We start from the raw sequence: 57671 nt of genomic DNA on the forward strand, positions 1-57671 counted from the left end.
TCAGAGGCCTCTCAGCCAAATTAGGCCAAAAACCAGCGATCATCCGCTTCCGCTTCAGCATCGCAGCGTAACCGCGAGATTCTTGCCCAGCCTCTGCGCTTTGCCCACCCTACGAGACCTTTCATTGCTTCGGCAGCTTGGCCTTCAGCGCATACAGCGCGTCCAGCGCCTCGCGCGGGGACATCTCGTCGGGGTGCAGCGCCTTGACCGCGTCCATCAATAGCTCGGCCTCGGTCGGCGGCGCGGCTTCCGCGGCGGCGCGCGAGGGCACCGCGAACAGCGGCAGATCGTCGGCGAGGGCGCGCGCCGTTTGGCCGCGGTCTTGCGCCTCTAACTTTGCCAGCACCGATTTCGCGCGCGTGATCACGGCCGGCGGCAGGCCTGCGAGCTTTGCCACCTGGATGCCGTAGGAGCGATCGGCCGAGCCCGGCAGCACCTCATGCAGGAACACGACGTTGCCCTGCCACTCCTTCACCCGCACCGTCGCGTTGAACATGCGCGGCAGCTTGGCCGAGAGTGCGGTCAGCTCGTGATAGTGCGTCGCGAACAGCGTGCGGCAGCGGTTGCTTTCGTGCAGATGCTCGATCGCGGCCCAGGCAATGGAGAGGCCGTCGAAGGTGGCGGTGCCGCGGCCGATCTCGTCGAGGATCACCAGCGCGCGCTCGCCGGCCTGGTTGAGGATCGCAGCCGTCTCGACCATCTCGACCATGAAGGTGGAGCGGCCCCGCGCGAGATCGTCGGCGGCGCCGACGCGCGAGAACAGCCGGTCGATGATGCCGATCCGCGCGCGTGCGGCCGGCACGAAGCTGCCGATCTGCGCCAGCAGCGCAATCAATGCGTTCTGGCGCAGGAAGGTCGATTTACCCGCCATGTTCGGACCGGTGAGCAACCAGAGCTGGCCGGATTTTTGCGCTGGGCCAGGCGAGAGGTCGCAGGCATTGGCGATGAACGGCTCGCCATTGCGCTTCAAGGCCTGCTCGACCACGGGATGGCGGCCGGCCTCGATGGCGAAGCCGAGCGAGCCATCGACCTCGGGCCGCACATAGTTTTCATCGACCGCGAGCTTGGCGAGCGACGTCGCAACGTCGAGCAGCGCAAAGCCTTGCGCCGCAGCGCGCAGATCGTCGCTGATCTCGATCGCCCTCGCGCAGAGCCGCTCGAAGATTTCGAGCTCGAGCCCGAGCGCGCGGTCACCGGCATTGGCGATCTTGGCTTCGATCTCGCCAAGCTCGGACGTCGTGAAGCGCACCTGGCCCGCCAGCGTCTGGCGATGGATGAAGGTCGCGTTCAGTGGCGCCGACATCAGCTTGTCGCCGTGCTGCGCGGTGACCTCGACGAAATAGCCGAGCACGTTGTTGTGGCGGATCTTGAGGCCCTTGACGCCAGTGTTGTCGGCGTAGCGGGCCTGCATCGCGGCGACCACGAGGCGGGAGGCGTCGCGCAGGTTGCGCGCTTCATCAAGGGCCGGCTCGTAACCGGCACGAACGAAGCCGCCATCGCGCTTGATCAGCGGCAGCTGCTCGTCGAGCGCACGGGCAAATTCGGCCGCGAGCTCGCGCGAGGGCCGCCTCAGCGCCGCCATCACGGCGGCGATCTCCTGCGGCGGCTGGTCGAGCTCGGAAAGCCGCGCCAGAACCTGGTCGGCGGCGATGATTCCGTCGCGTAAGCCAGCAAGGTCGCGCGGCCCGCCGCGGCCGACCGAGAGACGGGCGAGCGCGCGCGACATGTCGGGCGCGCCGCGCAGGATGCTGCGGATGTCCTCGCGCGTGGCCGAATCCGCGACGAAGGCGCTGACGGCATCGAGCCGCCGCGCGATCGCCGGCGCATCGGTCAAGGGTGCTGCGAGCCGCTGCGCCAGCAGGCGCGAGCCGGCCGAGGTCACCGTGCAGTCGATCGCATCGAGCAGCGAGCCGCGGCGTTCGCCCGCGAGCGTCCGCGTCAGTTCGAGATTGGCGCGCGTCGCCGGATCGATCGCCATGGTCGCGCCCGAGGCTTCGCGTGCGGGCGGCGACAGCGGCGGGTGCTTGCCGACCTGGGTGCGATCGACATAGGTGACGGCGGCGGCAGCAGCCGTGGCCTCCAGCCGCGTCAGTTGCGCCAGCCCGTCCATGGTCGCGACGGCGAAATAGTCGCAGAGGCGCTTTTCGGCGGTGGCGCCGTCGAAGACGTCGCGGGTCACCGGCGTTAGCGCCGGCAGCTCGCGCAAGGTTTGGCCGAGCTCGTTGTCGCTATAGAGCGCGTCGGTGACGATGGCCTCGTTCGGGTTGATGCGCGCCAGCGTCGCGGCGAGCTCCCCGCTAGAGCATTCCGTGACAGTGAATTCGGCGGTCGAGATATCGATCCAGGCGAGGCCAAAGCGGTCGCCGCCGGCCGACGAGCGCGCTCGCGCTATCGCCAGCAGATAGCTGTTGGCGCGCGCATCGAGCAGCGTGTCCTCGGTCAGCGTGCCCGGCGTGACCAGCCGGACAACGCCGCGGCGCACGACGCTCTTGTTGCCGCGCGCTTTCGCAGCGGCGGGATCCTCGGTCTGCTCGCACACGGCAACCCGGTGGCCGGCGCTGATCAGGCGATGCAGATAATCCTCGGAGCGCTCGACCGGCACGCCGCACATCGGGATGTCGTTGCCCTGATGCTTGCCACGCTTGGTCAGCACGATGCCGAGCGTCTTCGAGGCGATCTCGGCATCCTCGAAGAACAGCTCGTAGAAATCGCCCATCCGGTAGAACAGCAGCAGGCCCTGATGCGCCGCCTTGATCTCCAGGTACTGTTCCATCATCGGCGTGACGCGCGCGGCGGCGTCCGCCTGCGGCGCGGGCGTGAATTCAGGTTCTGGCGCGGGGATGGGCTGTTGCATCGTCATGAGCGGTACAACCTACAAAATTTCACCCGAGCATCCTACCGGTTTGGCCGGAGAGGTGAGGTTTTCCACGTTGTCCGCACTGCGGCATGCGTGGCGGGTGGCAGGCCCCTGCAAATCGCACGCGAAACCGTCAATTGACCTGCCGCGGGCGCCCTCCTAAAACTCCGCCGTCATTGAAGAATTCTGGCCGAACCGCGGCATTCAGGGAGAACAACGATGCGTGACGTCTTTATCTGCGATGCCGTGCGGACCCCGATCGGCCGTTTCGGCGGCGCGCTTGCCAAGGTGCGCGCCGACGACCTCGCGGCGGCCCCGATCAAGGCGCTGATGGCCAAGCACCCCAATCTCGATTGGGCGCAGGTCGACGAAGTCTTCTTCGGCTGCGCCAACCAGGCCGGCGAGGACAACCGCAACGTCGCGCGCATGGCGCTGCTGCTCGCGGGACTCCCGGACTCGGTTCCCGGCCAGACCCTGAACCGGCTTTGCGCCTCCGGCCTCGATGCTGTCGGTGCGGCGGGCCGCGCCATCCGCTCCGGCGAGATCGAGCTTGCGATCGCCGGCGGCGTGGAATCCATGACCCGCGCGCCGTTCGTGATGGGCAAGGCGCAGGAAGCTTTCTCGCGCTCGGCCGAGATCTTCGACACCACGATCGGCTGGCGCTTCATCAATCCGCTGCTCAAGGCGCAGTATGGCGTCGATGCGATGCCGGAGACCGGCGAGAACGTCGCCGAGGAATTCCAGGTCTCGCGCGCCGACCAGGATGCCTTCGCCATCCGCTCGCAGCAGCGCGCCGGTCAGGCGATCGCAGCCGGCTATTTCGCCGAAGAGATCATCCCGATCACCATTCCCGGCGGCAAGGCTGGGCCTGTTACCGTCGACAAGGACGAGCATCCGCGTCCCGAGACCACGCTGGAAGGTCTCGCCAAGCTGAAGCCGATCGTGCGCAATCCCGGCACGGTGACGGCCGGCAATGCGTCGGGCGTCAACGACGGCGCGGCCGCGCTGATCCTGGCCTCGGAAGCTGCCGTGAAGAAGCATGGCCTCACGCCGCGCGCCCGCATTCTCGGCCTCGCCTCGGCCGGCGTGCCGCCGCGCATCATGGGCATCGGCCCCGTGCCCGCGACCCGCAAGCTGATGGAGCGTCTGGGCAAGAAGATCACCGACTTCGACCTGATCGAGCTCAACGAAGCTTTCGCCTCGCAGGGCATCGCCTGCATGCGCCAGCTCGGCGTCGCCGACGATGCCGATTTCGTCAATCCGCATGGCGGCGCCATCGCGCTCGGCCATCCGCTGGGCATGAGCGGCGCGCGCCTCGCGCTCACCGCCGTCCACGGCATGGAGAAGCGCGGCGGCAAGCTTGCGCTGGCCACCATGTGCGTCGGCGTCGGCCAGGGTGTTGCCGTTGCGATCGAGAAGCTGAACTGACGTCATCCCGGGGCCGGGGCCACAGTCGTCATGCCCGGGCTTGTCCCGGGCATCCACGTTCTTGGTGCCGCGAGAAGAAGGTCGTGGATGGCCGGGACAAGCCCGGCCATGACGCAAGGTGAAAGGATCATGCCATGATCATCGAGCGCGAGCAGGACGTCACGGCCGCCGCACTGGCGGTGATGGAGCGGACGTCCGATCCGCGGGTGCGGCAGATCATGGTCTCGCTGGTCAAGCACCTGCACGGCTTCGTCCGTGACGTGCGCCTGACCGAGAAGGAATTCCGCGACGCCACCGCAGTCATCGCCGAACTCGGCAAGCTGACCACCGATACGCATAACGAAGTCGTGCTGATGGCGGGCTCGCTCGGCGTCTCGCCGCTGGTCTGCCTGCTCAACAACGGCGATCAGGGCAACACCGAAACTGACCAGTCGCTGCTCGGACCTTTCTGGCGGCTGAACTCGCCGCGGGTGGAGAATGGCGGATCGATCGTCCGCTCCGAAACGCCTGGTGCGCCGTTGTTCGTCAACGGCCGTGTCGTCGACAAGGACGGCCGCCCCGTCGCCGGCGCCGAGGTCGATGTCTGGCACGCCTCGCCGGTCGGGCTCTATGAGAACCAGGATTCCGAGCAGGCCGACATGAATCTGCGCGGCAAGTTCACGACCGATGTCGACGGGCGCTTCGCCTTTCGCTCGGTGATGATGGTCGGCTATCCCATTCCGACCGACGGTGTCGTCGGCCGACTACTGAAGGCGCAAAGCCGGCACCCTTATCGCCCCGCGCATCTGCACGCCCTGATCTTCAAGCCGGGATTCAAGGTGCTGATCTCGCAGGTCTACGATCCCAACGACCCCCATATCGACAGCGACGTGCAGTTCGGCGTGACACAAGCGCTGATCGGCAAGTTCGTGCGCCACGACACGCCGCATCCGGCCGCGCCTGACGTTGCGACGCCATGGTATGCGCTCGACCACACCTATCGGCTCGAGGCCGGGGAGGCCGTGCTGCCGCGGGCGCCGATCAAGTAAGGCCTCGTGACGGATGATGTCGGTTTGGCGGGAGGCCGCTAAACCCGCTTCCCTAGATTAGTTATATTCTATAATGATTGGCATAAGCGTTGACCGGCTGAACTAAAATGGCCGGGGAGGAGTTCGCCAATGACATTCATCTATCCCGTCGACAGCAACAAGGCGCATCCGCTGCCGCTGTCGCCCGAATACAAGAGCTCGATCAAGCGCGCGCCGAGCAAGCCCTTGATCCCGATGCGCCACACGCTGTCGGAACTGACCGGCCCGGTCTACGGCCACGAGACAGTGCGCGACGGCGACAACGACCTCACCACCCAGCACAAGGGCGAGCCGCTCGGCGAGCGCATCATCGTGCACGGCCATGTCCGCGACGAGGACGGTCGCGGCGTCCCGAACTCGCTGGTCGAGATCTGGCAGGCCAATGCCTGCGGCCGCTACGTCCATGTCCGCGATCAGCATCCTGCGCCGCTCGATCCCAACTTCACCGGCGCGGGCCGCACCGTGAGCGATGCCGCTGGCTATTACCGCTTCGTGAGCATCAAGCCGGGCGCCTATCCCTGGGGCAATCACCACAACGCTTGGCGTCCCGCCCATATCCATCTGTCGGTGTTCGGCCATTCCTTCGTCACCCGCCTGGTGACGCAGATGTATTTCCCGGGTGACCCGCTGTTCCCGTTCGATCCGATCTTCAACTCGGTGCCGGACGAGAAGGCGCGGATGCGCATGGTCTCGTCGTTCGACCTGGAGAATACCAAGCCGGAATGGGCGCTGTGCTATCGCTTCGACATCGTGCTGCGCGGCAAGGATGCCACCCCCATGGAGACCCACTAACGTGCAGGATTCTGCGAAGCCCAATGGGATCACGCCATCGCAAACGGTCGGCCCGTTCTTCAAATACGGCCTGACGCCGACCGGCGACTACGCCTGGAACGACGCGTTCACCAATTCGACGCTGACGCCCGATGTCACCGGTGACCGTGTCCGCATCGAGGGCCAGGTGTTTGACGGCGACGGTGTCGTCGTGCCGGATGCCATGCTGGAGATCTGGCAGGCCGATGCACAGGGCCGCTTTGCCGATCCGCAGGACAAGCGCGCATTGCCGAACGCCAGCTTCCGCGGCTTCGCCCGCTGCGGCACCGACAAGGACGGCAATTACTCCTTCGACACCATCAAGCCGGGCGTCGTGCCCGATCCCGACGGCAAGCCGCAGGCGCCGCACATCGTTCTGGCGGTGTTCGCGCGCGGCATGCTGCGGCATCTCTATACCCGCATCTATTTCAGCGACGAGGCCGGCAACGCCGCCGATCCCGTGCTGGCATTGGTGCCGGCCGACCGCCGCGTCACGCTGATCGCGGTGCGTGAGGCCGGCAAGCCGGTCTATCGCCTCGACCTGCGCCTGCAGGGCGACAACGAGACGGTGTTCTTCGACGTGTGAGGCCGGGCCGCCGCGTCAGGCGGCCGATGCGGCTGGCGCTTCCCCGAGTGATCATGCAGTATGGCTGCATGCACCGGGGGGCGCTTCATGACATCCACGCAACTGCCGGCGGTCGCTGAGCCCAGCTACCTGACCGCTGCACTGCGCAAGGCCGGCGCGCTGGACGCCGGCGCCGTGCGCGAGGTGAAGGTGCTGCATGAGCGCGACACCGTCGTGTCGCACATCGCCCGGCTCGGCCTGCGCTATGTCGGCGAATCAGCCGGTGCACCGCAATCACTGATCCTCAAGACGTCGCATGCCGATTTTGCCAAGACGCTCGCCGATGGCGGTCGGCACGAGGTGGCCTTCTATACGATGCTGGCACCGAACACGCCGCCGGGGTTGGTGCCGCGCTGTTTCGACAGACGTTTCGACGAGGAGGGCCAGACCTGGCATCTCCTGCTCGAAGATCTCGCCGATAGCCATGAGATCGCAACCCAATGGCCGTTGCCGCCGTCGCGTGAGCAAACATTCGCGATCGTTTCCACGCTCGCGCGTTGGCATGCGGCCTGGTGGGACCATCCGAGCCTTGGTGACACCGTCGGCAGCTGGGCGAGCACTGAAGACAGCGCACACCACATCGAGACTTTTGCCGGCCATTACGACCGTTTCGCCGATCTGCTTGGCGATCGCCTTAGTGAAGAACGACGTATTCTCTATCGCCGCCTGATCGACCAGTCGGCCCGGCTATCCGAGCGCTACCATTCACGCCGTCATCTCAGCGTCACCCATGGCGATGCCCACACCTGGAATTTTTTCCTGCCGCGCACTGGCGTTGCCGATACCGTGCGCATCTTCGATTTCGACCTGTGGGGGATCAACGTACCGACCAACGACCTCGCTTACATGATGGCGGTTCATTGGTATCCGGAACGCCGGCAGGGGCTCGAACGCTCACTGCTCAATCTGTATCACGAGACGTTGCTCACAAGCGGCATCACGGGGTACACGCGCGGCACGCTCGATCGTGACTACCGCCTGTCGGTGCTCTGGCACATCACCAAGCCGGTCTGGCAATGGGCCATCAACATCCCGCCGGTGATCTGGTGGAACAATCTGGAGCGGGTGATGATGGCGGTCGAGGATCTGGGGTGCGAGGAGTTGTTGTAGAGGCTCGCGCTACTGATTCGCTGTCGTCGCCCGGGTTGACCGGGCGACCCAGTATTCCAGAGACGTTGGTGGGATACGGAGAAGCCGCGGCGTACTGGATGCCCCGGTCAAGCCGGCGCATGACACCTGTTGCTACTCCATCACCGCATGTTCCGGTCCCGACGCCTGCTTGCGCAGCGCGGCTTTGCTCGAGCCGATCATGAATGCGAGCGGAATGGTGCAGAGGATGAAGAACATCACGAGCTGATAGTCGCGCGCAAAGGCGATGATCTGCGCCTGGAGGCCGACGATCCGGTCGGCCATGGCGCGGCCGGAGTCGGTGGAGAGATTGATCATGCCGCTCACGTCGGGCATCTGGAGCGCGTGGTTGAACGGGTTGATGTGCTCGGACAGGATCGCGTAGGTCTTGCGCGTGCCCTGGGTCAGCTGGGCGATCACGATGGAGATGCCGACCGAGCTTGCGACGTTGCGCAAGAGCGTCAGCATCGAGGTGCCGTCGGTGCGCAAGCTGTTTGGCAGCGTCAGGAACGCGACCGTCGAAAGCGGCACGAAGACGAGGCCGAAGCCGAAGCCCTGGATCACGCTGACGATGACGATCTCCGGCACTTGGGTCTGGTCGGTCCATCCGGTCATCTGGAACAGTGAGGCCGCGGTCAGCGTCAGGCCGGAGATAATCAGCGTGCGCGCCTCGATGTAGCGCATGATGCGGCCGACCATCATCATCGCGAAGAAGGTGCCGAAGCCGCGGCTCGCCAAAAGGCCGCCGGCGGTGATGATGGGATAGCCGATGACGTTTTGCAGATAGGGCGAGGCCAGCGCCATGGTCGAGTACAGCACCAGCCCCATCACCGTCATGAAGATGCAGCCGGTGAGGAAGTTGCGGTCCTTGAATAGCGCGAATTGGATGAACGGGCGCGAGGTCGTGAACGAGTGGGCGAAGAAATAATAGAAGGCAATGCCCGAGATCACGAACTCGGACACAATCTCGACCGATTCGAACCAGTCGAGCTGCTCGCCGCGATCGAGTGCAAGTTGAAGTGCGCCGATCCCGATCGCCAGCGCGCCGAAGCCGAACCAGTCGAATTTGAGGCTGAGGTTCTTCTCGGTCTCGTCCATGAAAACGGCGAGCCCGAGCACGGTGATTGCGCCGAACGGCAGATTGACGAAGAACACCCAGTGCCAGGAATAGGTCTCGGTCAGCCAGGCGCCGAGCGACGGGCCCATGATCGGCCCCATCATCACGCCCATGCCCCAGATCGACATCGCCTTGGCGCGTTCCTGGAGCGTGTAATAGTCGAGCATCACCGACTGCGACAGCGGCACCAGGGCTGCGCCGAACACGCCTTGCAGCAGGCGGAACAGCACCATCTGGTTGATGTCCTGCGCGAGGCCGCACAGCACGGAGGCGAAGGTGAAGCCGGCGGCGCAGATGATGAAGATGCGCTTGCGGCCGAAGCGGTTGGAGATCCAGCCGACCGGCGCCGTCATGATCGCAGCGGCGACGATGTAGGAGGTCAGCACCCAGTTGATCTGGTCCTGGGACGCCGACAGCGTGCCCTGCATGTAGGGCAGGGCGACGTTGGCGATCGTGGTGTCCAGCGCCTGCATGATGGTCGCGGTCATGGCGCAGATCGTCACCATGTTCCGGCGCAGGCCGGGGACCATCAGGGCGGGATTGGACTCCGCCATAGGGTCAGTCCTTGTCTTTATCTTGGCTCGCGGTCGCCGACAGGCCGAGCAGGCCGGCGAGCGAGCGCTGGTGGCCGGTGTCGATGGTGGCATAGACGCTCATGCCGGCCTTCAGCTTCTTCACGTAGTTGTCGCTCGCGTCGAAATAGATCCGGACCGGCACGCGCTGCACCACCTTGACGAAGTTGCCGGTGGCATTCTGCGGCGGCAGGATCGCGAATTGCGCGCCGGTGCCGGGCGAGAGCGAGCCGATCTTGCCCTTGAAGACGTGGTTCGGGAACGCGTCGACCTCGAGGGTGACCGGCTGGCCTTCGGTGACGTGGGTGAGGTCGCTCTCCTTCGGATTGGCGTCGACCCAGGGATGGGCGACGTCGATGATGGAGAACACCGCCATGCCGGCGGAGACGTAGCGGCCGAGCTGGATCTGCTCCACCTGCGTCGCCACGCCGCCCATCGGCGCCCGCACCACGGCGTGGTCGAGATTGCGCTCGGCATTGTCGAGCTTGGATTTGGCCTGCGCGTAAGGCGGGAATTTCTCCAGCGGCAAATCGGCGTCGCCGAGCAGTTGGGTCTTGGCGGTCGATATCTGCTGCTTGACGTATTGCGCGATCGAGCCCGACGTGACCAGCGCGTTCGAGGCGTTGTCGAGGTCGAGCTGCGAGCCAAAGCTGTTCTTGACCAGCGCCTGCTTGCGCTCGACGTCGCGCTGCTTCAGGTCGACGCCCTGCTGCGCGAGGTTGAGCATATCGCCGTAGATCTTGATGTTGGCGCGGAGGTTGTCATAGGTCGACTGCGCCTGCATGACCTGCGCCCTGGCCTCGTCCACCGCGAGGCGGAACGGCACCGGATCGATCTCGAACAACACGTCGCCCTGCTTGACGAGTTGGCCCTCTTTCACGACGACCTTCTCGATCTTGCCGGAAATGTCGGGCGTCACCAGCACCTTCTGCGCGCCGACATAGGCATCATCGGTGCCGACATAGCGGCCGCCATTGAGATAGAAGGTCAGGCCGGCGATAACAGCCACGATCGGCAGCACCACCATCAGCAGGAAGCGGCGATAGCGGCGGAGGCCTGCGACCAGGCGACGGCGCGGGTTGGTGCCGGCCTTCTTGGTCGGCTTACCGCTGTCGATCTTCTGCTCGGGCTGGAATTTGAGAACCTGATCAGCCATAGCGCTGCTCCTTACGCGCTTGTTCCGCTCCGGACGTCTGGATCGCGGCACGCACGTTTTCCTTGATGGTTTCGAGTTGGGTGAGGAGACGGTGAGCGTCCGCGGGGCTGATGCCGTCGAGCGCGTTCGCCGTGAGTTCCGATTTCAGGCCGCTCATCTTGCCGAGCAGGGTGCGGCCGGCCTTCTTCAGATAGAGGCGCTTGACGCGGCGGTCCGAGGCGTCGTTGCGGCGCTCGATCCAGTCGCTGTCGCAGAGCTTGTCGATCAGCCGCGTCAGCGTGATCGGCTGCATCTCCAGGAGTTCGGCGAGTTCCGACTGCTTCATGCCCTCGCTGCGCTCGACCTTGGCCAGCACGGCCCATTGCGCGCGGGTGATGCCGAAGCGCGAGGCCTCCTTGTCGGCATAGACGCGCAAGAGGCGGTAGAGCTCGCCGAGCGTGAACAGGAAGTTCTGGTCGACAGACCCGCGGGTCATGAGCTTGGTCTCCAATAAGCTTGAATATAATAAGCAAGCTTATGATTATTTCATGGCGGAGGAAAGCGATGCTGTCCCGCAATAAAAGCATGGCTGGCCGCCGCGGCGTCGGTCGTGCTTTGGGTTCCGCGGCCGAAATGCTAGAAGGCGGGCCGAATGACCCTCGCAAAACCGGCCTTTCCGACGCCCGACCACGATCACGGCCGCTGCACCGCGGACGCGCTGGCGCATGCGGAAGCCGTTTGCGAGCAGCGGGCACAGAAATTCACGCCGATACGCCGTCAGGTGCTGGGCGCGCTGCTTTCCAGCCATCGCCCGCTTGGGGCCTATGAGGTGATCGACGAGCTCGCCAAATCGATGGCACGACCGGCGCCGATCACGGTCTACCGTGCTCTCGAATTTTTGATGGCGAACGGCCTCGTGCACCGCATCGAGAGCCGCAACGCCTATCTCGCCTGCGCCGCCCACGACCATGACGCGACCTCGGCGGTCGCGTTCCTGATCTGCGAGCGCTGCGGTCTCGTCGGCGAGATCCCGTCAGGGTCATTTGCCAGGGAGCTCAACGCCGCGGCGCGCGCGTCAGGCTTCGCGCCAAAGCTGTCCGTGGTCGAGATCACGGGCGTCTGCACCCATTGTCAGAAAACGTCTTGAAGCAACAACGGCGCAAAGCCGGATTCCAGGAAGATATGTCCTCACCTCAATCCAACCCGTCCGCCGCGCGCCCCCTCAGTGCCGGCGCCATCGCCCTCATGCTCATGCTGTGCCTGACCTGGGCCTTCAACCAGATCGCGGTGAAGCTGGTGCTGCCGGACATTCCGCCGATGCTGCAGGCGATGATCCGCTCGATCGGTGCGCTGCCGGTGCTGTTCATCATCGGCAGCCTGCGCGGCGTCAAATTCTTCGAGCGTGACGGCACGTGGAAGCCTGGCCTGATCGCCGGGCTGATGTTCGGCATCGAGTTCGTGCTGATCTTCCAGGGCCTGCGCTTGACCTCGGCCTCCCGCGCGGTCGTGTTCCTCTACACCGCACCGTTCTTTGTTGCGCTCGGCTCCTACCAGGTGCTCGGCGAGCGTCTCGGCAGCACGCAATGGCTCGGGTTGGCGATCAGCTTTGCCGGGGTGGCGCTCGCGATCGGCGTGCCGCAGGCCAATGTCGATTCACACATTCTGCTCGGGGACCTCATGATTGTCGCCGGTGCCTCGCTCTGGGCCGCGACCACGCTGGTCGCCAAGGGCACCCGGCTGCGCGTCGCCGCGCCGGAGAAGGCGCTCGGCTATCAGGTCGCGACCTCGATCCCGATCCTGGGCGCGGCTGCCCTGCTGTCCGGCGAGTCCATCACCCACACCCCGTCGCCGCTGTCGTTCGCCTTGATGGCTTTCCAGGCGATCTGGGTGGTGGGAACCACGTTCACGCTTTGGTTCGCGCTGGTGAAGGCCTATTCGGCCAGCAAATTGTCGGCCTTTACGTTCATCACCCCTTTGTTTGGCGTGGCGGGTAGCTATTTCATCATGCACGATCACCTGAGTCTGGCTTTCGGGGCTGCTGCCCTCCTTGTAATTGCTGGGCTTTTTCTGGTTAACCGTCCGAGCCGAGAGGCTGTGGCGCCGCGTGATGCATTGCTGAACGTCACCAAAACCTGATATTTGGACCTCATGAACAAGCTCGAAAACACCATCGATTCCGACGTCGCGGGCCCTGCGCCGCGCCATCGCACCACCCAGGTCAAGGTCGGCGATGTCGCCGTCGGCGGCGGTGCGCCGATCGTCGTGCAGTCGATGACCAACACCGACACCGCCGACATCGACGGCACCATTGCCCAGGTCGCAGCGCTCGCGCGCGCCGGCTCCGAAATGGTCCGCATCACCGTGGACCGCGAGGAGGCTGCCGCAGCCGTTCCGCATATCCGCGACGGCCTTCTCAAGCGTGGCATCACCACGCCCTTGATCGGCGACTTCCACTATATCGGCCACAAGCTGCTCGCGGCCTATCCGGCCTGCGCCGAGGCGCTCGCCAAGTACCGCATCAATCCCGGCAATGTCGGCTTCAAGGACAAGCGCGACACCCAGTTCGCCGACATCATCGAGATCGCGAACAAGAACAGCAAGCCGGTGCGCATCGGCGCCAATTGGGGCTCGCTCGACCAGGAGCTGCTGACCAAGCTGATGGACGAGAACGCCGCGTCCGCCAATCCGCGCGACGTGCGCGCGGTGACGCGCGAGGCGATGGTGCAGTCGGCGCTGCTCTCGGCCGCGCGCGCCGAAGAGCTCGGCATGCCCAAGGATCGCATCATCCTCTCCGCAAAGGTCTCGGCGGTGCAGGATCTCATCGCGGTCTATCAGGATCTCGCCAGCCGTTCCGACTACGCCATCCATCTCGGCCTGACCGAGGCCGGCATGGGCACCAAGGGCATCGTGGCGTCCTCGGCCGCGCTCGGCATCCTGCTGCAGCAGGGCATCGGCGATACCATCCGCATCTCGCTGACGCCGGAGCCCGGCGGCGACCGCACCCGCGAGGTGCAGGTCGGCCAGGAGCTCCTGCAGACCATGGGCTTCCGCACCTTCGTGCCGCTGGTTGCGGCCTGCCCCGGCTGCGGCCGCACCACCTCGACCACGTTCCAGGAGCTGGCGCGCTCGATCCAGGATTTCATCCGCGATGAGATGCCGGGCTGGAAGACGAAATATCCCGGCGTCGAGGAACTCAACGTCGCGGTGATGGGCTGCATCGTCAACGGCCCGGGCGAGTCCAAGCACGCCAATATCGGTATCTCCCTGCCCGGCACCGGCGAAGCGCCGGCCGCGCCGGTCTTCGTCGACGGCAAGAAGTTCCGCACGCTGCGTGGGCCCACGATCTCCGCCGACTTCAAGGCGCTGGTGATCGACTATATCGACCAGCGTTACGGCCAGGGCGCCAAGGCCCCGGTGACCGCGGCGGAGTGATTCAGCTCCGCTAGCGCTCCACACTCCGCCGTCGTCCCGGATCTGCGCTTACGCTTGTCCGGGACGACGAGTTGAATCTGTGGCGCAGATTGCGCTTCTGTCGCCAAGAGCTACCATGCTCCCAATCAAGACGATCGGGAGACACGCCATGAGCTCACTCGCCGGCAAGCAGGGCCCGCGTTATCGCCACACGGCTGATGACGGCGCACCTTACGAGACCATCGCGGTCGAAAAGCTCACCCCCATCGTCGGCGCGGAAATCTCCGGCGTCGATATCGGCAAGCTCGTCTCCGACGATGCCCGTTCCAACCGGCAGATCGACGAGATCCACCGCGCGCTCGCCGAAAACCTGGTCATCTTCTTCCGCGACCAGCACATCACGCCGCAGCAGCATCTCGGCTTCGGCCGCAAGTTCGGCGAGCTACATTTTCACCCGGCCGCGCCGCATGAGGACGAAGACCCCGCGCTGATGAAGATCTATGCGGACGCGAACTCGCCGCGCGCCAACGGCGAGGGCTGGCATTCCGACGTCTCCTGTGATCTCGAGCCGCCGATGGGCTCGATCCTCTACATCAAGCAGTGTCCGCCGCGCGGCGGCGACACGCTGTTCGCCAGCATGTACGCGGCCTATGAGGCGCTGTCGGATCGCATGAAGGCCTATCTCGACGGCCTGACCGCGCTGCATGACGGCGAGCCGATCTATCGCGGGCTCTATGCCAATTACGGCGTCGCCGATCGCCCGTCCTATCCGAACGCCGAGCACCCGGTGGTGCGCACGCATCCGGTCACGGGCAAGAAGGCGCTCTATGTCAACCGCGGCTTCACCCGCCACATCAACGGCGTCCCGCGCGACGAGAGCGACGCGATGCTCGCCTATCTCTACCAGCACGCCGAAAACCCGCTGTTCCAGTGCCGCTTCCGCTGGACCGAGAACGCCATCGCGTTCTGGGACAACCGCTGCACCCAGCACCGCGCCATGTGGGACTACTGGCCGCATACGCGATCAGGGACACGCGTGACGGTGAAGGGGGAACGGCCGGTGTGAGCATATCGTGGCGCATCACCGCCGCTATCGCTGTTGCGTTGATCCCGCTTCTGGTGTCTTCGGCTGATCATGGCGACGCAGCCGGAGCGCGAAGGTCCGCAAGGGCCAAGCTCAAGCCGCCTGCTCCGGAGACCTGCGAGCCGCGTAAATTCAAGATCATCCTCGATGTCGGGCACACCTCGGAATCGCAGGGCGCGACCAGCGCGCGCAACGATGTGGAATTCGGCTTCAACCTGCATCTGGCGCGGCTGATCGGAGAGCGCTTGACGTCGGCAGGCTTTGCCGCGACCCGCGTGCTGGTGACCGAAGGCAAGGCGCGGGCGAGCCTGCTCAAGCGTGTCGGCACCGCCAACGCCGCGCATGCCGATTTATTCCTGTCGATCCACCATGATTCCGTGCCGGACAAGATGCTCGAGGAATGGGAATTCGAGGGCGCCAGCAGCCATTTCAGCGACCGCTTCAGCGGTCATTCACTGTTCGTGTCCGAGCGCAATCCGCGCTTTGGCGCGAGCCTCGCCTTCGCCCGGTTGCTGGGCCGGGAGCTGAAGGAGAAGGGCCTGCAATACGCGACGCAATACAGCCTGCCGCTGATGGGGCGTTACCGGCATCCATTGCTGGACAAGGATGTCGGCGTCTACCGCTATGACGCCCTCGTCGTGCTCTCGCAGACCCGAAGCGCCGCGGTGCTGCTGGAAGCAGGCTCCATCATCAACCGCGACGAGGAGATGGCGATGAATTCGCCCGAGCGGCAGGAGCTGATTGCGACGGCCGTGGTGACCGCGATGCGGGCGTATTGCGAGAAACGGTAGCTTGCTCCGCCGTCATTGCGAGCGTAGCGAAGCAATCCAGAATCTTTCCGCGGCGGCAGTCTGGATTGCTTCGCTACGCTCGCAATGACGAGAAGCTACAGCGGCGCCCCCTGATACTCCCGGTTCGCCAGGCTCGCCTCTTCCAGGTCCAGGTCGCGCTCGATCCTCCGTCGCGTCTCGTCGGTGATCTGCCCGTCGCGCAAGAGGTCGTGGATGAATTTGCGCTCTGCGACGATCAGCTCGCGGGTCAGTGCGGTGCCGGCGGCGGAGACGTCGTGGCGGGTGGGATCGAGTGAATCAGGCAGCTGGTTGACGCGGATGTCGTGGCGCGCGCGCAGTAGCCGCATCACCTCGTCCGAGACCTCCTTCCCTTCGCTCAACGCATCCAGCGATTTCAGCGCGGCGTCGAGCGCCTGGCGCCGTGCCGCGATCTCGGCCTCGTGCGCGGCGACATGCTCGTTGCGGCCGGCTTCCGCGATGCCGAGCCAGCGAACCACCGGCGGCAGCGTCAGGCCGACGCCGATCAGGGTGATGAAGATGACGCCGAAGGCCACGAACAGGATCAGGTCGCGATACGGGAAGGCAGCGCCGTCGGGCAGCGTGAACGGCAGCGCCAGCGCGGCGGCCAGCGACACCGCACCGCGCACGCCGGTGAACGCGAGCGCGAACGGCCATTGCCAGGGCGGCGACGGGTCGCGCGCGCGCAGCGATTTGCTGAACATCCGCGGCAGATAGGTCGCGGGGTAGAGCCAGGCGAAACGCGCCAGAACGATGATGACCATGACCACGGCGGTCGCGATCATGATGTCGTCGAGCGGGAACGCTTTCGATTTCTCGTAGAGCGCGCGCATCTGGAAGCCGGTGAGCAGGAACAGCAAGCCCTCGATCAGATAGATGATGAGGTCCCAGAAGAAGATGCCTTGCAGGCGCGTCGACGCCGAAATCAGCAGCGGCCCGTTCCAGCTCACATAGAGGCCGCAGGCGACGGTGGCGATCACGCCGGAGCCGCCGACATGCTCGGGCAGCCAGTAGGACACGTAGGGCGTGATCAGCGACAGCGTCAGCTCGACCTGCGGATCGCAGGACCATTTGCGGAAGCGGAGGGAGAGCCAGCCGACGCCGATGCCGAAGGCGATCTCGCCGGCGACGATAAGGGCAAATTCGCCGGCCGCCAGCGGCAGCGAGAAATGCCCGACCACGATCGCAGCGAGCGCGAAGCGGTAGAGGATCAGCGCGGTTGCGTCGTTGGCGAGGCCTTCGCCCTCGAGGATGACCATCAGCCGGCGCGGCATGTTCAGCCGTCGCGCGATCGCGAGCGGCGCCACCACGTCGGGCGGCGCGACGATGGCGCCCAGGAGGAAGCCGATGCTCCAGGGCAGGCCGATCACGTAATGAGTGGCCGCCGCGACCATCGCCGCGGTGAAGATCACGGCGCCGACCGCGAGCAGCACGATCGGACGCAAATTGTTCCTGAACTCGCGCCAGCTCATCGCAACGCTCGCCGAGTAGATCAGCGGCGGCAGCACCATCAGCAGGACCAGTTCCGGCGGCAGCTCCACCGGCGGCATGCCCGGCACGAAAGCGAGGCCGACGCCGGAGAGCATCAGCAAAATGGCAGGCGCCATGTTGAAACGGCGGGCGACCAGCGCCGTGCCCGCCAGCACGGCGAGCAGGATCAGGAAGGTCTGGAATTGCGCTGCAATCATGCCCTGTCTTGGCCCGGAAGCGGCCAAGAGGTCAATGCGAGGCGGCTTACGCCAATCGCTCAGTCACCATGCGCCCGATGCGGGCGAACACCGCCTCGATCTGCGCCACGTTCGGCGTGCCGCCCTGGGTGTAGGCCGCGATCAGGATCGGCGTATCCGGTTTGGGCCAGGCGACCGCGATATCGCCCGACGCATCCTTGCCGTTGTTGCCGGTCTTGTCGCCGATCTTCCAGGCTGCCGGCAAGCCGCCGCGCAGCCGGTTCGCGCCGGTCTTGCAGCCCACCATCCAGTCGGTGAGCTGGGCCCGTGACGCCGGCGACAGCGCTTCGCCCGTCACCAGGCGCTTGAGATTGCCGGCCATCGCCGCCGGCGTCGTGGTGTCATGGGGATCGCCGGGCGGCGAGCGGTTCAGCTCGGGCTCGTTGTGGTCGAGCCGCGAAATGGTGTCGCCGATCGATCGCCAAAATGCCGTGAGTGCGGCGGGGCCGCCGATCCGCGCGAGCAGCAGATTGGCGCAGGTGTTGTCGCTGAGCTCGACGATCGCCTTGCACATGTCCGCGGCCGACATCGCGCCGGCCGGGAGGTTTTGCTTTGCGACCGGCGCGTACTCCAGCAGGTCGGTCTTGCCATAAGGGATCATCGCGGCGAGCTGTTCCTCGCCGCGATCGACCCGCGCCAGCACGCAAGCCGCGAGCGAAGCCTTGAACGTCGAGCACATCACGAAGCGCTCGTCGGCCCGCCAGGTGAGCTTTGCGCCAGTGGCGAGGTTCTCCGCATAGACCCCGATCCGTCCGCCGCTCTCGCGCTCATAGGATTCGAGCTCAGGCGGTGCGTCCGCGGCGAGAGCCGGAGCAGCGGCCATCCAGCAGAGCGAGGCGAGCAGGGAACGGCGGTCGAGCAGCATGCGGGACTTTCGAGCGGGGAGAGGTGGGAAGGATGCGACGTACGCGCTACCCGCGCCCGTCATTGCGAGCGCAGCGAAGCAATCCAGTCTGTCACCGCGGCGGGATTCTGGATTGCTTCGCTGCGCTCGCAATGACGGAGAAATGCGAGACGATTGTGCCTGATTTCAGGCAGTGAAAGCTTCACTCCTTCAGATCATACCGATAGGATTTCGACACGATCTGCCAGCCGTCGGCGAGCTTCATCGCCACCAGGTAATCCGTGAAGAAGCGCGGCGGCAACTGGCATTTGACCTTGATGAAGGCGGTCTTGTCGTCCGAGCGGTCGATGGTGACGATGAAATCCTCGCGCGGCTTGCCTTCCGCCTTGGCAGAGGGGCGCTTGCGTACCCATGCGAGCCAGTCCGGCACGGTCAGGATCTTCAACTCGCCCTTTTCCACCCAGCGCAGATCGGCAGATGGATGGAAGGCGTCGCCGAGCTTTTCGGCGTCGCCCTCGTAAAGCCCGTCGAAATAGGATTGCACGACGGCTTCGACGCTCGAATGATTTGGGCTCATGGGTCATCCCTCTGAATGATGGCGCGCCGCGAACTTAGTGGTACGCATCGAATTGCGCTATGGGTGTCTGCGCTATTTGAGCGAGGGCATCGTCATGACCGGATCAGAAAAACCGAACGCTCGCATCCTTGCCGGCGAATGCTATTGCCGCGCCGTCCGCTACGAGGTCGCGGATGCGTTCTCCTATGCGCTGAACTGCCACTGCTCGAACTGCCGCCGGACCACCGGTTCCGCCTTCAAGCCGTTCGCGGGCATCGAGTATAGCCGGCTCCGCCTCGTCGGGGGCGAGGACCAGCGGATGATCTACGGGGACGACACCACCCATGACGCGCACTGCGCCCGCTGCGGCTCCCTGCTTTATTCCCGGGTCCGCGAAGGCAAATGGGTCCATGTGGCCATGGGAACCCTGGTCGATGCCCCCTCGATCCGCCCGACCGCCCATATTTTCGTCGACTCCAAGGCTCCGTGGCACGAGATCACGGACGATCTGCCGCAGTACCGGCGGCATGTCGGGGATGCCCAGGGGTAACCCGGCTCGCACGGATTTGGCGGCGAACCGCCAACGCACTGGCGCGACTAACAAAAGGGAGGGCTCGGCCTGTCGCCGCCGCTGCCTTCGTGACCTCCATCACAAGCGCGCGTGGCGGAGCTTGCTAAGGCTATTCTTGAGGGTGTGAGCTGCCCCGAATTTTTGGAAGTGGTGTCATGCGCAATTTGTCCAGACTTTGCCCGCTTCTCCTCGCCGTCGCGCTGATGTTCGGCGCCGGGCCCGCCTTCGCCGGAAAGCGCGTCGCGCTGGTGCTCGCCAACTCGGCCTATCAGCACGCGCCCCCGCTCACGAACCCCGTCAATGACGGTGCGGTGATGGCCAAGACGCTGAAGGATGCCGGCTTCGATGTCGTCGATTCCCGCCACGATCTGACCGCGCTCGACACGCGGCGTGTGCTGCGCGAATTCGCTGATTCAACCCGCGATGCCGACATCGCCGTCGTCTACTATGCCGGCCATGGCATCGAGGTCGAAGGCTCCAATTATCTGATCCCGGTCGATGCCAGGCTCGAGCGCGACACCGACGTCTATGACGAGGCGCTCTCGCTCGATCGCGTTCTGGTCGCCGTCGAGCCGGCGAAGCAGCTTCGCCTGGTGATCCTCGATGCCTGCCGCGACAATCCGTTCGGCAGGACCATGAAGCGCACGCTCGCCTCGCGCGGCATCGGTCGTGGTCTGGCCCAGGTCGAGCCGACCAGCTCCAACACGCTGATCGCCTATTCGGCCAAGGCCGGCTTCACGGCGCAGGACGGCGATGGCGCCAACAGCCCGTTCACCATCGCGCTGTCGAAGCATCTGACGACGCCGGGCCTCGATGTTCGCCGCGCCTTCGGCTTCGTGCGCGACGACGTGCTCAAGTCGACCGGAAACAAGCAGGAGCCGTTCGTCTACGGTTCGCTCGGCGGCGAAGACGTGCCGCTGGTGCCGGTCAAGGCCACGCTCGTGACTGCGACGGCGCCCGCGCCCGTGGTGAATCCGCAGGCCGATATGCGCCGCGACTACGAGCTGGCGCTCCAGGTCGGCAACAAGCCGGCATGGGAGGCCTTCCTGGCCCAGCATCCGGACGGCTTCTATGCGAACCTTGCCAAGCTCCAGCTCGATAAGATCCAGGCCGACCAGGTTCATGCGGCGGCGATCGAGAAGACGAAGCAGGCCGATGCCGAACGCGACCGTCTCGCCGCGCTCGGCGCCCAGAAGGACGCCCAGACCAAGGCTGCGGCCGACGCGAAAGCAGCCGAGCAGGCCCAGCTTGCCGCCCAGAAGGCCAAGGAGCAGGCGCAGCAGCAGGCTGCGGCTGCCGAGCAGCAGCGCGTCAATCTCGCTTCTTCCGCGCCGGGCGCCGCGCCCGCCAGCGCGGCGAGCCCCGCCGGCACCAATGTCGCTTCGCTGACACCGGCGACCGCGCCGGCCGATCTCAGCCGCTCGGTCCAGACCGAGCTTGGCCGCGTCGGCTGTTTCTCCGGTCAGGCTGACGGCAACTGGAGCCCGTCCTCGCAGCGGTCGCTGTCGCAGTTCAACCGCTATGCCGGCACCAAGCTCGACGTGAAGGTGGCGAGCACCGATGCGCTCGACACGGTCAAGTCCAAGCAGTCGCGCGTTTGCCCGCTGCTCTGCGATCACGGCTTCAAGGCCGACGGCGACAAGTGCACCAGGATCGTCTGCGGCGACGGTTATGCGCTGAACGACGACAATGAGTGCGAGAAGCAGCGTGCCGGCAAGCCGGCCAAGCCTGCAACCGCCAAGCGCGACGACGGCGATGATCGTCCGGCACGGCAGCGTCGCCAGTCCGGCGGCGCGGCCGCTGGAGCGGCGGGCGGCATCGCGGCGGCCGGCGCCGGTCGCGCCTCAGGTGGCAGCGGCCAGATTTTCTGCAACGATCTCCTCTGCCGTCCTGTCAGGCCCGGCTGCCACCTCGTCTATCGCGGCGGCGGCGGCCCTCACGTTGATGCCAATGCCGAGGTCTGCAATTGAGGAGGCTGCTTCCCGCGACATTGTTCCGGCAATCGCATATGGCATTTTGCACGAGCTGAGTGCGCGCCTCGTCCTTCGAGACGACCGCTTCGCGGTCTCCTCAGGATGAGGCTAAGCGGCATCGGTGCTCGTCAAAACTACGGCCGCACGCTCGGTCCTCATCCTGAGGGCCCGCCAACGGCGGGCGTCTCGAAGGATGGCCACAGAGAAATCGCTCCCATATGCGATAGCCCTGCGGTGAAGCCGGGACCCTGTCGCGGGGATCAAGTCGCGATCGCGCTCGCTGCGATGTTCACCGTCAGCGCCAGCAGGGCCGTGTTGTAGACAAAGGACACGATGCCGTGCGCCGTCGCGGTGCGGCGGATGGTCTTGTCGGTGATGCCGACGTCGGAGACCTGCGCGGTCATGCCGATCACGAACGAGAAATAGACGAAGTCCCAATAGTCGGCGTGGTCTTCCTTGTCGCCGCTCGGGAACTGCAAGCCGCCCGGCGGATGGCGGTAATAGTCGTGGGCATAATGCAGCGCGAAGGTCGTGTGCACGGCGGCCCAGGATAGCGCGATGGTGCTGATGGCGATGGTCAGCTCCGCAGCGCCGCGGTGGGCGCCGAGCTCCGCGACGATCGCCGCGATACTGGCAAACGCGCCAATCGCCGTCACCAGCAGGATCACGAAGCGGCCGTCGTCCTGCATCGCGGCGCTACGGCGGATGTGCTGGTGGTCGTTGCACAGCATCATGCTGTAGACCAGCACGAGATACACCGCGATCAGCGCATCCCAGCCGAGCACAAGCCGCGTCGTCAGCCGGAGCGAGCCCGGCAACAGCAGGCAGACGAGGATGCCGATACCAAGCGAGATAAACGTCCGCGGCCGGGCGTAGATGAGCCGCATCGGCCGCGACATCTGGCGGAAGCGGACGAGGACGGGATCTTCTTTGCCCTCGGCCGCCATCGATGCGCGTCAGCTCTTGCGTTCGGCGACGAAGCGGGCGGCGGCTTGCAGCACGGCGGCGCGATCGCCGAAGATCGACACGGCGCTGTCGGCGCGCGCGAGCAGGTCGCGCACACGCTGCTTGGCGCCTTCAATGCCGAGCTGGGTGACGAAAGTGGTCTTGCCGAGCGCTGCGTCCTGGCCCGAGGGCTTGCCGAGCGCTGCCGCATCGCCCTCGACGTCGAGCAGATCGTCGGCGATCTGGAACGCTTCCCCGAGCGCGCGGCCGTAATCGTCGAGCGCCTGATATTCCGCCTTCGAGGCCTGACCGAGAATCGCGCCGGCGATGCAGCCGTAGCGCAGCAGCGCGCCGGTCTTCATCTGCTGGATGCGCGCGACATCGACCGGTTCACGATCGCCAAAGCGGCCTTCACCGGCGAGATCGAGGATCTGGCCGCCGACCATGCCGCCGATGCCGGCGCAGCGTGCCAGCGCCCGCGTCAGCAGCAGCCGCACATTGGCATCGCGATGGATCTCGTCGCGGGTGACGATGTCGAAGGCGATGGTCAGAAGGCCGTCGCCGGCGAGGATCGCGGTGGCATCATCGGTCTGCTTGTGCAGGGTGGGGCGGCCACGGCGCAGGTCCGAATTGTCCATCGCCGGCAGATCGTCATGGATCAGCGAATAGCAGTGGATGCATTCGAGCGCGGCGCCCACGAGCAGCGCCGCTTCGCGGGGAACGCCGAACACGGCCGCGCTCTCGACCACCAGGAACGGCCGCAGGCGCTTGCCGCCATTCAGGCTCGAATAGCGCATTGCGTCCATCAGTCGCTTGGGACGGGCGATCTCATCGTGCAGGATGTCGTCCGACAGCAGGCGCCCGAGCAGGGCTTCGGTGTCATCAGCGGTCTTGTCCAGACGTTTGGCGAAATCGGACGGGGACGTGCCGGTCATCAAGAAAGGCTCCAGAACCAAAATTCGGCGGGACAATCCTTTATGAGCCGGCCCCAGTCAATCGTTTGGAAGGCCTAAAAAGTGCTGGAAAACGCCCGAATTATCACAGACTTAATGCCGAGGCCGCGAGCCGCGTTTCATTTTGCGCCGGAAAGGTCGATTTGCGCATCGTCAAAATCCTGCTGCTGGCGCTCGCGGTCGTGGCTTTCGCGCCCTATGTGGTCGCGCCGTTCTACCGCAGCGGCCATCCGGTCTCGACGCTGATGGCCTGGCGCTCCCTGACGGGCGCGCCGATGCATCGGGAATGGATCGATCTGGCGGCGATGTCGCCGTATTTGCCGCGCGCGGTGGTGGCGGCCGAGGACGCCCATTTCTGCAAGCACCACGGCATCGACTGGGGCGCGCTGCGCGAGGCCATCGACGACGCCAAGGAGGACGGTACGCCGTTCCGCGGCGCCTCCACCATCACCCAGCAGGTCGCGAAAAACCTGTTCCTTTGGCAGGGGCGGGATTTCGTCCGCAAGGCGCTGGAATTCCCGCTGGCGCTCTGGATCGATTTCGTCCTGCCCAAGCACCGGATCCTGGAAATTTACCTCAACATCGCCGAGTTCGGCCCGCAGGGCCAGTTTGGGGTCGAGACGGGCAGCGCCTATGCTTTCGGCAAATCGGCCGGCAATCTCTCCCCCCGGGAAGCGGCCCTTTTGGCCTCGATCCTGCCGAATCCGGTCAAACGCAGCGCCAGGACCCCGGGACCGGGCGTCCGGCGGCTGGCCGGGACCTACGTGGCAAGGGGACAGGCCTCCTCGCTTTTGACCTGCTGGCGGGAAAATCGCTGATTTCGGGCCCTTTTCGGGCGTATTTTCCGTCCCAGAACCCTAGCTTTACGGCCAGCCTTCCTCTATAAGCCCGGCCTTGATCGGCATTTCGCTCGCCCCGTTTGGATGCTGAGCCGTCCCCCAGCGGACGATGCCCTGATGACACCAATCCCTAGAGGATATTGAAATGGCCGTTCCGAGACGAAAAACTTCGCCGTCGCGCCGTGGCATGCGCCGCTCGGCAGACGCCATCAAGAAGCCGACCTATGTGGAAGACAAGGACTCCGGTGAGCTCCGTCGTCCGCATCATCTCGACCTCAAGACCGGAATGTACAAGGGCCGTCAGGTCCTGAAGAAGAAAGAGTCCTAAAGACTCTTCTCGGGCAGGGTTATCCTCGATCAGGATGACGTGACCTGCCTGATTTCGGCCAATCCATGAGATATGACGGTGTCGGCGGCGGAGCGTATGCTGCGCCGTCGCGTTGTCTTGCCCGGACATCTTGATCGAGAAGGCGCTTTGCCGATGGTCGGTTTCCCGCTGCTTCTGATTCCGCTCGCGGTCTACAACATCATCGCCTTCCTGATGCCCAGCGTGTCCTTTTCGGACGTGCTGTTCAAGGTGCCGATGATCACCGGCGAGACCTGGTCGGTCACGCTTGCCGATCTGCTGCTGGCGCTTGGCGTGTTGCTGCTGCTGCTCGAAGTGGTCAAGGGCGCTCGGCCCGGCGCGAAATTCCTGATGGATCATCTGCTGTCGCTGATCCTGTTCGGCGCGGCGGCGGCCGAATTCGTGATGTGGCCCAAATTCGGCAATTCCACTTACTTCCTGCTGGTGCTGCTTGCGATGGCCGATTTCCTCGGCGGCATCGCCCAACGCGCGCGCCGTCGCATCACCTATGTTGCCGCCGAGGCGGTAGCGGTGCCGCGCAAGGCCAAACGCCAGGCCGAGGCGCCGCCGCCGGCGACGGTGTTCGAGCCGAAGCTCAATCCCGTGCCTGAACCGCCGCCCGCGCCCTCGGCGCAATCGGTCGCCGAATCCGTCTTGATGGATCACCCCGCGCCGAAGCCGGGCATCGTATCGTCGCCGGAAATTCCCTCGCCGCATTTGCAGCCGGGCAACGGTACGCCGCCCTCACCCGAAGAGCCGCGCTGATTTCTCTGGATTCGCCCGCATCTCACTGCGGCGGCAGTGTGCTCCCTCGCCCCGTTCTTACGGGGAGAGGGTTGGGGTGAGGGGCCTCTCTCCACGCATGAGATCGCCGTGAGACCTGTACCCCCTCACCCGGATCGCAAGAGCGATCCGACCTCTCCCCGCAAGCGGGGAGAGGTAAGAAGGGCCGTCTCACTTCAAATCGATCTCAAGCCACCTGACGCGTGCGTGAGGTGACGCTGGGAAGCGGGCGTTTGCCATAGGCCATGCGGGCGTCCTCGGAGGAGCCGCGGCGCAGCCGGCTTGCCTGGGGCAGGTGCTCGGCATTGGCGATCAGCTGGGTGACGAAGCTCGGATCGGGGCGCGTCAGCGGGATGACTTTGTGGACCCATTCCAGCGTCGGGGTCAGCGGCACCACTGCGGTGCCCACCGTCCGCTCCGCTTCGTCCGATCTATCAGTCGTCACCATCGTAACACCGTCAGGCCGGTCAATTGTCGCGTTTCGGGACGAAGCGCGCTGTGCCTGTGATGGTCTCGCAAGGCCTATGCCGGTCGAGCCTATATGGTTCCGGGGGCCCGCAGAACGTGGTTTCCAAATTGTTTATCAACTTTGCCTAGGGTCGGAGACGAATCTGGCCGTATTCTGTGCCGGCTCAGGACTCCCCGCTGTCCCGAAACGAGGCGCTTTTGACTCCAGCATTGCCGCAAGCCTCTGAAATCCTGGCCGCTCTCGGTCAGGCCGTGTTCGTCTGGGATATCGCGAGCGACGCCATCGTCTGGGGCGAGCAGGCCGACGCCATCTTCCCCGGCATTCCCCCCGAGCGGCTCGCGACCGGCGCCGAGTTCGCCAAGCTGATCGAGCCTGCGCAGACGCTGCGGAGCGCGGCGCTGGCGCAGACTTCCGCCGTGCACGGCACCGACGGCACGCCCTACCGGGTCGAATATGGCGTGCGCCTGAGCGCCTCCGATCCCGTGGTCTGGATCGAGGAGACCGGCCGCTGGTTCGCCGGTGCCGACGGCCGCCCGATGCGCGCGATCGGCTCTGTCCGCATCAACAATGAGCAGCACGCCCGTGACGAGGAGCTGACCAAGCTTGCCCGGCTTGATCCCCTGACCGGCGAGCTCAACCGCTCTCACCTGATCGCGGCGCTGGCCGAGGCGATCGAGGAGACGAGCCGCTTCCGCTCGACCGCAGCCTTCATGCTGGTCGGCATCGATCATCTTGCCCGCGTCAACGACGCCTTCGGCTTCGACGTTGCCGATGCCGTGATCCTCGACGTCGCCAAGCGCATTCGCACGCGCTTGCGCGGTGGTGACGTGCTCGGCCGCTTCTCCGGCAACAAGTTCGGCCTGATCCTGAAGAACTGCACCGTCGACGACATGAACGTTGCCGCGGAGCGCTTCCTCGCCGGCGTCCGTGATGAGGTGGTGCCGACCAAGTCCGGCCCGGTCTCGGTCACCGTCTCGATCGGCGCGGTCAGCCTGCCGCGCTATGCCCGCAATACCGACGAGGCCATCAACCGCGCCCACGAGACGCTGGATGCCGCCAAGCGCCGCCGCGTCGGCTCGTTCGCCGCCTGGCGTCCGAATGCCGAGCGCGACGCGCAGCGCCGCGTCAACATTCGCGTCACCGACGAGATCGTCACCGCGCTCAACGAGCGCCGCATCAAGCTCGCGTACGAGCCGGTGGTGTCGGCTGCGACGCGCGAAGGCGCGTTCCACGAATGCCTGGTGCGGATGGATCAGGGCGGCGGCCAGGTGCTGCTCGCGCCCGACATCGTTCCGGTCGCCGAGCGGCTCGGCCTTATTCGCCTGGTCGATCACCGCGTGCTCGAGCTCGTGGTCGCCGAGCTCGCGGCCGCGCCCGACATCCGCCTCAGCCTCAACATTTCGCCGGATACCACGATGGACCCCGATTGGTGGGCGGGAATCGAATCGCTGATGCACGCCCATCCCGGCGTCGCCGAGCGGCTGATCGTCGAGATCACCGAGACGGTGGCGATCCAGGACATCGACGACGTCCGCGGCTTCGTCACGCGGCTGAAGAATTTCGGCAGCCGCATCGCCATCGACGATTTCGGCGCCGGCTACACCTCGTTCCGCAATCTGCGCAAGCTCGGCGTCGACATCGTCAAGATCGACGGCGCCTTCGTCCAGAACATCACGCATTCCGCCGACGACCGCGCCTTCGTGCAGACCTTGATCGACCTCGCCCGCCGCCTCGACATCAAGACCGTCGCCGAATGGGTGCAGGACGAGGAGGCCGCCAACATGCTGCGCGACTGGGGCTGCGACTACATCCAGGGCCGCCTGATCGGGCTGGCCTCCGCTGACCGCCCGTGGGGTGCGCCGCCGGACAGCGCGCTGCCGGCGGCGGGGTGAGATATCGTGGGCGGATCGGGGTAGCGTCGCGAACGCCACGATTTCCCCTTTGAAATCAATGCCGTTCTACTTTGCATGGGGTTGTTTTCGCGATGTTCGCGAGAGGAATAGGCAGGCTCACGCCACGCGGCGGACTGCGTTCAGCGTCTCGATGGTAAGCCCCACCTCAGCCGCCGGGCAGGGCTTGCCGAAGTAATAGCCCTGCACCGCCGTGCAGCCGCATTCGCGGACGAAGTCGAGCTGCTCGATCGTCTCGACCCCTTCCGCCGTCGTCTCGACGCCGAGCACGGCGCCGAGGCTCGCGATAGTGCGGACGATGGCGGCGCTTTCCGGACTCTCGCCGAGCGTGCCGACGAAGGAGCGGTCGATCTTGATGCGGTCGAACGGAAATTTGCGCAAGTAACTCAGCGAGGAATAGCCGACGCCGAAATCGTCGAGGCTGACGCGCACGCCGAGGGTGCGGAGCTGGTGCAGGATCCCGATCGTCGCTTCGCTGTCATCGAGCAGCGCCGTCTCGGTGACCTCGAGCTCGAGCCGCCGCGGCGGCAGGCCGGCTTCTGCAAGCGCGCTCGTCACCATCGCCACCAGTCCACGCGAGCGGAACTGCACCGGCGACAGATTGACCGCGACCGTGACATCCGGCCATGAGGCCGCAGTGGCGCAAGCGGTACGCAGCACCCATTCGCCGATCGGAACGATCAGCCCGTTCTCTTCGGCGATCGGAATGAACTCGGCCGGCGAGACGAAGCCGCGCGAGGGATGGTTCCAGCGCAGCAGCGCCTCGAAACCGGTCAGCTCGGTGGTGTCGAGCCGCACCTGCGGCTGGAACACCAGATGGAACTGGTTGGCTTCCAGCGCGCCGCGCAGATCGTGCTCCAGTGCGTGCCGGCTGCGCGCCTCTTCTTCCATTTCGGGCTCGAACAGCTGATAGGCGCCGCGGCCCTTGGCCTTGGCCTGGTACAGCGCGAGATCGGCGCATTTCATCAGCTCGTCCGCGTCGAGGCCGTGGTCGGGCGCGATCGCGATGCCGACGGAGACGCCGACATGGATCGACTGGCTCCCCAGCGGCGGCGGATGACCGATGATCTCGACCAGGCGGCGTGCCAGCCGCTCCGCCGATTGCGGTTGCGGTCCGCGCTGGAGCACGGCGAACTCGTCGCCGCCGAGACGGGCGACGGTGTCGTGCTCGCCGACATTCTCCTTCAGCTGCGCCGCGACCCAGCGCAGCAACCGGTCGCCGGCGGCGTGGCCGAGCCGGTCGTTGACGGTCTTGAAATTGTCGAGGTCGAAGCACAGCACGGCCATGGCGCCGCCGGCGATCGCGACCTGGTTCAGCCCCTCGCCCATCTTCTCGCGGAACAGCGTGCGGTTGGGCAAGTCAGTCAGGGAGTCGTGCTGCGCCATGTGCGCGACCCGGGCCTGGGCCTTATGACGCTCGGTGACGTCCTCATAGGTGACGACCCAGCCGCCGTGCTCCATCCGCTTGTGGTTGAGCTTGATAATGCGGCCGTCGCTCAAATGGCGGTGCAGCGTGTGCTCGCCCTCGCGCAGCCGCTCGACATAGTCGGCATAGATCTTGGCGGCGGTGGTGTTCGGATGGATGCCGAGATCGCAGCTGTGCTCCATGATCTCGCGCATCGAGACGCCGGGCTTCACAATGTCGGGCGACAGGCCGTACATCTCGATGTAGCGGCGGTTGCAGACGATGACGTGGAGGCTCGCATCGAGCATGCACAGGCCCTGGCTCATGTTGTTCAGCGCCGCATCGAAGCGGCGATACTGCTCACTCAGCTCCTCGACCGCGCGTTCGCGCTCGGTGATGTCCTCGTAGGTGGCGACGAAGCCGCCCTCGGGCAGCGCGCAATAGCGAACCGAGATCACGGTGCCGTTCGACATGCTCCGCCGTATCGGAGAGGAATCGCGGTTCGCGATGCGCGCGCTGGCGGCTTCAACGAGCTGTTGCGGGCTGTATTCGGAAGCGAAGGCGCCGTTCGCCATCGAGCGCTCGATCAGCGCGGCGAGATGGGTGCCGGGCTTGCTCTCCTCCGGCGACAGCCGATAGATCTGCTGGTAGGTGGAGTTGCAGATGCGCAGGCGCATGTCGCTGTCGTAGAACGCGAGGCCATGCGCCATGTTTTCGAGCGCCGCATCCAGCATGAGATTTTGCTGCTTCAGCGTCTCTTCGTGCTGCAGCCGCTCGGTGACGTCCTCATGCACGGTGACCCAGCCGCCGTCTGGCATGAACCGCGATACCGCCTGTACCCTGCGGCCGTCATGGCGCGTCACGAGAACGGTTTTCGGGCTCCTGGTCCGGACGTCGTTGATCCGGGTCTCGCGGAACTCGTCTGCGGACATATCCGCCGTGTTGCCGCGCGACAGCCAGTGCTCGATGGCCGTGCTATGCGAGATGCCCGGTTTCACGAGCTCGGGGTCTAGGTTGTAGAATTGCAGGAAGCGTTCGTTGCAGACGACGACGCGGCTGTCGGCGTCATACATGATGAGGCCGTGCGACATGTTGGCGAGCGCGTGCTGGCTGCGCTCGGTCTGAAGTTGCAGCTCGACCTCGAGCCGGGCGAGGCGGCTGACATCGTCACAGATCGTCATCCAGCCGCCGTCGGGAAGCGGCTTCAGCTCGAGCGTGATGACCAGGCCGCTGGCGAGTGTCTGCCGCGTATGGAACGGCTTGCCGGCCGCGATCAATGCGATCCGCGCAGCGTAGAGCGCGTCAAGGTCACTTGCCCGGATATTGCCGAGCGCCACGCTGTGGGCGAGCACGTCGCGGTAGCGCGTTCCGAGCCGGACAATGTCGGCCGACATGCCGAACAGCTCGATATACCGGCGGTTGACCAGCACGATCCGGTTGTCGGCATCGTAAACGCAGACGCCTTGTTCCATGCCGTCGAGCGCAAGCTGGCTCAGCGAGAGCAGGGCCTGCTGGCCTTGCTCGCGGCGCGCACCGAGTTCGTTGTCGCGGGTCGACGTCATGGGACCAGTGGATCTCGGTGGCAATAGACTTAGCGCAACGTAATTCAGCCACTGAGCGTATCGAAGAGGCGGGAAAATTCCCTTAAGCGCCGTAGTTTACGGAGGGTGACTACCAATGCGAAGTGAGCGCATACCGGCGTCTAAGCGCAGCACCCTGTGCTACGGCCCGTACAGCACGAGTTCCGTATCCGTGAGGTCGGCCAGCCGCGGGCGGTGCGGACCCCTAAAATATTTGCGGCCACGGCGCTCGGTATAAACACCGACAAGGCCGGGGATGGGCTCGTTCGAATCGACGATCACCGAGATCTTGCCAAGCCGCAGCAGCAGCCGGCCAATGCGGCCGGCGCAGGCGGCATATTCGGCGGCACTGCGGCAGTAGATCAGCTGCATCGCCGGCGGTGCGATGAAACCGCGGCGGATGCGCACCGGTTGCAGGATGAAGGGGAAGACTCCTTTCGGCGTGCGGCAGACCAGGCTGAGGCAATTGTAGCGCGCGTGCCGGGTCAGCAGCTCGGTCTCCTCGTCGGAGAGCCCTTCGATCTGCTTGATGTGCTGCGAGATGACCTCGATCTTGCTCCAGCGCGGGGCGCGCGACAACGCCGGCACCGAGAAGAACAGGCCGCGGCAATAGGCGCGAAAGCCCTGCGTCTCGATGATCGGCCAGGTCCAGACGGCCGGGCTGATGTTGAGATAGGTCACGTGCTTGTGCCGCTGCGCGATCTTGGTCAGCAGCGGCGCGTAATTGCGGTAGGCCGGCTCGACATACCAGCTCGATAGATTGCAGTGGATGGCGATCTCCTCGCCATCCTTCCGCGTCGTGTATATCAGCAACAGCACGCCGACCGGCGTGCCGTCATTGTCGAGCATGTAGCCGAAGCGCGGATAGCCGTCCGGCACCGGCCGGAAGGCCTGCCGGCGCAGTCCCTGGATCCAGTAATTGCGCGAGCGGCCGACGAAGCCACGCGTCAACAGGTCCGCGACCGCATCGACGTCGGCTTCGGTGATCTCGCGACATCGGACCTTGGTGTGGATCACGCTCGTCTTACCCGTGGAAATGATCGGCCTCTTGCCTTAGCGCCAGCCTTCGCCGTGGGCATCCGCCGCGACCCGCGACTGCATGCCCAGAATGTCCCGCACCTTGGCGGGCCACGCGGAGAGATCGGTGCCGTGGGTGTGGAACATCGCGACCGCGAGCCGGTCCATGCCGAAGGCGACGCAACCGGTGTGCGCGGGCTCGCCATTGGTGTCCTGGATGTCCCAGGTCGTGCCGAAATGTTCGCGGTGATAGTTGAAGCTCATGCAGGCGGTTGGTTGCTCTTCGGAGCGCAGCGGGATGAGCAGCTCGAACTTGAGTTGCTGCTGTTTCTGGCTCACCGCCTTCATCTGGCCGACGCGGCCGAAGAAGGGGTCGCTGGCATAGTCGACGCGGAAGGTCAGGCCGAGATCGGTCGCGATTGCCTGCGCGCGCACCATCCAGCGCTCGCGGAAATCGGCGACGTCATCGGGGGTGCCGATGCAGACATATTCGCGCATCCGGAACGATTGCAGCCGGTCGAGATGCTTTGACGGTTCGCGGCGGAAGCAGTCGGCCGCGACGTCGAAGCGCAGGCCGCCCTTCGGCAGCTGGCCGCGGCTTGCTGCGATCGGATACACGGGATAGCAGGCCGCGGGCGACAGCACGAGGTCGGCCGGCGAGAGCGACGAAGTCCAGTCACCACCGGCATCGAAGCGGCTCACCGCGGCGTTGATCTCGCGTTCGGTGCCATGCAGGCCGCAGACGCAGCCGAGCAGGTTCGGAAAGCTCTTGAGGTAGCCGGATTTCTCCAGCTGGGCGCGGCTCATCACCGGCGGGAAGCGCATCACCTCGGTGCCGGCTTCGCGATTGCTGGTGATCAGCGCGGCGAGCTTCTCGACGATACCCTCATAGAGCGCGGTACGGGCGTAGACGCCGTCCGAGCCCATGCGATGGAACAGCTTTTCGGCGAGATGATCGAGCGGATCGACGATCTGCGGTGCAGTTTCGGGCGAGTTGGGGAGAACAGCAATGTTCATGTTCGACTTCCTGTTATCGGCAATTATTCTTGTTGGTCTCGAAAGCACGTCAGTCGGGAAGATTTGTCAGAAGGCTTGTTAGTCACGAAGGCTTGCCGGAATGCCGCTCATCAGGGTCGAGGTGGCGGCATTGGCGAGAATACGGTCGTTGTTGATCATGATCGGCGACGACAGCACGTCGCGCAGGTGGCGACCCATGGTGAACTCGCCGTCGTTACGGTAGCCGGACAGGCCCGCGGTGCGCATCGCATGCATCACGGTTTCGACCGCGAGCTCTGAGGCCTGCACCTTCAACAGCGTGATCGAGGACTGGAAATCCAGCGAGCCGAGCGCGCGCTCGTCATGCTCGGCGCGGGCGAAGGCGTCGAGGTTGGCCGATATCAATGCGCGCAGTTTGGCCAGCGACATTTTCGCGGCGGTGAAGTGCGCGGCCGCGGGCGGCATCTGACCGCCGGAGCTGCGGGCCGCCTTGCGAACGAACGCCTGCGCACGCGTGACCGAAGCAGCGGCAATGCCGGCCCAGGCCGACGACCAGCACAGATGCGCGAACGGCGTCATGGTCTGGGCATGGATCTTGTCATAGGCTTCCGGGAATACGCGGTCGGCGGAGCAGTCGACCTTCAGCTCGAAGCCGGTCGAGCAGGTGCCGCGCATGCCGAGCGTTTCCCAGCCCTGCGTCTGCTTCAGCGAATAGTCGTCCTTGGCGAGCGCCAGCAGCACCTGGTCGGAAGCAGCGGCCTCGGTGGCGCGGCGGGCGATGGTGACGAGGCCGTCGGCCTGGGCGCCGTAGGAGATCACGGTGGCGTCGCGCACCAGCGAGACGGTGTCGCCGGCGTGGTCGACCGCGGCCGCGCTGGCGCGGATGTTGCCGCCATTCTGGCCTTCGGTGGTGGAGGAGGCCAGCAGCCACTGGTCTCGGGCGACCCGGCGCATCATGGTTTCCATCCAGGGAATGCCGTGACCGTGGCGGATCACGCAGGCGACCTTGGTCGTATGCATCGCGTAGATCATCGCTGTCGAAGCGCACGCGCGTCCGAGCGTGTAGCAGATGTCGGTGACGTCGTAGATCGAGGCGCCGAAGCCACCGAATTCGACCGGGATCATAACGCCCAGCAGCTTCTGCTCGCGCGCGGCATCGAAAGCGTTGTGAGGAAAGCGGGCGTCGCGATCGACGCCGTCGGCGTCGGCCGCTGCCACGGTGGCGGTGCGAGCCGCACGCTCGATCAAGGAGGGGCCTTCGAGAAGGCTCGCTTGGGTCTCGTCGACAGTCAGGACTGCTTCACGCACGTTCATGCTCGTCCGCCTCCGTTTCGTCGTTCGAGACCGCAGGCATCATTTGCGATGCCGTTCGCAATCATCCGACCATCTTTGCTTGTGATTGGAGGCTACGGATTTAATTCAAATTCGTCGATGAAATAGAAGGTAAACGAACTGCAATTCCGAACGAACAGTTAAGGCCCGGTTGTTTGCATCGCCGAAAGTCCGGGTGTCGTGTTAGGGTTTTGGAAGGAGCCGGAATTTCGGACAATCTGACTCATCGTTTACTAAGAAACGCGAAGTAATGGTGACGCCCATTGCGGGGCCGGCCCGTCGTGCCCATCGTACCCGGCAACCGGTCCGACCTTTTATAGACAGATGGGAATTTGCCGATGCAGGCCTTCGATACCGATTTGCGCAATCGCATCACCAAGCTGGTGAAGGGCATCCTCGCGCAGAACGCGCTCACCGCCAATGTCACGCCGTCGACGAAACTCGTCGATGCCGGCCTGACCTCGATGGACATGGTCAATCTGATGCTCGGCGTCGAAGCCGAGTTCGACTTCACGATTCCGCAAACCGAGATTACGCCGGAGAATTTCCAGTCCGTCGAGACGCTGGAACGCATGGTCGCCACCCAGCTGCAGCCGGCGACGGCGGCCTAAGTTCGGCGCAGGCTTCTTTCGGCCCGGCAAGACCACAGCACCCGTTCCAAAACTGCCGCAAAACTGGCATAGCTTAACCATGTCGCGGGTCGCGAACGGGGTGGAGCAGGCATGACGCAGGCGGTATTGGGCATCATCGGCGGCTCCGGCATCTACGATTTGCCGGGTCTCGAGGGCGCGCACGAAGAGGTGATCAAGAGCCCTTGGGGCGAGCCGTCGGCGCCCGTGCGGCGCGGTACCATCGCAGGCCTGCCGATCGTGTTCCTGCCGCGTCATGACAAGGGCCACCGCCTGTCGCCCTCCGACATCAACTACCGCGCCAATATCGACGTGCTGAAGCGCGCCGGCGTCACCGACCTGATCTCACTGTCGGCCTGCGGCTCCTTCAAGGAGGAGATGCCACCCGGCACCTTCGTTCTCGTCGACCAGTTCGTCGATCGCACCCACAAGCGCGAGAGCTCGTTCTTCGGCAAGGGCTGCGTCGCGCATGTCTCGATGGCGCATCCGGTCTCGCCGCGGCTGCGCATCCATCTGGTCGCGGCGGCTGAGGCCGAGGGCATCGCGATCGCGCGCAGCGGCACCTATGTCTGCATGGAAGGGCCGCAATTCTCCACCTATGCGGAAAGCATGACCTACAAGACGCTGGGCTATTCCGTGATCGGTATGACCAACATGCCCGAGGCAAAGCTCGCCCGCGAGGCCGAGATTTGCTACGCGACCGTCGCGATGGTGACGGATTTCGATTGCTGGCATCCGGATCACGACGCTGTCACCGTGCAGGATATCATCCGCGTGCTGACATCCAACGCCGATAAGGCCAAGGCGCTGGTGGCCCGCCTCGCCAAGGATTTTCCGCGCGAGCACGAGCCATGCCCGATCGGTTCGGACCGTGCGCTCGACACCGCGCTGATCACCGCGCCTGAGGCGCGCGATCCCGAGATTCTGAAGAAGCTCGATGCGGTGGCGGGGCGCATCCTGCGCGGTTGAGACGAAAGGCAGAATGCCATGAAGGTCGACGGCAAGCATTTCCGCAGCATCTGGCGCGAGCGCGACGGCTGGTCGGTCGGCGCGATCGACCAGCGCCGGCTGCCACATGAGTTCATCATTGCGAAGCTGACCTCATGCGGAGACGCGGCAGTTGCGATCCGCGATATGCTGGTGCGTGGTGCGCCGCTGATCGGCGCGACGGCGGCTTACGGCATGGCGCTTGCGATGCGCGAAGACGCCTCCGACGCCGGCCTGGCGCGCGCTTACGAGACGCTGGTCGTGGCGCGGCCGACCGCGATCAATCTGAAATGGGCGCTGGACGAGATGCGCGCGACCCTCGCGCCGATCGACCCGGTGGAACGTGCGGAAGCAGCCTACGCCCGCGCCGACGAGATCGTCGAGCAGGATGTCGAGATCAACCGCGGCATTGCCGCCAACGGTTTTGCATTGATCGAGGCGATCGTCGCGAAGAAGAAGCCGGGCGAAGTGGTGAACGTGCTGACCCATTGCAATGCCGGCTGGCTCGCTACCGTCGACTGGGGCACCGCGACCGCACCGATCTATCTCGCACATGAGCGCGGCATCAAGATCCATGTCTGGGTCGACGAGACCCGGCCGCGCAACCAGGGCGCCTCGCTTACCGCCTGGGAGCTCGGGCATCATGGCGTGCCGCACACGGTGATCCCCGACAATACCGGCGGACATCTGATGCAGCACGGCATGGTCGATCTCGCCATCGTCGGCACCGACCGCGTCGCCGCCAATGGCGACGTCTGCAACAAGATCGGCACCTATCTGAAAGCGCTCGCCGCGCATGACAACGACGTGCCGTTCTATGTCGCGCTGCCGTCGCCGACGATCGACTTCACCGTCAATGACGGCATTCGCGACATTCCGATCGAGCAGCGCAGCGGCGCTGAGGTCACCGACATGACCGGCCGCACGGCCGATGGCCGGCTGGAGACAGTGCGCATCGTGCCGGAGGGCTCGCCCGTCGCGAACTACGCCTTCGACGTGACCCCGGCGCGTCTCGTCACCGGCCTCATCACCGAGCGCGGCGTGCTGAAGCCGGATCGTGCTTCGCTCGCCGCCGCCTTCCCCGAGCGGATCGCCGCCGCGGCGGAGTAGGTTTGGTTAGGTGACCTCTCGCCACAGTCGTCATTGCGAGCGCAGCGAAGCAATCCAGACCGTCTCCGCGGAAAGACTCTGGATTGCTTCGCTGCGCTCGCAATGACGGAGAATGACGCGCTAGCTCAGGTTCAATCCGGTTGCGGCTTCAAGGTCTTTGATCGCCTGCGCGCCGCTCGTGACCTTGATCGTGGTCATGCCCATCTCGCGCGCGGGCTTTAAATTGACGCCGAGGTCGTCCAGATAAACGCATGTCTCCGGATCGATCTTCAGCGTCTCGACCATCAGCTGGTAAATGCGTGGGTCGGGCTTGCGCAGGCCGATCTTGGCGGATTCGACGACGTGGTCGAACAGCACCATGACCTCGGCGACGTAGAGTGAACGCCCGGTCATGCTGCCGATAGCGTTGGCCGGCAGATTGTTGGTGATGCAGCCGGTCTTGAACTGTGCCTTGATGCGCTTCAGCGCCTCGACCATTTCTGGACGCAGATCGCCCTGGAGCAGCGGCAGCACGTCGCGCCCGCGCACCTCGGCGCCGAGTGCACGCGACTCCGTGGCAAACAGCTTGTCGAAGGTATCGATATCGACTTCGGCGCGCTCGAACTTGGCCCAGGCGTTCTCCAGATGATTGGCGGCATTGGTGCGCCGGATGATGTCGAGGGGCAGGCCGCGCTCGGTCTCGTATCGCGCGAACGCCTCGAACGGCGAGCTCGTCAACACGCCGCCAAAATCGAAGATCACAGCCTCGATCGCCACTATCCTGCCCTCGTCAGTTCCTTTCCAAGAGGGCTAGCATGCGCTATCGGCAAGGGCCAGTCCGAAGCAATCCCGCGCCTGCACCCATGCTGACGCCAAGGCGTGTTCCCATGAAGAAGCTTGTCATTCTCACCGTAGCCGCGCTGACGCTCGCGACGCCGGCTCATGCCATCGTCGGTGGCGGCACGCCGCAAGCCGACGGCGTCGCGCGCGCAGTCGTTACCATCGTGGGCTCGCGCGGCAATTTCTGCACCGGCAGTCTGATTGCGCCGAAACTGGTGCTCACCGTCGCGCACTGCGTGCAGCCCGGCGCCGACTACAAGATCGTTGATCATGGCCCCGATGGCGCGCCACAGCTGCTGAATGTGCGAACTGTCGCGATCCATCCCAGCTTCAACATGCAGGCGATGCAGACGCATCGCGCCACCGCAGACGTTGCATTGCTGCAACTGGAAATTCCACTCAAGGGAAAATCGACGGTGCCGGTCGGTATGCCGAATATTCCAATCCCGGTTGGCAGCCGCTTCACCATCGCCGGTATCGGCGTCACCGTGCGCGGCGATGGCAAGAGCGGCGGCACGACGCGGGTTGCTGCGCTCATTGCCACGGGCCAGCCCGGCACGCTCCAGATCCGCCTGGTCGATCCCGTAACCAACGGTGTTCGCGACGGAATCGGCGCCTGCACCGGCGATTCCGGTGGCCCCGTGTTCGAGGACAAGCCGAGCGGTGCCGTGCTGGTCGGTGTCATCAGCTGGTCGACGGGCCCGAATGGTGCCGCCGGCTGCGGCGGATTAACCGGGGTCACCCCGCTGACGCTCTACCGCGACTGGATCTTGCAGACCGCGCGGAGCTGGGGCGCGGCGTTGTAGTTTGATCGCGACTTGATCTATGCCATTTTGCGGAGGAAGCGCGGTTGGGGACCATGCCCGTCGCGGAGGAAACGCGTTGCCCATCAAGGGCGACCTGAAAAAGACAAGGCATAGAAGCAACAATGAATGTCGCTGTTCGCAGTCACGCCACGGCCAAACAGGCTTCAGAACATTTCGACGTGCTGATCGTCGGTGCCGGCATCTCCGGCATCGGAAGCGCCTATCACGTCACGAAGCAGCTTCCCGGCACGAGCTACGTCATCCTGGAGACGCAGGCGACGTTCGGCGGGACCTGGAGCACGCATCGCTATCCCGGCATTCGCTCGGATAGTGATCTCCATACTTTCGGCTACAGCTTCAAGCCCTGGGTCGGGCCGCCGATTGCAACCGCCGAGGAGATCCTCGCTTATATGAACGAGGTGATCGACGACAACGATATCGCCCGCCACATCCGCTACAAGCACAAGATCAACTCGGCGAGCTGGTCGAGCGAGCAGAACCTCTGGACCATCGAGGCGGTGACGACCGACACCGGCGAGACAAAGACCTTCACCGCCAATTTCCTCTGGATGTGTCAGGGCTATTATCGCCATTCCGAAGGTTACACGCCGGAATGGAAGGGCGTGGACCGCTTCAAGGGGCGCATTGTCCATCCGCAGACCTGGCCGGATGATATCGATCTCAAGGCCAAGAAGGTCGTCGTGATCGGCTCGGGCGCGACCGCTGCGACGCTGGTGCCGAACATCGCAGATACATGCGCGCATGTCACCATGCTGCAGCGTTCGCCGACCTATTTCCGCCTGGGCCGCAACGCCATCGAGATCGCGGAGGAATTGCGGCGGCTCCAGGTCGACGAAGCCTGGATTCACGAGATCGTCCGCCGCAAGATTCTGTTCGAGCAGGATGCGTTCACAAAACTCTGCTTGTCCAAGCCGGAGCAGGTGAAGAAGGAGCTGATCGGCCAGATCAGCGCGGTCCTCGGCCCGGACTACGACGTCGAGACGCATTTTACGCCGAGCTATCGGCCGTGGCGGCAGCGCATCGCCTTCGTTCCCGATGCCGATCTGTTCAAGGGCATTGCCAGCGGCAAGGCCTCGGTCGTCACCGACGAGATCGAATGCTTCGTCGAGAACGGCATCCAGCTCAAATCCGGCAAGCTGCTGGCGGCCGACGTCATCGTCACCGCGACCGGCTTCAACCTCTCGGCACTCGGCGACATCGCCTTCGAGATCGACGGCAAGCCGCTCGCCTTCGGCGACACCGTGACCTATCGCGGCATGATGTTCACAGGCGTGCCGAATATGGTCTGGGTGTTCGGCTATTTCCGCGCGAGCTGGACGCTGCGTGTGGATCTCGTTGCGGACTTCGTCTGCCGGCTGCTCGGCCACATGAAGGCGAAGGGCAGCAAGAAGGTCGAGGTGAGCTTGCGCGCCGAAGACCACAACATGCCGATACTGCCGTGGATCGATCCGGAAAACTTCAACCCCGGCTATATCATGCGCGACATGAAGCTGTTGCCGAAGCGCGGGGACAAGCCGGAATGGCAGCACAGCCAGGACTACTGGACCGAGAAGGACGAGATCCCGAAGACAGATCTGGATGACGGGGCGTTTGTTTATGGGTGAGGGGACGGTTCGTGTAAGGCGTTTGCGCTTCTACGCGCTCAACTGTCGTCCCAGGGCGCGAAGCGAGCCCGGGACCCATACTCCCACGGAGAGGTTATGACACGGTTGGTTGAGTGTACGGCGTCTCAACTCATCCGCAGTGCGCTCACGAATTCCTTCGCGTCGCATTCGTGGCAATCGCTGCCGCCGCGGTCCGGTTCTCTACGCCTAGCTTGGAGTAGATCTGCTCCAGATGCTTGTCCACGGTGCGCGGGCTGAGGCCCAAGATCTGCGCGATGTCGCGATTGGTCTTGCCTTTGCTGAGCCAGACCAGCACCTCACCCTCACGGGTGGTGAGGCCGAGCTCGCTGGTGAACTCCGGCGGCAGCGCGGTGCCGGACTCCTTCGACAGCCGCAGCAGGAACTCGTTCGGCGCGGTCTCGCCCATGTAATAGAACCGGAGTTGCGGATTGTCGGGCAGGGAAGCGGCCTGCGACTTCGCGCTGCCCTTGCCTTTCGCCTGCTCCAACCATTGCAGCATTGACGCCGGCAGGACGAAGTCGTCGGCCTGCGCGCCGTGATGATCGGCCAGCAGCTTTTGCGCTTGCGGCGTCGCCCACAGGATGTGGCCCAGGCGGTTGGCCGCGAACAGGAAACGGCCGGAGACGTCGAGTGCAGTGCGCGCGCTCTGGGTCAGCCGCGCATTGCCGAGATGGACGCGGATGCGGGCCAGCATCTCCTCGATCACGATCGGCTTGGTCACGTAGTCGACGCCGCCGGCGTCCAGCCCGCGCACGATATGCTCGGTCTCGGCGAGGCCCGTCATGAAGATCACGGGGACATTGGCAAGGCCCGCGTCGCGCTTGAGTCGCCGGCAGGTTTCGAAGCCATCCAGGCCGGGCATCACGGCGTCGAGCAGCACGATATCGGGCGTGATCTGGTCCACGATGCGCATCGCGCTCGCGCCGTCGAGCGCAACCATCACCGTCATCCCGGCGCCGTCGAGCGCATCGGTGAGAAGCCGCAGCGTTTCGGGAGAGTCGTCGACAACGAGCGCGATGTCGCGCTTTTTCGTCTCAATGCTCATAAGCATGCAGTGTTTTCAATGTTGTCATGTACTGGTCGAGATCGAAGCGATCGACCAGCGATCGCATCTGGGCGACGAAGTCGGCATGTTCCGGATGCTCGCCGCCGATCTCGTCGAGCTTCAGCTGGATGCCCTTGACGTAGCCGATCTGGCCGAGCCCGATCAGCGCTTCGATGTGCCTGACCGGTGGCCGTGAGCCGCTTTCGGGGTGCCACAACGGCACGACGATCTCGTCGGAGCCATATTGCCATTCGATCTTGAGGAGTTGGCGGATAGTTTCCAGCAGCCGCGGGATGTCGATCGGCTTCATCAGATAGCCGTCGTGGAAGGGCTGTGCGAGCGGTGCGCCATGCGCCTCCAGCGCGCTCGCCGACACCATCAGGATCCGCGCCTGATGATGTCCGTTTGCGCGCAGTTGCTCCGCAACGGTCCAGCCATCCATGCCCGGCATCGAGATGTCGAGCAGGAACAGATCGGGCCGGCAATGCTGCGCCAGCGCAAGGCAGCCCGGTCCGTCGGCGGCGCTGAGCAGGATGAAGCCGAGCGGCGTCAGCACTTCGCGCAGGAGGTCGCGATGCACGGGGTCGTCGTCGGTGATGAGGATGGTCTTGCGCTGGCCGTGATAGCCGGAGACCGGGGCCTCCACCGGCGCGATGCGCCTGGGGTTGGTCACCTCCGACAGCAGCATCTTCACCTTGAAGGTGCTGCCGCGGCCGACCGTGCTCGCAACCTTGATGTCGCCGCCCATCACGCCGGCGAGCAACCGGCTGATGGTGAGCCCCAGTCCTGTGCCCGTCTGCGGTTGCGAGACTCCAAGCGCGCCGCGCTCGAACGGTGCGAAGATGCGTTCGAGATCGTCGCCCTGGATACCGGGGCCGGTATCGGTCACCTCGAATTCGGCAACAGGACTGCGGTAGTGCACGATAAACTGCACGCTGCCGATCTGGGTGAATTTGATGGCGTTGGAGAGGAGGTTGATCAGCACCTGGCGCAGCCGCTTCTCGTCGGCATAGACCACCGTCGGCAATGTCGCCGGCCGCCTGAACACGAAGTCGATGCCTTTGGCGCCGGCTTGAAGCCGGAACATGCCGACGAGCTGGTCGAGGAACTCGCTGAGCCGCACCTCGTCGCGGGACAGATAAAGCCGTCCCGCCTCGATCTTGGAGATGTCCAGGATGCCGTCGATCAGGCCGGAGAGGTGATCGGCGCTGCGGCGGACGACGCGGACCTGGTCGCGCGGCTTGGTGTTGAGCGTTGAATCCTGCTCCAGCAGCTGGGCATAGCCGCTGATCGCATTCAGTGGCGAGCGCAGCTCATGGCTCAGCCCCACCACATAGCGGCTCTTGGCGAGATTGGCGGATTCGGCGACCTCCTTGGCGCGCTGGAGCTCGGCATCGGTGCGCTTGTGCGCGTCGATCTCCTGGATCAGCAGCGCCGTCTGCCGCCGCGTCTCGGCCTCCGCGGCGCGGCGGCTCTGTTGCGCCAGCACGAACAGCCAGGCCACGACGCCGATGATGATGCTGAGCGAGAAAAACACCTTCCACAGCACGTTGGAGACAAGCAGGTTCTCGCCATGCACGCTCGCCGAGGTCTGCAGATAGATCAGCCCGAGCACCAGCGCGACGAGACCCGCCGAGACCACGAAGACGCCGATATAGTGGCCGAACTGCGAGTTGATGCGCGCATAGATCGGCTGCGGCAGGATCTTGCTGAGCGCGTCCGCAAATTGCACCTGCGCCCGCGCGTGCGGTTTGCAGAGGTCGTGGCAGCGTGCATCGAGCGAGCAGCACAAGGAGCAGATCGGGCCGGCGTAAGCAGGGCAGGACGTCATGTCCTCCGGTTCAAAACTGTGCTCGCAGATACAGCACTGGATCGACTCGATATTGGCCCAGCTCCGCTTCGGCTTGCGCGCGATGTAGAACTTTCCCTCGGTCAGCCAGGCGATGATCGGTGCGGCGACGAAGGCCACCGTCAGCGCGACGAAGGCGGCGAGCGCCTTCATGGTCGGCCCGAACAGGCCGTAGAACGCCGCGATCGAGACGATGATCGCGAGCGTCATCGCGCCGACACCGACCGGATTGATGTCGTAGAGATGCGCCCGCTTGAACTCCATCTGCGGCGGGCGCAGGCCGAGCGGCTTGTTGATGACGAGATCGGACACCAGCGCGCCGACCCAGGCAATCGCAACGTTGGAGTAGAGCGCGAGCGTCTGCTCCAGCGCCTTGTAGACGCCGATCTCCATCAGCAGCAGCGCCACCATCACGTTGAACACCAGCCAGACCACGCGTCCGGGATGGCTGTGCGTCAGACGGGAGAAGAAATTCGACCAGGCGATCGAGCCGGCATAGGCGTTGGTGACGTTGATCTTGATCTGCGACAGCACCACGAAGAAGCCGGTCAAGGCCAGCGCGAGATCCGGGTCCGACAGGACGTAGCGAAAGGCCACGACATACATATGTGCGGGCTCGGCCGCCTCTTCGGGTGGCACGCCGTGGCTCAGCGCGAAGAATGCGAGGAACGAGCCCGCCAGGAGTTTCAGCGCGCCGAGCACGATCCAGCCCGGCCCCGCGCTCATCAGCGCGATCCACCACGATGCCCTGGAGGTGCGGCGGTCGCGCGGCAGAAATCGCAGGAAGTCGACCTGCTCGCCGATCTGCGCCACCAGCGAGAACACCACGGAGGATGCGACGCCGAACAGCAACAGATCGAAATGGCCGCCGAGGTCGCCGTGCTCGCCGGCGAATTTGTGCCATTCCGTGAAGGAGTGCGGGCTGGCCCATGCAATCGCGGCGAAAGGCAGGATGTGCAGGACGACCCAGAGCGGCTGCGTCCAGAGCTGGAAGCGGCTGATCAGCGTGATGCCGTAGGTCACGAGCGGAATGATCGCGACGGCGCTGATGAGGTAGCCGATCGGGCGGGGGATGCCTAAGCACATCTCCAGCGCGGTTGCCAGGATCACCGCCTCGATCGCGAAGAAGATGAAGGTGAAGGAGGCGTAGATCAGCGAGGTGATTGTCGAGCCGATATAGCCAAAGCCGGCGCCGCGCGTGAGCAGGTCAATGTCGATGCCGCACTTGGCTGCATAATAGGCAATCGGCACGCCGCAGAAGAAGATGATGGTGGAGACGACGAGGATTGCGGCTGCGGCGTTGGTAACGCCGTAGTTGAGGGTGATGGTGCCGCCGATTGCCTCCAGCACCAGGAAGGAGATCGCACCAATCGCGGTGTTGGCGACGCGAGCGGCGGACCAGCGTCGTGCGCTTTTGGCGGTGAAGCGCAGCGCGTAGTCTTCCAGCGTCTGGTTGGCGACCCACTGATTGTACTGGCGCCTGACGCGGTCTATTCGCTGCCGCCCTGCCACTTATACCCCACTCCCGAACTCGTCCGAACCTCTCGTGAACTCGCAAATCCCGTACCAAAAGCCTACGTCGCTATTTTGCGGTGCAGTATACGCGATCTTGCGTATGCTTGCAGTGCACAAATTCGAGCCATCCTCACGGCACCAATCGCGTGTCCTCGAACAAACAGTGGGGTGCTCATGTCAGACGAAGAAACCAAGGGCCTTTTATCGCCGCTCCGGCGCAAACTATTGATGGGAATCGCTGCCGTCCCGGCCATCACGATGCTGCCGCGGGCGTCCTTTGCGCAGACCCCGGCGACCTCGGCGATCAACACCACCGGCCTCGCGGTGACCGATACCGAGGTGACGGTGGGTATCCTACACTCCGCTACCGGCACCATGGCCATCTCCGAAACCGGCTCGATCGAAGCCGAAAAGCTCGCCATCGAGCAGATCAACGCCGCCGGCGGCGTGCTCGGCCGCAAGATCAAGTTCATCCAGGAAGACGGCGCCAGCGACTGGCCGACCTTCGCGGAAAAGGCCAAGAAGCTGCTCGTCAACGACAAGGTCGCGGCGATCATGGGCTGCTGGACCTCGGCTTCGCGCAAGGCTGTGCTGCCGGTCGTCGAGCAGTATAACGGCATGCTCTACTACCCGACCTTCTACGAAGGCCTCGAGCAGTCCAAGAACGTGATCTATACCGGCCAGGAAGCGACCCAGCAGATTCTCGCCGGCCTGAACTGGATCGCCAAGGAGAAGGGCGCGAAGTCGTTCTTCTTCGTCGGCTCCGACTACATCTGGCCGCGCACCTCGAACAAGATCGCGCGCAAGCACGTCGAGAACGTGCTGAAGGGCAAGGTTGTCGGCGAGGAGTACTATCCGCTCGGCAACACCCAGTTCAACTCGGTCATCAACAAGATCAAGCTGACCAAGCCCGACGTGATCTTCACCGACGTGGTCGGCGGCTCCAACGTCGCCTTCTACAAGCAGCTCAAGGCCGCCGGCATCGACCTCTCCAAGCAGGCGCTGCTGACGATCTCGGTGACCGAGGACGAAATCGACGGCATCGGCGGCGAGAACATCGCGGGCGCCTATGCCTGCATGAAGTACTTCCAGTCGCTCGACAATCCGAACAACAAGGCCTTCGTGCCCGCGTTCAAGAAGATGTGGGGCGAGAAGACCGTGATCGGAGACGTCACCCAGGCTGCCTATCTCGGCCCGTGGCTGTGGAAGTTGACGGTCGAGAAGGCCGGCTCCTTCGACGTCGACAAGATCGCGGCGGCTTCGCCCGGCGTCGAGTTCAAGGGTGCGCCGGAAGGCTACGTGCGCATCCACGAGAACCATCATCTCTGGTCGAAGACCCGGGTGGGCCGCGCCAAGCTCGATGGCCAGTTCGAACTGATCTACGAGACCGCCGATCTCGTCGAGCCGGATCCGTTCCCCAAGGGCTACCAGTAAGAGACGCGGCGACCGCCGCGGTTTCCCCAAGCTCGAGCCGCTCCCTGGCATGGATTGCAAGTCTATGCCCAAGACCCCCGCGTCGCGAATCTGCTCGCGACGCGGGACCTCATCCCTGACGGAGGACATCGATGTTCGGCGACTACTCGCTTGGTGACCTTGGCTCCATTTTCGTCATGCAGGGCTTTGCAGGACTGATCCTGTTCTCTGTCTATGTGCTGATGGCGCTCGGTCTTGCGATCATCTTCGGCCAGATGGGCGTCATCAACATGGCCCACGGCGAGTTCATGATCCTCGGGGCCTACGTCACCTGGATGACATCGAATTTCTTCCAGGCCTATTTGCCGAGCCTGTTCAGCGGCTACTTCTTCCTCGCGATGATCCTCGCCTTTGTTGCATCCGGCGCGTTGGGAATGCTGGTGGAATGGGTGCTGATACGGCATCTCTACAAGCGCCCGCTCGATACGCTGCTTGCGACCTGGGGCCTCAGCCTGATGTTGCAGCAGGCCTATCGCTCCGTATTCGGTGCGCGTGAGGTCGGCGTCGAGTTGCCGCAATGGATGCTCGGATCGCTGCACGTCACCGACAGCATCGAAGTGCCGATCAACGGCGTCTTCGTGATGTGCCTGACCCTGCTGATCACGATCAGCGTCGCCTATGTAATGTACAAATCGCGCTGGGGGCGCCAGGTCCGCGCGGTGGTGCAGAACCGCATCATGGCCGGCGCCGTCGGCATCAACACCGAGAAAGTGGACCGCTATACCTACGGCCTCGGCTGCGGCATCGCCGGCGTCGCCGGCAGCGCCTTCACCATGATCGGCTCGACCGGGCCGACCTCCGGACAGCTCTACATCGTCGACACGTTCCTGGTGGTCGTGTTCGGCGGCGCTGCGAGCCTGCTCGGCACCATCGCCTCGGCCTTCTCGATCTCGCAGACGCAATCCACCCTCGAGTTCTTCATGTCGGGCTCGATGGCCAAGGTGCTGACGCTGCTCGCCGTTGTCGGAATCCTGATGCTGCGTCCGCAGGGGCTGTTCGCCCTCAAGGTCCGCAAGTGAGAAACAGAGGCTGATGCAATGACCGACAATCGGTTCTTCAATCGATCGGAGCTCATCGGAATTCTGGTGCTCGCAGTCTTCCTGGTGGTGGTGCTGCCGCTCACGCTCGACGTCTTCAGGCTCAACCTGGTCGCGAAATACCTGACCTATGCCTTCGTCGCGCTGGGGTTGGTGGTCTGCTGGGGCTATGGCGGCATTCTCAGCCTCGGCCAGGGCGTGTTCTTCGGGCTCGGCGGCTACTGCATGGCGATGTTCCTCAAGCTCGAGGCATCGAGCGTGGAGAACACCAAGATCCAGTCGACCCCCGGCATTCCCGATTTCATGGACTGGAATCAGATCACGGCGCTGCCGCTGTTCTGGAAGCCCTTCAACAGCCTCACCTTCACCATCGCCGCCATCATCCTGGTGCCTGGCATCTTCGCGCTGATCATCGGCACCGCGATGTTCAAGCGCCGCGTCGGCGGCACTTACTTCGCGATCATCACCCAGGCGGTCGCGGCCATCCTCACTATCCTGATCGTGGGCCAGCAAGGCTACACCGGCGGCATCAACGGCATGACCGATCTGCGGACGCTGAAGGGATGGGACATCCGGCCCGATCACGCCAAGGTCGTGCTGTACTTCTTCGAGGTCGGATGCCTGTTCGTCTGCATCATGATCGCGCAGTTCATCCGGCACTCCAAGCTCGGGCGCATCCTGGTCGCGATGCGGGAGAAGGAGGATCGGGTCCGGTTCTCCGGCTACAGCGTCGCGAACTTCAAGATATTCGCCTTCTGCATCGCCGCCGTATTCGCCGCGATCGGCGGCGCGATGTTTGCACTCAATGTCGGCTTCATGTCACCGTCCTTCGTCGGCATCGTGCCATCGATCGAAATGGTGATCTACACAGCGGTCGGTGGCCGGCTGTCGATCCTCGGCGCGGTCTACGGCACGCTACTGGTCAATTTCGCCAAGACCAGCCTGTCGGAAACGTTCCCCGAATTGTGGCTGTTTGGTCTCGGCGGCCTGTTCATCGCCGTGGTTCTCGCATTCCCGAACGGTCTTGCCGGAATCTGGGGCGACTATGTGCAGCCGCGCATCGACCGCCTGATCTCGCCGCGCAAACCCAAGCCTGAAGGCTGGACCGACAGCTCGGTCGCCGACGGCGCCCCGGCCGAGTGAGGAGATCATCATGCTCGTAGGTCATCACGATGCCGATGCCACGCTGGCAGTGAGGAGATAGATCATGCTCGTCGGTCATCAGCCCAAGGAATTCCTGCTCGCCGTCGAAGCCCTGACCGTCTCCTTCGACGGGTTCAAGGCGGTCAACGATCTCTCCTTCTATGTCGACGAGAACGAGATCCGCGTCATCATCGGTCCGAACGGCGCCGGCAAGACCACGGTGCTCGACCTGATCTGCGGCAAGACCAAAGCGACGTCGGGCTCGATCCAGTTCCGCGGCAAGGAGCTGACGCGGATGAAGGAGAACGAGATCGTCAAGACTGGCGTCGGACGCAAATTCCAGAACCCGTCGATCTACGACGATCTCACGGTGTTCGAGAACCTGGAGATCTCCTATCCGCGCGGGCGCTCTGTGTTCGGTGCGCTGACCTTTACCCGAGACGCCGCCGTGCGCGACCGGGTGCATGAAGTTGCCGAGATGATCTTCCTGAAGGATCGGCTGAACATGAGCGCCGATCTGCTCAGCCACGGCCAGAAGCAATGGCTCGAGATCGGCATGCTGCTGATCCAGGATCCGGACCTCCTGATGCTCGACGAGCCCGTCGCCGGGATGAGCGTGTCCGAGCGGGCCAAGACCGCCGAGCTCCTCAACCGCATCATCAAGAACCGGTCGGTGCTGGTGATCGAGCACGACATGAAGTTCGTCGAGGACATCGCGCACAAGGTCACCGTGCTGCACCAAGGCCAGATCCTCTCCGAGGGGACCATGGAGAAGGTGCAGAACGATCCCAAGGTCATCGAAGTCTATCTCGGCCACTAAGGAGGCGTGACGATGCTCGCTATTTCAGATCTCCACGTCGCCTACGGCCAGAGCGAGGTGCTGCACGGGCTCAACGTCAAGGTCGCTCCCAATGAGATCGTCGCGATCATGGGCCGCAACGGCATGGGCAAGACCACGCTGATGAAATCGCTGATGGGTATCCTTCCGGCGAAAAGCGGCTCGGTGACCATGGACGGTGCCGAGCTCGGCGGGTTGCCGAGCTACGAGCGCGTGGCCAAAGGCCTCGCCTATGTGCCGCAGGGCCGCATGATCTTCTCCACCATGACGGTGAAGGAGAACATCGAGACCGGGCTCGTCGTCTCCGGCGGGACCGAGGTGCCTAGCGACATCTATGAGCTGTTTCCGGTTCTGCTGGAGATGAAGGATCGTCGCGGTGGCAATCTCTCCGGCGGGCAACAACAACAATTGGCGATTGCCCGCGCGCTCGCAACCAAGCCGAAGGTGTTGCTGCTGGACGAGCCCACTGAAGGCATTCAGCCGTCAATCATCAAGGAGATGGCGCGAACGCTCAAGCGCATCCGCGATGAAAAGGGCCTGTCGATCGTGGTGTCCGAGCAGGTCCTGAGCTTTGCGCTCGATATCGCCGACCGCGTGCTGGTGATCGAGAACGGCGCCATCGTGCGCGACGACCCGCGCGACAGCGTCGATGCTGCGCAGGTCTCGAAATATCTGTCCGTCTAACCAACCGTGTAAAAGGGGAGCTTCTCGATGCCAGAGACACTGATCAAGGTCGATCTCACCAAGTCGGCTTACGAAAATGACATGGTGCACAACCGCTGGCACCCCGACATTCCAATGGTGTCCTGGGTCAATCCCGGCGACGATTTCATCATCGAGACCTATGACTGGACCGGCGGATTCATCAAGAACAACGATTCCGCCGACGACGTGCGCGATATCGATCTCTCGATCGTGCACTTCCTCTCCGGTCCGATCGGCGTCAAGGGCGCGGAGCCCGGCGACCTCCTCGTGGTGGACTTGCTCGACGTCGGCCCGATGAAGGAGAGCCTGTGGGGCTTCAACGGCTTCTTCTCCAAGCAGAATGGCGGCGGCTTCCTCACCGACCACTTCCCGCTGGCGCAGAAGTCGATCTGGGACATCAAGGGTCTCTACACCTCGTCGCGCCACGTGCCTGGCGTGAATTTCGCAGGCCTGATCCATCCCGGCCTGATCGGCTGTCTGCCCGATCCCAAGATGCTGGAGACCTGGAACAAGCGCGAGGCCGAGCTGATCTCGACCGACCCCACCCGCGTGCCCGGTTTGGCCAATCCGCCGTTCGCGGCGACGGCCCATGGCGGTCGTGCCAAGGGAGACGTCAAGGCCAAGATCGGCGCCGAAGGTGCGCGCACGGTGCCGCCGCGCGAGCACGGCGGCAATTGCGACATCAAGGATCTCTCCCGCGGCTCGAAAATCTACTTCCCGGTCTATGTGCCCGGCGCCGGTCTCTCGATGGGCGACCTGCACTTCAGCCAGGGCGATGGCGAGATCACCTTCTGCGGCGCGATCGAGATGGCCGGATGGCTGCATCTGAAGGTCGAGGTGATCAAGGACGGCATGTCGAAATACGGCATCAAGAACCCGATCTTCAAGCCGTCGCCGATCACGCCGAACTACAAGGACTATCTGATCTTCGAAGGCATCTCGGTCGACGAGCAGGGCAAGCAGCACTATCTCGACGTCACCATCGCCTATCGTCAGGCCTGCCTCAACGCGATCGAATATCTGAAGAAGTTCGGCTACTCCGGCGCCCAGGCCTATTCGATCCTTGGCACCGCACCGGTTCAGGGCCACATCTCCGGCGTGGTCGACGTCCCCAATGCCTGCGCCACGCTATGGCTGCCGACGGAGATATTCGACTTCGACGTGATGCCGTCGGCGGCTGGTCCCATCAAGCACATCACCGGCGATATCCAGATGCCGATCTCGCCGGACAAATGATCACTGCGCCCCCTCTCCCCGTTCTTACGGGGAGAGGGTTGGGGTGAGGGGCTGTCTCCGCACGAACGGTAGCAGTGAGTTTGCGGAGACTGCCCCTCACCCGGAACGCATCTTGCGATGCGTTCCGACCTCTCCCCCGCAAGCGGGGCGAGGTGAAGCGGACATCACCGAGCGCGAAGGGATACAAGATGCCGGTCTATGAATATCTCTGTGACGATTGCGGTCCCTTCAAGGACCTTCGACCGATGGCGGAATGCGACGATCCGCAAAACTGTCCGCATTGCGAGGTGTCGGCGCCGCGGGTGATCCTGACTGCACCGAATTTCTTCTGCATGCCGGCGGAGAAGCGAAAAGCCCACGCCGTCAATGAACGCAGCTCGCACGCGCCGCAGACGCTCGCGCAGTACAAGGCCTCGCACGGCCCCGGTTGCGGTTGCTGCTCCTCGGGCAAGACCGTGAAGGACAAGAACGGGTCTGACAAGAAGAAACCGGCGCGGCTGGTGACCAAGACTAAAAGCGGCGCCAAGGGCTTTCCGACCGCGCGGCCCTGGATGATCAGCCACTAACGCACGCGATGACCTCAAACGAATAAAAGACAGGAGCGCTCAACATGCTTCACGGCGATATTTCCAGCAGCAACGACACCGTCGGCGTCGCAGTCGTCAACTACAAGATGCCCCGCCTGCACACCAAGGCGGAGGTGCTCGACAACGCCCGCAAGATTGCCGACATGCTGGTGGGCATGAAGGCCGGCCTGCCCGGCATGGACCTTGTCATCTTCCCGGAATATTCCACGCAAGGCATCATGTACGACTCCAAGGAGATGTACGAGACCGCCTCGGCCGTGCCCGGTGAGGAGACCGCGATTTTCGCCGAGGCTTGCCGCAAGGCAAAAGTGTGGGGCGTGTTCTCGCTGACCGGCGAGCGCCATGAGGAGCATCCGCACAAGGCGCCCTACAACACGCTGATCCTGATGAACGACCAGGGCGAGATCGTGCAGAAGTATCGCAAGATCATGCCCTGGGTGCCGATCGAGGGCTGGTATCCCGGCAATTGCACCTATGTCTCCGATGGCCCGAAGGGCATGAAGGTTAGCCTGATTATCTGCGATGACGGCAATTTTCCTGAGATCTGGCGCGACTGCGCCATGAAGGGCGCCGAGTTGATCGTGCGCTGCCAGGGCTACATGTATCCGGCCAAGGAGCAGCAGATCCTGATCTCCAAGGCGATGGCGTGGGCCAACAATGTCTATGTCGCGGTTGCCAACGCCGCCGGCTTCGACGGCGTCTATTCCTATTTCGGCCACTCCGCGATCATCGGCTTCGACGGTCGCACGCTCGGCGAGTGCGGTGAGGAGGACTACGGCATCCAGTATGCGCAGCTCTCGAAGCATCTGATCCGTGATGCCCGCCGCAACGGCCAGTCGCAGAACCATCTCTACAAGCTGGTCCACCGCGGCTACACCGGCATGATCAATTCGGGCGAGAGCCCGCGCGGCGTCGCGGCCTGTCCCTATGATTTCTACAAGAACTGGATCGCGGATCCGGAAGGCACGCGGGACATGGTCGAGGCGATGACGCGCTCGACGCCGGGCACGGCCGAATGCCCGATCGACGGCATCCCGAACGAGGCCGCGCCGAGCAATTACTAGGTCACGACGGCCGATATCCGGGTCGGTGGGCAACCGTATCTTGCGCGGAATGGTAAGTTTGCCGGCAAAACCGTGGCGCGGTTGCAACATAGCTGTCGGATTCTGCCCTGGTTGTACGCCAAACGGACGCATTCCGACCCGACCGTAGTTCTACGGAACGTTCTCATGCCCTAAGTTCACTGGCGGAACAGCTGGGGCTGGGGGAGTGTGACGTGAGGGGCGTGGGGCTATGGAGGCCGCAGGGTGAACTGCGCCGGTATGGCGCCGTGTCATGCGCTGGCGCATCGGCCATCCTGACGCTCGTGTTCGGTCTCGGCATTTCGACCACGCCGGCCACTGCGCAATGCGTGCCTGATCCGGTCTCGAGCGGCCAGACCGTCACCTGTAGCGGCACTGATACCGACGGCTTTCAGGCCGGCGCTGGCGTTAACAGCCTCACCGTGAACGTGCTGTCGGGCGCGACCGTGAATGACAACGGCTCAGTCTCGATCGGCCTCAACGACTCCAACACCGTCACCAACAGCGGGGCGCTCTCGGCAGGTTCGGGCCTGACCGGCGTCAGCGCGGGAAATTCGAATACCGTGACCAACAACGGCATCATCACGGTGCTTGACAACGGCCTCGGCATCTCCGCGCTCGATCACAACGTCATTGCCAATGCCGGAACGATAACGACCGGCGACAGCGGTGCCGCGATCTCGGTAGGTGACAACAACACCGTCACCAACAGCGGTGCGCTGTCCGTCGGGGCGTCGGGCGTAGGCATCTTCGCGGGACAGGCCAACACAATCACCAATGCCGCGACAGGCACGATCACCGGCACCAACGATTCGATCGGGATCTTCGCGTTTGGCGGTGCGACCGTGACGAACGCCGGCGCGATCACCGCCGGCGATTCCACCGGATTCTCCGGCGGCATTCTCGCGATCAACAACAACAACACGGTCGTCAACACGGCCTCCGGCACGATCTCGGTCGGGCAGAATGCCGCCGGCATCTTCATGCAGGGAAACTTTCAAACCGTCAGCAATTTTGGCGCTATCACGGCAGCCGACTTCGGCGTCGGTATTGCCCTATTTGGCGATGACGCCAAGGTCACCAATAGCGGTTTGATCACGACGGGCGACAGCGGGTCGGCAGGCATTTCGGTGCAGGGTGATCGGGCCGTCATCAGTCAGAGCGGGACGATCAGTGTTGGCCTAGGCGGTGCGGGCATCGCCTATTCCGGCCTGTCCTCCGCGATCACCAACAGCGGGCGGATCACGGGGACCGATTTCGCCGAGGGTATCGTGGTGTTCGGTGATTCCAATATTGTCACCAACAATGGCACGATCTCGGTCGGGGCAGCTGGCGTCGGCATCGACGTGACGACACTGAGTACGACCAACCAGGTCGTCAATACCGGCACCATCACAGTCGGGGCCAGCGGTGTCGGCATCAGCGTGAGTGGTGGGGCGAGCGTCTTCAACTCGGGAACCATCAACGCCGCGACCGGTTTTGCTGCTATCGAGTTCTGTAGCTGTGGCCCGAACACGCTTACGCTCGGGCCCGGCAGCATCATCAACGGATTCGTGCTTGGCGCCGGCACCGACACCTTCCAGCTCGGCGGCACCGGCAAGGATACGTTCGATCTCAGCCTGATCGGCACCGGCCTCCAGTACGACGGCTTCTCGACCTTCAACAAGGTCGACAGCTCGACCTGGACGGTGACGGGCACCGGCAATCAGGACTGGAACGTGCTCGGCGGCACGCTGATGCTCGCCGGCACCATCAACGGCAATGTGAGCGTCGCGGCGGGCGGCACGTTTGGCGGGGTCGGCACGGTCGGAAGCTCCATCTCCATCAATGGCGGCGCGCTGGCGCCGGGCAGCCCAACCGGCACGCTCACCGTGTCAGGTGGTCTCTCGTTCACACCGACGTCGAGCTACGTGGTGCAGGTGTCTGGCACGAGCAATGGCATCGCGGTCGTGGTGGGAACGGCAACGCTCGGCGGCGCCACGGTCGTGGTCGTCCCGACCGGATCGATCGCGAAGCATTACACAATCCTGACCGCGGGCACGTTGCCCGACAGGTTCAACCCGGTCGTGGCGGGGCTCTCGCCGAATCTCCAGGCTAGCCTGGGCTACGACCCGAACAATGTGTTCCTCGATCTCGCGCTGAATTATGGCGGCGGTCTCAATATCAATCAGCAGAACGTCGCCAATGCTTTGACACGCTACTTCAACACCACAGGTGGCCTTCCCCTGACGCTGGCGAACCTCTCGCCATCCGGCCTGACTCAGGCCTCGGGCGAATCCGCAACCGGATCGCAGCAGACGACGTTCAATGCGATGAACCTGTTCATGAGCCTGTTGACCGACGTGTTCGGCTCGGGGCGCGGCGGCACGCCCGGCGCGACGCCTTATGCCGATGAGACCAGCGCGACTGCCTACGCCGCATCAGGCAAGCGCCCGAGCGACGCCTTTGCCTCGATCCAGCGCAAGGTGCCATCGCCGACATTCGAGCAGCGCTGGGATGCTTGGGCGGCCGGCTTCGGCGGCTCGCAGACCACCGACGGTCGCGCGGCACTCGGCTCCAACAACACAACCAGCAGCGTCTACGGAACCGCGGTCGGTCTCGACTATCGCTTCTCGCCTGCGACAGTCGCGGGCTTCGCGCTCGCCGGCGGCGGCACCGGTTTCGGCGTCAACGGACTGGGCTGGGGCCATTCGGATCTGTTCCAGGCCGGCGCGTTCGTTCGCCACAATGCCGGGCCTGCCTATGTCACGGCCGCACTGGCCTATGGCTGGCAGGATGTCACCACCAACCGCATCGTCACGGCCGCCGGCACCGATCAGCTGCGTGCGCAGTTCAATGCCAACGCCGTTTCAGGCCGTATCGAGGGCGGCTATCGCCAGGCGATGCCGTGGATCGGGCTGACGCCCTATGCCGCGCTCCAGGCCACGATGTTCAGCCTGCCGAGCTATTCGGAATTCGCCGTGGTCGGCAACAACGCCTTTGCGCTCAACTATGCCGCCAAGGACGTGACCAGCACCCGCACCGAGCTCGGCCTGCGCGCCGACAGATCGTTTGCCACCGCCGGCGGTGTGCTGACGTTGCGCGGCCGCGCCGCATGGGCGCATGATTTCAGTCCGGATCGCACGGTCGGCGCGGTGTTCCAGACGCTGCCTGGATCGGCCTTCGTCGTGAACGGTGCCGCGCTGGCGCGCGATTCCGCACTGACCACGGCGTCGGTGCAGATGAACTGGATGAACGGCTGGTCCGCGTCGGCAACCTTCGAGGGCGAGTTCTCGAATGTCACGCGCTCCTACGCCGGCAAGGGCGTCGTGCGTTACACCTGGTAGGCTCTACCGCTTCTGCTGCGTTGGCTTGCGCGGCGGACGCGGGGCGGCGGCAGGCGCGGGCGTCCCGCTCATCTTGTTGGCGGCTTCACTGACATCGAGCAGCGAGCGGCGCGTGTCCTCAAGGAAGCTTACCGATTTCTTCCTCATGGTGTCGGCGAGCTCGTGCAGCCCCGTCACCTTTTCGAACAGCTCGTCGGCCTTGCCGTCGACGAAGCCGGGGACCACGCCCTCAATCTTCGTGACGGCCTTGTCGAAGCCCGCAAATGCATTGTCGACCTTGAGCATCACCGCGTCGATCTGGTCGCCCTTGCCTCTAAGGTCGGCGGTATAGTCTTCGAACGTACGCAGGCCGTCCTTGATCGCCGGCGCGTTGATGACGATCGTGCGATCGACGCTGTGCAGCGTGTCGACGATGGATTCAGCGTCGCTGAGATCGGCGGTCAGCACGGGAATGCCGTCCAGATCCAGCGGCACCGGCGGCGCGGACGGCGCGCCGCCGATCAGCGAGACCGCAGCGACGCCGGTCAGGCCCTGGAACTCGATGCCGGCGACCGTGTCCTTGCGGATCGGCGCGGTGTTGTCGAGCGACACCAGCGCCACGACCTTGCGCGGACTGTCCAGTTTGATCGACAGGATCTGGCCGGCCGGCACGCCGTCGAAATTGACCGGGCCGCCGCGGCGCAGGCCGCTCGCGGAACCGCCTTCGAACACGACGCGCAACTGGCTGCGGCTTTGGATCGTGCGCCATTTCTGCACGCCGAGCAGGCCGCCGAACGCCAGGGCGATCACCGCCAGCGTCGCCGTTCCGATCACCAGATTGCTCGCGCGTGCCATGCGGCTGAGTCTACGGCCAAAGCAGGGAAGTTGGAAGAAGCCCGCAATGTTAAGTAGGGTGGATTATCGAGGCGTAACCCGCCATTTTTTCCTATTGTCCCGATCGGCGGATTACGCTGCGCTAATCCGCCCTACGCGACAATTAGTGTCCGGCAGCGCGTTCGGCGGTCGCATTGTTCAGCACGATCAAGGCGTCGACCGCCACGCCCGTCTTGCTGTTGATCAGGAATGGATTGACGTCGATCGAGGCGATGCGATCGCCGGCATCCGCGATCAGGTTGGACAGGCCGACCAGCGCCTTCACGGCGGAGGCCTCGTGCAGCGCCGGCTTGCCGCGATAGCCGCGCATCTTGATGCCGGCCTTGGTGCGGCCGATCAGGAGCCGCGCCTCGGCCTCGTCCAGCGGCGCGCCGGCAAGGGCCACGTCCTTCATCAGCTCGATATCGATGCCGCCGGTGCCGAACAGCACGACCGGTCCCATCTCGGCATCGAGCGAGGCGCCGACCACGAGCTCGAGATCGGCCTTGACCTGCTGCGCGATCAGGATGCCGTCGAGCTTTGGCTTGCCCTTCAGCTTCTTCTTCACCCGCGCGGTGATGTCGGAAAAAGCTTTCTTCACTTCAGTCGTGCTGTTGAGGTTCAGCACGACGCCGCCGATGTCGGATTTGTGCAGTATCTCGGCGCTCACGACTTTGGCCACGACCGGAAAGCCGAT

Annotated in this window: 49 protein-coding genes (1 of these 49 running past the window's edge); 30 read left to right on the forward strand and 19 right to left on the reverse strand. The window is 64.3% G+C overall.

Annotation, left to right across the window (positions count from 1 at the left end):
- Positions 1 to 121: 121 nt before the first annotated feature.
- Positions 122 to 2860: a DNA mismatch repair protein MutS gene (gene mutS, locus ABIC09_RS35010; protein WP_354085169.1), complete on the reverse strand. Its 2739-nt coding sequence runs from the start codon at positions 2858 to 2860 to the stop codon at positions 122 to 124.
- 216 nt (positions 2861 to 3076) lie between these two features.
- Between mutS and pcaF the strand changes: the two genes are divergently transcribed.
- The 5 genes from pcaF (at position 3077) to ABIC09_RS35035 (ending at position 7897) form a co-directional block, all read left to right on the forward strand.
- On the forward strand, positions 3077 to 4285 hold the full coding sequence (gene pcaF / locus ABIC09_RS35015) for a 3-oxoadipyl-CoA thiolase (RefSeq protein WP_148754316.1): 1209 nt from the start codon (positions 3077 to 3079) through the stop codon (positions 4283 to 4285).
- A 134-nt stretch (positions 4286 to 4419) separates the two neighbouring features.
- The gene (locus tag ABIC09_RS35020; RefSeq protein ID WP_354112101.1) at positions 4420 to 5313 is read left to right on the forward strand and encodes a dioxygenase family protein; all 894 of its coding nucleotides are present in this window, start codon (positions 4420 to 4422) and stop codon (positions 5311 to 5313) included.
- Between the two features lie 129 nt (positions 5314 to 5442).
- A complete protein-coding gene (gene pcaH, locus ABIC09_RS35025) occupies positions 5443 to 6144 on the forward strand; it encodes a protocatechuate 3,4-dioxygenase subunit beta (RefSeq protein WP_354112102.1) in 702 nt (233 codons plus the stop codon).
- Position 6145: 1 nt separating this feature from the next.
- Positions 6146 to 6748 carry a protocatechuate 3,4-dioxygenase subunit alpha gene (pcaG, locus tag ABIC09_RS35030; RefSeq protein ID WP_354112103.1) on the forward strand — a complete coding sequence of 201 codons (603 nt, stop codon included), beginning with the start codon at positions 6146 to 6148 and terminating at the stop codon, positions 6746 to 6748.
- Positions 6749 to 6835: 87 nt separating this feature from the next.
- Positions 6836 to 7897 (forward strand): phosphotransferase, encoded by a 1062-nt coding sequence (locus ABIC09_RS35035; protein ID WP_354112104.1) that lies wholly within the window; start codon positions 6836 to 6838, stop codon positions 7895 to 7897.
- A 132-nt stretch (positions 7898 to 8029) separates the two neighbouring features.
- Here ABIC09_RS35035 and ABIC09_RS35040 read toward each other — a convergent pair whose 3' ends face one another.
- Genes ABIC09_RS35040 through ABIC09_RS35050 form a run of 3 tightly spaced genes read right to left on the reverse strand, consistent with a single transcriptional unit; the run spans position 8030 to position 11235 of the window.
- Entirely contained in the window at positions 8030 to 9586 is a 1557-nt protein-coding gene (locus tag ABIC09_RS35040; RefSeq protein WP_354112105.1) for an MDR family MFS transporter, read from the reverse strand.
- Between the two features lie 4 nt (positions 9587 to 9590).
- Positions 9591 to 10760 carry an HlyD family secretion protein gene (locus ABIC09_RS35045; protein WP_354112106.1) on the reverse strand — a complete coding sequence of 390 codons (1170 nt, stop codon included), beginning with the start codon at positions 10758 to 10760 and terminating at the stop codon, positions 9591 to 9593.
- Positions 10753 to 11235 carry a MarR family winged helix-turn-helix transcriptional regulator gene (locus tag ABIC09_RS35050; protein ID WP_354112107.1) on the reverse strand — a complete coding sequence of 161 codons (483 nt, stop codon included), beginning with the start codon at positions 11233 to 11235 and terminating at the stop codon, positions 10753 to 10755. Before ABIC09_RS35050 ends, ABIC09_RS35045 begins: the two co-directional genes overlap by 8 nt.
- Positions 11236 to 11391: 156 nt before the next feature.
- On the opposite strand from ABIC09_RS35050, the gene ABIC09_RS35055 reads away from it, so the two are divergent.
- The 5 genes from ABIC09_RS35055 (at position 11392) to ABIC09_RS35075 (ending at position 16025) form a co-directional block, all read left to right on the forward strand.
- Entirely contained in the window at positions 11392 to 11886 is a 495-nt protein-coding gene (locus ABIC09_RS35055) for a Fur family transcriptional regulator (RefSeq protein ID WP_148754325.1), read from the forward strand.
- A 35-nt stretch (positions 11887 to 11921) separates the two neighbouring features.
- Positions 11922 to 12875: a DMT family transporter gene (locus tag ABIC09_RS35060; RefSeq protein WP_354112108.1), complete on the forward strand. Its 954-nt coding sequence runs from the start codon at positions 11922 to 11924 to the stop codon at positions 12873 to 12875.
- Positions 12876 to 12887: 12 nt separating this feature from the next.
- Positions 12888 to 14171 (forward strand): flavodoxin-dependent (E)-4-hydroxy-3-methylbut-2-enyl-diphosphate synthase, encoded by a 1284-nt coding sequence (gene ispG / locus ABIC09_RS35065; RefSeq protein ID WP_354031405.1) that lies wholly within the window; start codon positions 12888 to 12890, stop codon positions 14169 to 14171.
- 148 nt (positions 14172 to 14319) lie between these two features.
- Entirely contained in the window at positions 14320 to 15216 is an 897-nt protein-coding gene (locus ABIC09_RS35070) for a TauD/TfdA dioxygenase family protein (RefSeq protein ID WP_354112109.1), read from the forward strand.
- Between the two features lie 53 nt (positions 15217 to 15269).
- Positions 15270 to 16025, forward strand: a complete 756-nt coding sequence (locus ABIC09_RS35075; protein WP_430640194.1) for an N-acetylmuramoyl-L-alanine amidase family protein — start codon at positions 15270 to 15272, stop codon at positions 16023 to 16025.
- Between the two features lie 95 nt (positions 16026 to 16120).
- Here the strand turns inward: ABIC09_RS35075 and ABIC09_RS35080 are convergent, their stop codons facing one another.
- The 3 genes from ABIC09_RS35080 to ABIC09_RS35090 all read right to left on the reverse strand — a co-directional run bounded on the left by ABIC09_RS35080 (position 16121) and on the right by ABIC09_RS35090 (position 19191).
- A complete protein-coding gene (locus ABIC09_RS35080; RefSeq protein WP_148754330.1) occupies positions 16121 to 17731 on the reverse strand; it encodes a Na+/H+ antiporter in 1611 nt (536 codons plus the stop codon).
- Positions 17732 to 17777: 46 nt separating this feature from the next.
- The gene (bla, locus tag ABIC09_RS35085; RefSeq protein ID WP_148754331.1) at positions 17778 to 18635 is read right to left on the reverse strand and encodes a class A beta-lactamase; all 858 of its coding nucleotides are present in this window, start codon (positions 18633 to 18635) and stop codon (positions 17778 to 17780) included.
- 181 nt (positions 18636 to 18816) lie between these two features.
- The gene (locus ABIC09_RS35090) at positions 18817 to 19191 is read right to left on the reverse strand and encodes a nuclear transport factor 2 family protein (protein WP_148754332.1); all 375 of its coding nucleotides are present in this window, start codon (positions 19189 to 19191) and stop codon (positions 18817 to 18819) included.
- A 94-nt stretch (positions 19192 to 19285) separates the two neighbouring features.
- On the opposite strand from ABIC09_RS35090, the gene ABIC09_RS35095 reads away from it, so the two are divergent.
- Positions 19286 to 19720 carry a GFA family protein gene (locus ABIC09_RS35095; RefSeq protein ID WP_187435209.1) on the forward strand — a complete coding sequence of 145 codons (435 nt, stop codon included), beginning with the start codon at positions 19286 to 19288 and terminating at the stop codon, positions 19718 to 19720.
- Between the two features lie 176 nt (positions 19721 to 19896).
- The gene (locus ABIC09_RS35100) at positions 19897 to 21711 is read left to right on the forward strand and encodes a caspase family protein (protein ID WP_354112110.1); all 1815 of its coding nucleotides are present in this window, start codon (positions 19897 to 19899) and stop codon (positions 21709 to 21711) included.
- Positions 21712 to 21974: 263 nt separating this feature from the next.
- Here the strand turns inward: ABIC09_RS35100 and ABIC09_RS35105 are convergent, their stop codons facing one another.
- The gene (locus tag ABIC09_RS35105; RefSeq protein WP_148754334.1) at positions 21975 to 22661 is read right to left on the reverse strand and encodes a DUF1345 domain-containing protein; all 687 of its coding nucleotides are present in this window, start codon (positions 22659 to 22661) and stop codon (positions 21975 to 21977) included.
- A 9-nt stretch (positions 22662 to 22670) separates the two neighbouring features.
- Positions 22671 to 23594: a polyprenyl synthetase family protein gene (locus tag ABIC09_RS35110; RefSeq protein ID WP_148754335.1), complete on the reverse strand. Its 924-nt coding sequence runs from the start codon at positions 23592 to 23594 to the stop codon at positions 22671 to 22673.
- A 161-nt stretch (positions 23595 to 23755) separates the two neighbouring features.
- Here ABIC09_RS35110 and mtgA point away from each other — a divergent pair, with 161 nt between their 5' ends.
- The 3 genes from mtgA to ABIC09_RS35125 all read left to right on the forward strand — a co-directional run bounded on the left by mtgA (position 23756) and on the right by ABIC09_RS35125 (position 25562).
- Complete coding sequence (gene mtgA / locus ABIC09_RS35115; protein WP_148754336.1) at positions 23756 to 24430, forward strand: monofunctional biosynthetic peptidoglycan transglycosylase; 675 nt, start codon at positions 23756 to 23758, stop codon at positions 24428 to 24430.
- A 166-nt stretch (positions 24431 to 24596) separates the two neighbouring features.
- Positions 24597 to 24779: a 50S ribosomal protein L32 gene (gene rpmF, locus ABIC09_RS35120; RefSeq protein WP_007598106.1), complete on the forward strand. Its 183-nt coding sequence runs from the start codon at positions 24597 to 24599 to the stop codon at positions 24777 to 24779.
- 153 nt (positions 24780 to 24932) lie between these two features.
- Positions 24933 to 25562: a hypothetical protein gene (locus tag ABIC09_RS35125; RefSeq protein ID WP_354031415.1), complete on the forward strand. Its 630-nt coding sequence runs from the start codon at positions 24933 to 24935 to the stop codon at positions 25560 to 25562.
- Between the two features lie 205 nt (positions 25563 to 25767).
- Here the strand turns inward: ABIC09_RS35125 and ABIC09_RS35130 are convergent, their stop codons facing one another.
- Positions 25768 to 26028 (reverse strand): hypothetical protein, encoded by a 261-nt coding sequence (locus ABIC09_RS35130; protein ID WP_148754338.1) that lies wholly within the window; start codon positions 26026 to 26028, stop codon positions 25768 to 25770.
- A gap of 218 nt (positions 26029 to 26246) precedes the next feature.
- Between ABIC09_RS35130 and ABIC09_RS35135 the strand changes: the two genes are divergently transcribed.
- Positions 26247 to 27941 carry a GGDEF domain-containing phosphodiesterase gene (locus ABIC09_RS35135; RefSeq protein ID WP_187435211.1) on the forward strand — a complete coding sequence of 565 codons (1695 nt, stop codon included), beginning with the start codon at positions 26247 to 26249 and terminating at the stop codon, positions 27939 to 27941.
- 117 nt (positions 27942 to 28058) lie between these two features.
- Here ABIC09_RS35135 and ABIC09_RS35140 read toward each other — a convergent pair whose 3' ends face one another.
- From ABIC09_RS35140 to ABIC09_RS35155, 4 genes are all read right to left on the reverse strand, one after another.
- Positions 28059 to 30926: a PAS-domain containing protein gene (locus ABIC09_RS35140; RefSeq protein WP_354112111.1), complete on the reverse strand. Its 2868-nt coding sequence runs from the start codon at positions 30924 to 30926 to the stop codon at positions 28059 to 28061.
- Positions 30927 to 31085: 159 nt separating this feature from the next.
- Positions 31086 to 31961 carry a GNAT family N-acetyltransferase gene (locus tag ABIC09_RS35145; RefSeq protein WP_354112112.1) on the reverse strand — a complete coding sequence of 292 codons (876 nt, stop codon included), beginning with the start codon at positions 31959 to 31961 and terminating at the stop codon, positions 31086 to 31088.
- Between the two features lie 36 nt (positions 31962 to 31997).
- The gene (locus ABIC09_RS35150; RefSeq protein WP_354112113.1) at positions 31998 to 32978 is read right to left on the reverse strand and encodes an amino acid--[acyl-carrier-protein] ligase; all 981 of its coding nucleotides are present in this window, start codon (positions 32976 to 32978) and stop codon (positions 31998 to 32000) included.
- 78 nt (positions 32979 to 33056) lie between these two features.
- The gene (locus tag ABIC09_RS35155) at positions 33057 to 34271 is read right to left on the reverse strand and encodes an acyl-CoA dehydrogenase family protein (protein ID WP_354112114.1); all 1215 of its coding nucleotides are present in this window, start codon (positions 34269 to 34271) and stop codon (positions 33057 to 33059) included.
- A gap of 356 nt (positions 34272 to 34627) precedes the next feature.
- Between ABIC09_RS35155 and ABIC09_RS35160 the strand changes: the two genes are divergently transcribed.
- The 3 genes from ABIC09_RS35160 to mtnA all read left to right on the forward strand — a co-directional run bounded on the left by ABIC09_RS35160 (position 34628) and on the right by mtnA (position 37015).
- Positions 34628 to 34900: a phosphopantetheine-binding protein gene (locus tag ABIC09_RS35160; protein ID WP_148754344.1), complete on the forward strand. Its 273-nt coding sequence runs from the start codon at positions 34628 to 34630 to the stop codon at positions 34898 to 34900.
- Between the two features lie 111 nt (positions 34901 to 35011).
- Entirely contained in the window at positions 35012 to 35887 is an 876-nt protein-coding gene (locus ABIC09_RS35165; protein ID WP_354112115.1) for an S-methyl-5'-thioadenosine phosphorylase, read from the forward strand.
- A gap of 18 nt (positions 35888 to 35905) precedes the next feature.
- Positions 35906 to 37015: an S-methyl-5-thioribose-1-phosphate isomerase gene (gene mtnA, locus ABIC09_RS35170; RefSeq protein ID WP_354112116.1), complete on the forward strand. Its 1110-nt coding sequence runs from the start codon at positions 35906 to 35908 to the stop codon at positions 37013 to 37015.
- A 120-nt stretch (positions 37016 to 37135) separates the two neighbouring features.
- On the opposite strand, the gene ABIC09_RS35175 is transcribed toward mtnA, so the two are convergent.
- Positions 37136 to 37771: an HAD-IA family hydrolase gene (locus tag ABIC09_RS35175; protein WP_354112117.1), complete on the reverse strand. Its 636-nt coding sequence runs from the start codon at positions 37769 to 37771 to the stop codon at positions 37136 to 37138.
- Positions 37772 to 37881: 110 nt separating this feature from the next.
- On the opposite strand from ABIC09_RS35175, the gene ABIC09_RS35180 reads away from it, so the two are divergent.
- The gene (locus ABIC09_RS35180; protein ID WP_354112118.1) at positions 37882 to 38640 is read left to right on the forward strand and encodes a S1 family peptidase; all 759 of its coding nucleotides are present in this window, start codon (positions 37882 to 37884) and stop codon (positions 38638 to 38640) included.
- Between the two features lie 122 nt (positions 38641 to 38762).
- Entirely contained in the window at positions 38763 to 40265 is a 1503-nt protein-coding gene (locus ABIC09_RS35185) for a flavin-containing monooxygenase (RefSeq protein ID WP_354112119.1), read from the forward strand.
- A 145-nt stretch (positions 40266 to 40410) separates the two neighbouring features.
- Here ABIC09_RS35185 and ABIC09_RS35190 read toward each other — a convergent pair whose 3' ends face one another.
- Both ABIC09_RS35190 and ABIC09_RS35195 read right to left on the reverse strand, forming a co-directional pair.
- Positions 40411 to 41337 (reverse strand): response regulator, encoded by a 927-nt coding sequence (locus ABIC09_RS35190; protein ID WP_354031427.1) that lies wholly within the window; start codon positions 41335 to 41337, stop codon positions 40411 to 40413.
- Positions 41321 to 44692 (reverse strand): hybrid sensor histidine kinase/response regulator, encoded by a 3372-nt coding sequence (locus ABIC09_RS35195; protein ID WP_354112120.1) that lies wholly within the window; start codon positions 44690 to 44692, stop codon positions 41321 to 41323. Before ABIC09_RS35195 ends, ABIC09_RS35190 begins: the two co-directional genes overlap by 17 nt.
- Before the next feature lie 177 nt (positions 44693 to 44869).
- Between ABIC09_RS35195 and urtA the strand changes: the two genes are divergently transcribed.
- The 9 genes from urtA to ABIC09_RS35240 all read left to right on the forward strand — a co-directional run bounded on the left by urtA (position 44870) and on the right by ABIC09_RS35240 (position 56122).
- Entirely contained in the window at positions 44870 to 46129 is a 1260-nt protein-coding gene (urtA, locus tag ABIC09_RS35200) for an urea ABC transporter substrate-binding protein (protein WP_148754350.1), read from the forward strand.
- 131 nt (positions 46130 to 46260) lie between these two features.
- Positions 46261 to 47187 carry an urea ABC transporter permease subunit UrtB gene (gene urtB, locus ABIC09_RS35205; protein WP_148754351.1) on the forward strand — a complete coding sequence of 309 codons (927 nt, stop codon included), beginning with the start codon at positions 46261 to 46263 and terminating at the stop codon, positions 47185 to 47187.
- 18 nt (positions 47188 to 47205) lie between these two features.
- Positions 47206 to 48348 (forward strand): urea ABC transporter permease subunit UrtC, encoded by a 1143-nt coding sequence (urtC, locus tag ABIC09_RS35210; protein WP_148754352.1) that lies wholly within the window; start codon positions 47206 to 47208, stop codon positions 48346 to 48348.
- A gap of 64 nt (positions 48349 to 48412) precedes the next feature.
- Positions 48413 to 49168: an urea ABC transporter ATP-binding protein UrtD gene (urtD, locus tag ABIC09_RS35215; RefSeq protein ID WP_148754353.1), complete on the forward strand. Its 756-nt coding sequence runs from the start codon at positions 48413 to 48415 to the stop codon at positions 49166 to 49168.
- A gap of 12 nt (positions 49169 to 49180) precedes the next feature.
- Positions 49181 to 49870, forward strand: coding sequence for an urea ABC transporter ATP-binding subunit UrtE (urtE, locus tag ABIC09_RS35220; protein WP_148754354.1), 690 nt, complete (start codon positions 49181 to 49183; stop codon positions 49868 to 49870).
- 27 nt (positions 49871 to 49897) lie between these two features.
- Entirely contained in the window at positions 49898 to 51127 is a 1230-nt protein-coding gene (fmdA, locus tag ABIC09_RS35225; RefSeq protein ID WP_148754355.1) for a formamidase, read from the forward strand.
- Between the two features lie 188 nt (positions 51128 to 51315).
- A complete protein-coding gene (locus ABIC09_RS35230; protein WP_148754356.1) occupies positions 51316 to 51693 on the forward strand; it encodes an FmdB family zinc ribbon protein in 378 nt (125 codons plus the stop codon).
- A gap of 44 nt (positions 51694 to 51737) precedes the next feature.
- On the forward strand, positions 51738 to 52778 hold the full coding sequence (locus ABIC09_RS35235; protein ID WP_148754357.1) for an aliphatic amidase: 1041 nt from the start codon (positions 51738 to 51740) through the stop codon (positions 52776 to 52778).
- Positions 52779 to 53044: 266 nt separating this feature from the next.
- Positions 53045 to 56122, forward strand: coding sequence for an autotransporter outer membrane beta-barrel domain-containing protein (locus ABIC09_RS35240; RefSeq protein ID WP_354112121.1), 3078 nt, complete (start codon positions 53045 to 53047; stop codon positions 56120 to 56122).
- Positions 56123 to 56125: 3 nt separating this feature from the next.
- Here the strand turns inward: ABIC09_RS35240 and ABIC09_RS35245 are convergent, their stop codons facing one another.
- Together ABIC09_RS35245 and ABIC09_RS35250 are read right to left on the reverse strand one after the other, a co-directional pair.
- Entirely contained in the window at positions 56126 to 56956 is an 831-nt protein-coding gene (locus tag ABIC09_RS35245) for an MlaD family protein (RefSeq protein WP_354031432.1), read from the reverse strand.
- 142 nt (positions 56957 to 57098) lie between these two features.
- Positions 57099 to 57671, reverse strand: the 3' end of a protein-coding gene (locus ABIC09_RS35250; RefSeq protein WP_354112122.1) for an acetate--CoA ligase family protein. It continues 1674 nt past the right edge of the window; only the last 573 of its 2247 coding nucleotides appear in the window; its start codon lies off the right edge, out of view; it ends in the stop codon at positions 57099 to 57101.

The organism is Bradyrhizobium sp. S3.12.5 (assembly GCF_040548225.1).
Taxonomy (GTDB): Bacteria; Pseudomonadota; Alphaproteobacteria; order Rhizobiales; family Xanthobacteraceae; genus Bradyrhizobium; species Bradyrhizobium cytisi.

Excerpts from the sequence above, each read along its gene's own strand:
- ispG (WP_354031405.1), top strand. The coding sequence starts at position 12,888 with ATGAACAAGCTCGAAAACACCATCGATTCCGACGTCGCGGGCCCTGCG.
- ABIC09_RS35180 (WP_354112118.1), top strand. The coding sequence starts at position 37,882 with ATGAAGAAGCTTGTCATTCTCACCGTAGCCGCGCTGACGCTCGCGACG.
- urtE (WP_148754354.1), top strand. The coding sequence starts at position 49,181 with ATGCTCGCTATTTCAGATCTCCACGTCGCCTACGGCCAGAGCGAGGTG.
- ABIC09_RS35105 (WP_148754334.1), bottom strand. The coding sequence starts at position 22,661 with ATGGCGGCCGAGGGCAAAGAAGATCCCGTCCTCGTCCGCTTCCGCCAG.
- ABIC09_RS35080 (WP_148754330.1), bottom strand. The coding sequence starts at position 17,731 with ATGATTGCAGCGCAATTCCAGACCTTCCTGATCCTGCTCGCCGTGCTG.
- pcaF (WP_148754316.1), top strand. The coding sequence starts at position 3,077 with ATGCGTGACGTCTTTATCTGCGATGCCGTGCGGACCCCGATCGGCCGT.
- ABIC09_RS35150 (WP_354112113.1), bottom strand. The coding sequence starts at position 32,978 with ATGAACATTGCTGTTCTCCCCAACTCGCCCGAAACTGCACCGCAGATC.
- mutS (WP_354085169.1), bottom strand. The coding sequence starts at position 2,860 with ATGACGATGCAACAGCCCATCCCCGCGCCAGAACCTGAATTCACGCCC.
- urtB (WP_148754351.1), top strand. The coding sequence starts at position 46,261 with ATGTTCGGCGACTACTCGCTTGGTGACCTTGGCTCCATTTTCGTCATG.
- ABIC09_RS35125 (WP_354031415.1), top strand. The coding sequence starts at position 24,933 with ATGGTCGGTTTCCCGCTGCTTCTGATTCCGCTCGCGGTCTACAACATC.
- urtC (WP_148754352.1), top strand. The coding sequence starts at position 47,206 with ATGACCGACAATCGGTTCTTCAATCGATCGGAGCTCATCGGAATTCTG.
- ABIC09_RS35095 (WP_187435209.1), top strand. The coding sequence starts at position 19,286 with ATGACCGGATCAGAAAAACCGAACGCTCGCATCCTTGCCGGCGAATGC.
- ABIC09_RS35110 (WP_148754335.1), bottom strand. The coding sequence starts at position 23,594 with ATGACCGGCACGTCCCCGTCCGATTTCGCCAAACGTCTGGACAAGACC.
- urtD (WP_148754353.1), top strand. The coding sequence starts at position 48,413 with ATGCTCGTCGGTCATCAGCCCAAGGAATTCCTGCTCGCCGTCGAAGCC.
- ABIC09_RS35100 (WP_354112110.1), top strand. The coding sequence starts at position 19,897 with ATGCGCAATTTGTCCAGACTTTGCCCGCTTCTCCTCGCCGTCGCGCTG.
- ABIC09_RS35090 (WP_148754332.1), bottom strand. The coding sequence starts at position 19,191 with ATGAGCCCAAATCATTCGAGCGTCGAAGCCGTCGTGCAATCCTATTTC.
- ABIC09_RS35185 (WP_354112119.1), top strand. The coding sequence starts at position 38,763 with ATGAATGTCGCTGTTCGCAGTCACGCCACGGCCAAACAGGCTTCAGAA.
- ABIC09_RS35190 (WP_354031427.1), bottom strand. The coding sequence starts at position 41,337 with ATGCTTATGAGCATTGAGACGAAAAAGCGCGACATCGCGCTCGTTGTC.
- pcaH (WP_354112102.1), top strand. The coding sequence starts at position 5,443 with ATGACATTCATCTATCCCGTCGACAGCAACAAGGCGCATCCGCTGCCG.
- ABIC09_RS35060 (WP_354112108.1), top strand. The coding sequence starts at position 11,922 with ATGTCCTCACCTCAATCCAACCCGTCCGCCGCGCGCCCCCTCAGTGCC.
- ABIC09_RS35140 (WP_354112111.1), bottom strand. The coding sequence starts at position 30,926 with ATGACGTCGACCCGCGACAACGAACTCGGTGCGCGCCGCGAGCAAGGC.
- ABIC09_RS35235 (WP_148754357.1), top strand. The coding sequence starts at position 51,738 with ATGCTTCACGGCGATATTTCCAGCAGCAACGACACCGTCGGCGTCGCA.
- ABIC09_RS35230 (WP_148754356.1), top strand. The coding sequence starts at position 51,316 with ATGCCGGTCTATGAATATCTCTGTGACGATTGCGGTCCCTTCAAGGAC.
- mtnA (WP_354112116.1), top strand. The coding sequence starts at position 35,906 with ATGAAGGTCGACGGCAAGCATTTCCGCAGCATCTGGCGCGAGCGCGAC.
- bla (WP_148754331.1), bottom strand. The coding sequence starts at position 18,635 with ATGCTGCTCGACCGCCGTTCCCTGCTCGCCTCGCTCTGCTGGATGGCC.
- rpmF (WP_007598106.1), top strand. The coding sequence starts at position 24,597 with ATGGCCGTTCCGAGACGAAAAACTTCGCCGTCGCGCCGTGGCATGCGC.
- ABIC09_RS35020 (WP_354112101.1), top strand. The coding sequence starts at position 4,420 with ATGATCATCGAGCGCGAGCAGGACGTCACGGCCGCCGCACTGGCGGTG.
- ABIC09_RS35155 (WP_354112114.1), bottom strand. The coding sequence starts at position 34,271 with ATGAACGTGCGTGAAGCAGTCCTGACTGTCGACGAGACCCAAGCGAGC.
- ABIC09_RS35245 (WP_354031432.1), bottom strand. The coding sequence starts at position 56,956 with ATGGCACGCGCGAGCAATCTGGTGATCGGAACGGCGACGCTGGCGGTG.
- ABIC09_RS35035 (WP_354112104.1), top strand. The coding sequence starts at position 6,836 with ATGACATCCACGCAACTGCCGGCGGTCGCTGAGCCCAGCTACCTGACC.
- ABIC09_RS35070 (WP_354112109.1), top strand. The coding sequence starts at position 14,320 with ATGAGCTCACTCGCCGGCAAGCAGGGCCCGCGTTATCGCCACACGGCT.
- ABIC09_RS35160 (WP_148754344.1), top strand. The coding sequence starts at position 34,628 with ATGCAGGCCTTCGATACCGATTTGCGCAATCGCATCACCAAGCTGGTG.
- fmdA (WP_148754355.1), top strand. The coding sequence starts at position 49,898 with ATGCCAGAGACACTGATCAAGGTCGATCTCACCAAGTCGGCTTACGAA.
- ABIC09_RS35130 (WP_148754338.1), bottom strand. The coding sequence starts at position 26,028 with ATGGTGACGACTGATAGATCGGACGAAGCGGAGCGGACGGTGGGCACC.
- ABIC09_RS35045 (WP_354112106.1), bottom strand. The coding sequence starts at position 10,760 with ATGGCTGATCAGGTTCTCAAATTCCAGCCCGAGCAGAAGATCGACAGC.
- ABIC09_RS35050 (WP_354112107.1), bottom strand. The coding sequence starts at position 11,235 with ATGACCCGCGGGTCTGTCGACCAGAACTTCCTGTTCACGCTCGGCGAG.
- ABIC09_RS35040 (WP_354112105.1), bottom strand. The coding sequence starts at position 9,586 with ATGGCGGAGTCCAATCCCGCCCTGATGGTCCCCGGCCTGCGCCGGAAC.
- urtA (WP_148754350.1), top strand. The coding sequence starts at position 44,870 with ATGTCAGACGAAGAAACCAAGGGCCTTTTATCGCCGCTCCGGCGCAAA.
- ABIC09_RS35165 (WP_354112115.1), top strand. The coding sequence starts at position 35,012 with ATGACGCAGGCGGTATTGGGCATCATCGGCGGCTCCGGCATCTACGAT.
- ABIC09_RS35055 (WP_148754325.1), top strand. The coding sequence starts at position 11,392 with ATGACCCTCGCAAAACCGGCCTTTCCGACGCCCGACCACGATCACGGC.